49 protein-coding genes and 1 pseudogene (1 of these 50 running past the window's edge) are annotated in these 57,671 nt (G+C 36.5%); 21 read left to right on the top strand and 29 right to left on the bottom strand.

Annotation, left to right across the window (positions count from 1 at the left end; all coding sequences use genetic code 11):
• Positions 1-2,775, bottom strand: partial view of a TAT-variant-translocated molybdopterin oxidoreductase gene (locus tag WH267_RS05880; RefSeq protein ID WP_340006476.1) — the 5' portion only. The gene continues 285 nt to the left of window position 1, outside the view; only the first 2,775 of its 3,060 coding nucleotides appear in the window; it begins with the start codon at positions 2,773-2,775; the stop codon falls past the left edge of the window.
• Between the two features lie 23 nt (positions 2,776-2,798).
• Entirely contained in the window at positions 2,799-4,157 is a 1,359-nt protein-coding gene (locus WH267_RS05875; RefSeq protein WP_340006474.1) for a c-type cytochrome, read from the bottom strand.
• Between the two features lie 182 nt (positions 4,158-4,339).
• Between WH267_RS05875 and WH267_RS05870 the strand changes: the two genes are divergently transcribed.
• Complete coding sequence (locus WH267_RS05870; protein WP_115968327.1) at positions 4,340-4,897, top strand: SPOR domain-containing protein; 558 nt, start codon at positions 4,340-4,342, stop codon at positions 4,895-4,897.
• A gap of 46 nt (positions 4,898-4,943) precedes the next feature.
• On the opposite strand, the gene WH267_RS05865 is transcribed toward WH267_RS05870, so the two are convergent.
• The 6 genes from WH267_RS05865 to WH267_RS05840 all read right to left on the bottom strand — a co-directional run bounded on the left by WH267_RS05865 (position 4,944) and on the right by WH267_RS05840 (position 13,206).
• Positions 4,944-6,221, bottom strand: a complete 1,278-nt coding sequence (locus WH267_RS05865) for a DUF6080 domain-containing protein (RefSeq protein WP_340006472.1) — start codon at positions 6,219-6,221, stop codon at positions 4,944-4,946.
• Positions 6,222-6,298: 77 nt separating this feature from the next.
• Entirely contained in the window at positions 6,299-7,255 is a 957-nt protein-coding gene (locus WH267_RS05860; RefSeq protein ID WP_340006471.1) for a T9SS-dependent choice-of-anchor J family protein, read from the bottom strand.
• A gap of 82 nt (positions 7,256-7,337) precedes the next feature.
• Complete coding sequence (locus WH267_RS05855; RefSeq protein ID WP_340006469.1) at positions 7,338-8,879, bottom strand: protein adenylyltransferase SelO; 1,542 nt, start codon at positions 8,877-8,879, stop codon at positions 7,338-7,340.
• 75 nt (positions 8,880-8,954) lie between these two features.
• Positions 8,955-11,330, bottom strand: coding sequence for a transglycosylase domain-containing protein (locus tag WH267_RS05850; RefSeq protein ID WP_115968321.1), 2,376 nt, complete (start codon positions 11,328-11,330; stop codon positions 8,955-8,957).
• A gap of 6 nt (positions 11,331-11,336) precedes the next feature.
• Entirely contained in the window at positions 11,337-11,801 is a 465-nt protein-coding gene (locus WH267_RS05845) for a gliding motility lipoprotein GldH (protein ID WP_115968319.1), read from the bottom strand.
• Positions 11,794-13,206, bottom strand: a complete 1,413-nt coding sequence (locus WH267_RS05840) for a PSP1 domain-containing protein (protein WP_340006465.1) — start codon at positions 13,204-13,206, stop codon at positions 11,794-11,796. Before WH267_RS05840 ends, WH267_RS05845 begins: the two co-directional genes overlap by 8 nt.
• A gap of 480 nt (positions 13,207-13,686) precedes the next feature.
• Between WH267_RS05840 and WH267_RS05835 the strand changes: the two genes are divergently transcribed.
• The 5 genes from WH267_RS05835 (at position 13,687) to WH267_RS05815 (ending at position 19,657) form a co-directional block, all read left to right on the top strand.
• The gene (locus WH267_RS05835) at positions 13,687-14,928 is read left to right on the top strand and encodes an OmpP1/FadL family transporter (RefSeq protein ID WP_340006463.1); all 1,242 of its coding nucleotides are present in this window, start codon (positions 13,687-13,689) and stop codon (positions 14,926-14,928) included.
• Between the two features lie 10 nt (positions 14,929-14,938).
• A complete protein-coding gene (locus WH267_RS05830; RefSeq protein WP_340006462.1) occupies positions 14,939-16,495 on the top strand; it encodes a G-D-S-L family lipolytic protein in 1,557 nt (518 codons plus the stop codon).
• Between the two features lie 85 nt (positions 16,496-16,580).
• Positions 16,581-17,519, top strand: a complete 939-nt coding sequence (locus WH267_RS05825; RefSeq protein WP_115968312.1) for a ribose-phosphate pyrophosphokinase — start codon at positions 16,581-16,583, stop codon at positions 17,517-17,519.
• A gap of 55 nt (positions 17,520-17,574) precedes the next feature.
• Entirely contained in the window at positions 17,575-18,228 is a 654-nt protein-coding gene (locus WH267_RS05820; RefSeq protein ID WP_340006459.1) for a 50S ribosomal protein L25/general stress protein Ctc, read from the top strand.
• A gap of 208 nt (positions 18,229-18,436) precedes the next feature.
• Entirely contained in the window at positions 18,437-19,657 is a 1,221-nt protein-coding gene (locus tag WH267_RS05815; RefSeq protein WP_340006457.1) for an aminotransferase class V-fold PLP-dependent enzyme, read from the top strand.
• Between the two features lie 96 nt (positions 19,658-19,753).
• Here WH267_RS05815 and hemE read toward each other — a convergent pair whose 3' ends face one another.
• From hemE to hemA, 4 genes are read right to left on the bottom strand one after another with little or no spacing between them, the layout of a single operon-like run.
• Positions 19,754-20,785, bottom strand: coding sequence for a uroporphyrinogen decarboxylase (hemE, locus tag WH267_RS05810; RefSeq protein ID WP_115968307.1), 1,032 nt, complete (start codon positions 20,783-20,785; stop codon positions 19,754-19,756).
• A gap of 46 nt (positions 20,786-20,831) precedes the next feature.
• The gene (locus WH267_RS05805; RefSeq protein ID WP_340006455.1) at positions 20,832-21,515 is read right to left on the bottom strand and encodes a uroporphyrinogen-III synthase; all 684 of its coding nucleotides are present in this window, start codon (positions 21,513-21,515) and stop codon (positions 20,832-20,834) included.
• Positions 21,516-21,573: 58 nt separating this feature from the next.
• Positions 21,574-22,482 carry a hydroxymethylbilane synthase gene (hemC, locus tag WH267_RS05800; protein WP_115968303.1) on the bottom strand — a complete coding sequence of 303 codons (909 nt, stop codon included), beginning with the start codon at positions 22,480-22,482 and terminating at the stop codon, positions 21,574-21,576.
• On the bottom strand, positions 22,469-23,743 hold the full coding sequence (gene hemA, locus WH267_RS05795; protein ID WP_340006454.1) for a glutamyl-tRNA reductase: 1,275 nt from the start codon (positions 23,741-23,743) through the stop codon (positions 22,469-22,471). The genes hemC and hemA overlap by 14 nt, the downstream gene beginning before the upstream one ends.
• Positions 23,744-24,113: 370 nt before the next feature.
• Between hemA and WH267_RS05790 the strand changes: the two genes are divergently transcribed.
• The 6 genes from WH267_RS05790 (at position 24,114) to WH267_RS05765 (ending at position 30,451) form a co-directional block, all read left to right on the top strand.
• Positions 24,114-25,139 carry a rod shape-determining protein gene (locus WH267_RS05790; RefSeq protein WP_115968299.1) on the top strand — a complete coding sequence of 342 codons (1,026 nt, stop codon included), beginning with the start codon at positions 24,114-24,116 and terminating at the stop codon, positions 25,137-25,139.
• A 28-nt stretch (positions 25,140-25,167) separates the two neighbouring features.
• A complete protein-coding gene (gene mreC / locus WH267_RS05785; protein WP_115968297.1) occupies positions 25,168-26,022 on the top strand; it encodes a rod shape-determining protein MreC in 855 nt (284 codons plus the stop codon).
• Complete coding sequence (locus WH267_RS05780) at positions 26,015-26,521, top strand: rod shape-determining protein MreD (RefSeq protein WP_115968295.1); 507 nt, start codon at positions 26,015-26,017, stop codon at positions 26,519-26,521. Before mreC ends, WH267_RS05780 begins: the two co-directional genes overlap by 8 nt.
• Entirely contained in the window at positions 26,518-28,563 is a 2,046-nt protein-coding gene (locus WH267_RS05775; RefSeq protein WP_115968293.1) for a peptidoglycan D,D-transpeptidase FtsI family protein, read from the top strand. Before WH267_RS05780 ends, WH267_RS05775 begins: the two co-directional genes overlap by 4 nt.
• On the top strand, positions 28,560-29,789 hold the full coding sequence (gene rodA, locus WH267_RS05770) for a rod shape-determining protein RodA (protein WP_115968291.1): 1,230 nt from the start codon (positions 28,560-28,562) through the stop codon (positions 29,787-29,789). The genes WH267_RS05775 and rodA overlap by 4 nt, the downstream gene beginning before the upstream one ends.
• An 80-nt stretch (positions 29,790-29,869) precedes the next feature.
• On the top strand, positions 29,870-30,451 hold the full coding sequence (locus tag WH267_RS05765) for a pentapeptide repeat-containing protein (protein ID WP_340006447.1): 582 nt from the start codon (positions 29,870-29,872) through the stop codon (positions 30,449-30,451).
• Positions 30,452-30,624: 173 nt separating this feature from the next.
• Here WH267_RS05765 and WH267_RS05760 read toward each other — a convergent pair whose 3' ends face one another.
• Positions 30,625-31,335: a C40 family peptidase gene (locus WH267_RS05760; protein WP_123320385.1), complete on the bottom strand. Its 711-nt coding sequence runs from the start codon at positions 31,333-31,335 to the stop codon at positions 30,625-30,627.
• Between the two features lie 504 nt (positions 31,336-31,839).
• A complete protein-coding gene (locus tag WH267_RS05755; RefSeq protein ID WP_115968286.1) occupies positions 31,840-34,035 on the bottom strand; it encodes a glutamine synthetase III family protein in 2,196 nt (731 codons plus the stop codon).
• Between the two features lie 308 nt (positions 34,036-34,343).
• Here WH267_RS05755 and WH267_RS05750 point away from each other — a divergent pair, with 308 nt between their 5' ends.
• The 5 genes from WH267_RS05750 to WH267_RS05730 all read left to right on the top strand — a co-directional run bounded on the left by WH267_RS05750 (position 34,344) and on the right by WH267_RS05730 (position 40,171).
• Positions 34,344-36,035 (top strand): DUF6909 family protein, encoded by a 1,692-nt coding sequence (locus tag WH267_RS05750; protein WP_115968285.1) that lies wholly within the window; start codon positions 34,344-34,346, stop codon positions 36,033-36,035.
• 175 nt (positions 36,036-36,210) lie between these two features.
• A complete protein-coding gene (locus WH267_RS05745) occupies positions 36,211-36,681 on the top strand; it encodes a DUF1572 domain-containing protein (protein WP_340006444.1) in 471 nt (156 codons plus the stop codon).
• Between the two features lie 194 nt (positions 36,682-36,875).
• Positions 36,876-38,714 carry a M1 family metallopeptidase gene (locus tag WH267_RS05740; protein WP_340006442.1) on the top strand — a complete coding sequence of 613 codons (1,839 nt, stop codon included), beginning with the start codon at positions 36,876-36,878 and terminating at the stop codon, positions 38,712-38,714.
• A gap of 102 nt (positions 38,715-38,816) precedes the next feature.
• A complete protein-coding gene (locus tag WH267_RS05735) occupies positions 38,817-39,575 on the top strand; it encodes a type III pantothenate kinase (protein WP_123320388.1) in 759 nt (252 codons plus the stop codon).
• Positions 39,576-39,634: 59 nt separating this feature from the next.
• Positions 39,635-40,171, top strand: coding sequence for a GNAT family N-acetyltransferase (locus WH267_RS05730; protein ID WP_340006439.1), 537 nt, complete (start codon positions 39,635-39,637; stop codon positions 40,169-40,171).
• An 89-nt stretch (positions 40,172-40,260) separates the two neighbouring features.
• On the opposite strand, the gene WH267_RS05725 is transcribed toward WH267_RS05730, so the two are convergent.
• The 9 genes from WH267_RS05725 to WH267_RS05685 all read right to left on the bottom strand — a co-directional run bounded on the left by WH267_RS05725 (position 40,261) and on the right by WH267_RS05685 (position 46,286).
• Entirely contained in the window at positions 40,261-40,692 is a 432-nt protein-coding gene (locus WH267_RS05725; RefSeq protein WP_115968277.1) for a nucleoside deaminase, read from the bottom strand.
• Complete coding sequence (locus WH267_RS05720) at positions 40,693-41,292, bottom strand: hypothetical protein (protein ID WP_340006438.1); 600 nt, start codon at positions 41,290-41,292, stop codon at positions 40,693-40,695.
• Positions 41,292-41,918, bottom strand: coding sequence for a hypothetical protein (locus tag WH267_RS05715; RefSeq protein ID WP_340006436.1), 627 nt, complete (start codon positions 41,916-41,918; stop codon positions 41,292-41,294). Before WH267_RS05715 ends, WH267_RS05720 begins: the two co-directional genes overlap by 1 nt.
• A gap of 43 nt (positions 41,919-41,961) precedes the next feature.
• The gene (locus tag WH267_RS05710; protein ID WP_115968273.1) at positions 41,962-42,882 is read right to left on the bottom strand and encodes a helix-turn-helix transcriptional regulator; all 921 of its coding nucleotides are present in this window, start codon (positions 42,880-42,882) and stop codon (positions 41,962-41,964) included.
• Positions 42,883-43,004: 122 nt separating this feature from the next.
• Positions 43,005-43,295 (bottom strand): hypothetical protein, encoded by a 291-nt coding sequence (locus WH267_RS05705; RefSeq protein WP_340006433.1) that lies wholly within the window; start codon positions 43,293-43,295, stop codon positions 43,005-43,007.
• Between the two features lie 69 nt (positions 43,296-43,364).
• Positions 43,365-43,775 carry a hypothetical protein gene (locus tag WH267_RS05700; RefSeq protein ID WP_340006431.1) on the bottom strand — a complete coding sequence of 137 codons (411 nt, stop codon included), beginning with the start codon at positions 43,773-43,775 and terminating at the stop codon, positions 43,365-43,367.
• A 375-nt stretch (positions 43,776-44,150) separates the two neighbouring features.
• The gene (locus tag WH267_RS05695; RefSeq protein ID WP_340006429.1) at positions 44,151-44,399 is read right to left on the bottom strand and encodes a hypothetical protein; all 249 of its coding nucleotides are present in this window, start codon (positions 44,397-44,399) and stop codon (positions 44,151-44,153) included.
• A gap of 157 nt (positions 44,400-44,556) precedes the next feature.
• Complete coding sequence (locus WH267_RS05690) at positions 44,557-45,594, bottom strand: patatin-like phospholipase family protein (RefSeq protein ID WP_115968263.1); 1,038 nt, start codon at positions 45,592-45,594, stop codon at positions 44,557-44,559.
• 191 nt (positions 45,595-45,785) lie between these two features.
• A complete protein-coding gene (locus WH267_RS05685; protein WP_340006425.1) occupies positions 45,786-46,286 on the bottom strand; it encodes a M15 family metallopeptidase in 501 nt (166 codons plus the stop codon).
• A gap of 179 nt (positions 46,287-46,465) precedes the next feature.
• Between WH267_RS05685 and WH267_RS25090 the strand changes: the two are divergent.
• From WH267_RS25090 to WH267_RS05665, 3 genes and pseudogenes are all read left to right on the top strand, one after another.
• Positions 46,466-48,048: pseudogene (locus WH267_RS25090) on the top strand (Na+/H+ antiporter).
• Between the two features lie 202 nt (positions 48,049-48,250).
• The gene (locus WH267_RS05670) at positions 48,251-49,522 is read left to right on the top strand and encodes a Y-family DNA polymerase (protein WP_123320396.1); all 1,272 of its coding nucleotides are present in this window, start codon (positions 48,251-48,253) and stop codon (positions 49,520-49,522) included.
• Positions 49,523-49,554: 32 nt separating this feature from the next.
• Positions 49,555-49,830 carry a hypothetical protein gene (locus WH267_RS05665; RefSeq protein WP_115968257.1) on the top strand — a complete coding sequence of 92 codons (276 nt, stop codon included), beginning with the start codon at positions 49,555-49,557 and terminating at the stop codon, positions 49,828-49,830.
• Positions 49,831-49,839: 9 nt separating this feature from the next.
• On the opposite strand, the gene WH267_RS05660 is transcribed toward WH267_RS05665, so the two are convergent.
• Positions 49,840-50,451 carry a YdeI/OmpD-associated family protein gene (locus WH267_RS05660; protein ID WP_340006415.1) on the bottom strand — a complete coding sequence of 204 codons (612 nt, stop codon included), beginning with the start codon at positions 50,449-50,451 and terminating at the stop codon, positions 49,840-49,842.
• Between the two features lie 4 nt (positions 50,452-50,455).
• Positions 50,456-51,589 (bottom strand): serine hydrolase domain-containing protein, encoded by a 1,134-nt coding sequence (locus WH267_RS05655; RefSeq protein WP_115968256.1) that lies wholly within the window; start codon positions 51,587-51,589, stop codon positions 50,456-50,458.
• 98 nt (positions 51,590-51,687) lie between these two features.
• Here WH267_RS05655 and WH267_RS05650 point away from each other — a divergent pair, with 98 nt between their 5' ends.
• Positions 51,688-53,016 carry a M48 family metalloprotease gene (locus WH267_RS05650; protein WP_340006413.1) on the top strand — a complete coding sequence of 443 codons (1,329 nt, stop codon included), beginning with the start codon at positions 51,688-51,690 and terminating at the stop codon, positions 53,014-53,016.
• 196 nt (positions 53,017-53,212) lie between these two features.
• Here the strand turns inward: WH267_RS05650 and WH267_RS05645 are convergent, their stop codons facing one another.
• The 4 genes from WH267_RS05645 to WH267_RS05630 all read right to left on the bottom strand — a co-directional run.
• Positions 53,213-54,748 carry a hypothetical protein gene (locus WH267_RS05645; RefSeq protein ID WP_340006411.1) on the bottom strand — a complete coding sequence of 512 codons (1,536 nt, stop codon included), beginning with the start codon at positions 54,746-54,748 and terminating at the stop codon, positions 53,213-53,215.
• Between the two features lie 86 nt (positions 54,749-54,834).
• On the bottom strand, positions 54,835-55,656 hold the full coding sequence (locus tag WH267_RS05640) for a hypothetical protein (RefSeq protein ID WP_340006409.1): 822 nt from the start codon (positions 55,654-55,656) through the stop codon (positions 54,835-54,837).
• Positions 55,657-55,762: 106 nt separating this feature from the next.
• On the bottom strand, positions 55,763-57,304 hold the full coding sequence (locus tag WH267_RS05635; RefSeq protein WP_115968248.1) for a glycine--tRNA ligase: 1,542 nt from the start codon (positions 57,302-57,304) through the stop codon (positions 55,763-55,765).
• 48 nt (positions 57,305-57,352) lie between these two features.
• A partial coding sequence (locus WH267_RS05630; RefSeq protein ID WP_340006407.1) for a hypothetical protein occupies positions 57,353-57,671 on the bottom strand: 319 nt, incomplete at its 5' end.

The raw sequence follows: 57,671 nt of genomic DNA, 5'->3' as shown, positions 1-57,671 counted from the left end.
AACAACTACGTCAGGGTTAAGTACCATTCTTCCTAAATCGTTGTTCATGTTGTAATCGAACTTGTCATTTAGGTTATACGTAAACCAGTTGAAACGTCTTACTTTGTACGGACAGTTGTTTGCACAATATCTTGTACCGATACATCTGTTGTAAGCCATATGGTTTTGACCTTGCTTACCGTGTGAAGTAGCCGCTACCGGACATACAGTTTCACATGGAGCGTGGTTACAGTGCTGACACATTACCGGTTGGAAGATTACATCTGGATTATCAGCCGGGTGGTTCAATGCCCCTCCGTCTCCGAATGCAGTACCATACAATTCAGGTACAGCCATTCCTTCTTTTAATCCTTCGTATATTTCTACCTTTTGTCTTGAAGAATAGTAACGGTCAATTCTTAACCAATACATATCTCTAGACATTCTTACTTCTTCTTTACCTACTACAGGAACGTTGTTCTCAGCCTGACAAGCAATGATACATGCTCCACAACCTGTACAAGAGTTCAAGTCAATAGATAAGTTGAAATGAGGACCGTCAGTATCATCAAATGCATCCCAAAGATCGATTTTTCTTGCTGGAAGAGCTCCACTGATGGTGTGGTATTCCAAAGGCTTATTCCATCCTTTGTGCTCGTCATCAAATGGTACGTTGATGAATTCAGCTAAAGGAACTTCTTTAGCGATTTCGTAACGACCCATTAATGTATTTTGAAGCTGGATACCTGCGAATTCGTGATCTTCTCCTGTCTTTTCGATTTTAGCACCAGAAAGAACAAGGTTAGAACCATCGAATAAAGGATAAGCATTTACCCCAGTATCTGCAGTTGCTCCTGAGTCTTTCTTACCATAACCAAGCGCAAGACCTACTGATCCTTCTGCTTGACCTGGTTGTACGAATACAGGAACATCTTTTATTGTTACTCCGTTTACAGTAAGATTAACAATTGAACCATCTAACTGCATTCTCGCGTTAAGATCGTTGTCAATTGCAAATTTCTCTGCGTCTTTTGGAGAAATAGTCAGGTAGTTATCCCAAGACATTCTAGTGATCGGGTCAGGTAACTCTTGTAACCAAGGGTTGTTTGCCTGAGTACCGTCTCCCATTGAAGTCGTAGTGTATAATACTAATTCTAATTCGGAAGCTTTGAAGTTTCCTAGCTCAGCAACAGCTTGTGCAGCGTTTCCACCAGCGTAAGATAATGTTGTTGAGTTTGTAGAAGGGTTGATACCGTTATATAATGCTTTGTTGAAAGAAGTACTACCTAAAAGAGAAGCAGAGCTAGCCTTTAAATAATCGTAGTAGTTGTTTGCAGCATTGTTTTTACCATTTTTCCAAACCAATAAAGATTCTTCAATCTGTCTTGATTTGTAGATCTTCTGGATCGTAGGCTGCATTAATGAATATACTCCTGTCTGTGGTTCGATATCTCCCCAAGACTCTAACCAGTTAGCCACTGGAATCACAGCCTTAGCTGCTTTGTACATTTCATTTTTCTTATCAGCAACCGCAATTACATAAGGAACTTTTGATAAAGACTTCTTGAAGTCTTCTCCTTTTGGATGAGCATAGATAGGATCTACGTTGTTTGTAACTAATACTCCAACTTGTCCACCGTTTACCCATCCTAGGAATTCCTGGTATCTTGCACCGTTGAATTCTTTTAGTAAGTTTGCTTTACCAGTGAAAGCTACTGAACCTAATTTTTGGTTGATTAAGTGTGCTAAAACCTGTGCTCCTTTAGAACCGTCAGCAAAAACAACAGCTTTGCTTCCTTTTGCTTTAAGTTCGTTTGCAATTTCAGTAGCAGTCTTATCAGAAGTACCACCACCTACGATTGCATTATAAACCTCAACTAAAGTTTTGTTTACAGCACTTGGCTTTAATCTGTATCTTGAGTCAGCGTTAGCACCAGTTAATGACATGTTAGATTCCACTTGGATGTGTCTCAACATGGTTGCACTTGGTTTTCTAGCTGCTGCGTAAGAAGACTCTAAACTTGAAGCGTTATAATCTCCTAAGAAATCAGCCTGGAAAGAAACTACCAATTCAGAACCGTTAAGGTCATAAACAGGTAATGCTCTTTGTCCGAATACTTCCTGAGCAGCATCTAATCCTGCAGCATAAGGATAAGCATCGAAAGTTACTAATTCAGCTGTAGGATATTTAGCTTTGAATTCAGCGAATAACTTTTTGAAAGTTGGTGAAGCAAAAGAGTGTGATAAAACCACAATCTTTTTGCCTGACGCTTTAGCTTCTTCCAACCCTTTAATAACGAAACTGTCTACTTTATCGAAAGTTTCATCTTTACCGTCTAGCTTAGGCTGCTTTACTTTATCATTATCATAAAGAGAAAGTACACTTGCCTGAGCTCTAGCGTTAGTTTTACCTAAATCACCACCAGCAGGGTTTGGTTCAATTTTGATAGGTCTACCTTCACGGGTTTTTACTAAAACACTAGCGAAATCGAAACCGTCAAAATATGTTGAAGCGTAATAATTAGGAACCCCTGGAATAATATCGTGTGGTTTTACCACATAAGGGATCGTTTTGATTACCGGAGCTTCGCAGGCAGCTAAAGTTACTGCTGCTGTAGAGAATCCTAGTAATTTAAGGAAATCTCTTCTTGAAGTACTTGATCCGTTTTGTTCAGCATCTCCAAGGAAATCTTCTACCGGAATTTCTTCCTGAAACTCTTTAAGAGCCAGCTTACCATTTAAAGCTGGGTCTTTAAGTTCATGAATACTTCTGAATTGTATTTTGTTTGAAGCCATTTATACTTCTAATTTTTTAGTTATTAATAATGACATTTACCACACTCAAGACCTCCAATTGCATCTACAGTGATCTTACCTCCATCTTGTGGATATTGTTTTTTCAACTTGTCGTGTAGATTTTTGAAGTACTCTTTATTATAACCGTTGTTCATATCAACCTCAGTCGTTCTGTGACATTCAATACACCATCCCATTGTAAAGTCGTTAGCCATTTGAACAACATTCATTGTATCAATTTTACCGTGACAAGCTTTACATACAACGTCAATTTTGTTGTTAGGATTCTTTTTGTTGAAAGAATTGATGATCGCTTGTTCACCAGCAATTACGTGCTGAGAGTGGTTGAAGTAAACGAAATCTGGCATGTTGTGGATTCTTGTCCATTCAACCGGTTGTGTTTTTCCTGTGTATTGTTGTTTAGCAGGATCCCAACCTGTTGCTGCGTAGATCTTCTGGATTTCTCCGTCATAGAATGCCTTGTCTTTTCCTGGCTCCATGTAGTGATCTGCGTTGTATTCAGAAATTGTTCTGTGACAGTTCATACAAACGTTCATAGAAGGAATTTCAGATACTTTTCCGTATTTAGCACTGGAGTGACATAATTGACAGTCAATTTTTTGTTCTCCAGCGTGGATTTTGTGGGAGAAGTAGATTGGTTGTTCAGGCTTGTATCCTTTGTAAACCCCGATCCACATTAACCAGTTCCAAACTCCGTAAGCAGCAAGAATAGCAAGTACAGCTATTATACCTTTTCCTACATAGTGGAACTTCTCGTACATTTCCTTGAACGAACGAACTCTCGTTTCGTTAAGCCCTGTTAATTCTTCAGACTGGCCTAGTTTTACTAATTGTCTTAGTTTAAGCAAGATCCAAACTAATAGACCTGCAATGGCTAATAGGGAAATGATTACAATGTTTGTTGTGCTTTTGTCTGCAGGAGATGCCGCATCAGCACCAGGTGCAGGAGCCGCTTTGTCTTCCTTTGGTGGCTCAACAGGAGGATTAGTAGTGAATGCTAAGATGTCATCAATGTCCTTCTCCGTAAGGTTAGGGAACTGTAACATTTCAGTCTTATTATACTTTTCGAAAATTTCATTGGCGTATTTATCCCCTGAAGCTCTTAAAGCTTTGTTGTCTTTAATCCACTTGTGAAGCCAATCTCTGTCTACACCACCTTCTGTCTTTACTCGTTCTACAACCCCCTTTAGTGGTGGTCCTATTACTTGTTTGTCCAGCGCGTGACATGCAGTACAATTCGCTTTGAAAAGTTTCTCTCCGTTTTTAGGATCGCCGTCTTGCCCGTAAAATGAAGCACTGGTTGATAGCAATAAGCCTATTGCGATCAACGTTTTTTTATAATGCTTTCTCCAACTAATCATTTAAATTATCTTATGTTAGTAAATTATTGAAACATATCAATTCCGCAAAAATAATATTTTTAACAGAAATTTAACGGCATATAGAAAGGGGAAAATATCATTTACGTTTAATTTGTATTGATTCTAAATAACTCGTTTGGTATAGTTTTTTAATTTGTATAAATTTGCGGAAACAAGTTTAAATGAGAAATTTGATCAAAATATTTTCGATATTATCATTGTTTGGTTTTTATAGTATTGAAGCCCAGCAAGTTGTTAAAAAAGATACGCTTTCGGGAACGGAGCTTGTTATCTCCATGGACTCCAAAATAAATGCTGCTTTGGAAGGAGTAGAAGATAAATGTTCAAAGGTTGTTACCAATAATCCTACTAAAGATTATAGTAATAATGACTCTGGTATTTCTTCAGGCATCAGTACAAAACCGCCTAAAATCTATGTACCGAATAGGGAATTGACTAATGCAGAGATTTGTAGAAAAAATCCTAGAATTTTAGGATATAAAATTCAGATCACAACGGTAAAGAGCAATGAAGAAGCTAATGAAGTGAAGTCTTATTTCAGAAAAAGATTTCCTAATCTGAAAGTGGAAACAGATGCTTCTTTAAGACCAAATTATAAAATCTTAGCTGGAAGTTACTTTACTAAGCAAAGTGCGGCTGGGGATCTGTCTAGAATTAGAGAATATTTTAAATCTGCAGTGGCTGTTCAGTATAGAATTTTCTGTGCTGAAGCAAAGTAATACTGAAGATTTTAAAACATATAAGCCGGGAATTTTCCCGGTTTTTTTATTGATAATAAGTTTCTAAAAACCAAAAGAATTCTGATATTCTGAACAGATTGTTTGCAAGTAAATAGACAAAAAGGAAACAGATTATTAGCGTTAAAAAAGCCATCATTTTTGCAGAGGACCTGTAGGCGAACAAGAGCCAGCCAATAAGCAGTGGATATACAAATACAAAGTGACCACCGTAAATATATGAAGTGTGAAGTCCGAATCTCATGATGCAGTGAATGATGATGTCAAAGAGAAATGAAATCATAATGATCTGCACCCATTTGTTTTTAAAATTCTTCAGATAACTCCAACTTATCAATATCAATAATAAGCCGATGAAAATGTAAGGGAAAATTGAGGAATAAAGATCCATATAAAGACCTTTAAAGTTAAAACCTTTCATATTGTGTTTGTCTGAAATAATGAAACTCGGAAAAAGAATATTTCCTCCGAAAAAGAAAGACAGGATCATATCCCAGGTCGGCATGGATTCTACATTGGAAAACTTTTCATATTGCTGATTGGTCTTTGAAAAAATGTTCTGGTATTTAAAATCAATTCTGTTCAGGTAAAGCAATGTGTACATTGTAACGGCTGCCATACCTCGTAAAATGGCTCCTCCTATTTTTTTCCAGCTTTTAAAAAGTCCTTTTTCGAAGAAAACCGGGATGAAAACTTTTACCATGTTGGTAATGGTAAGCCCTCCAATGGTAATGCCTGCCAATGAAAGTGCTGTGGCTGGTATTTTTTCTTCCTTTCTGAGTTTTATTGCTGCATAATAATTGTACAGTGAAAGAAAGAATAGGGTGTAGGTGAAATTTTCCGGAGTAAAGGAAAGAATGATGTTGGTAGAAAATATTCCGAAGAATAATACAATCAAAAGACTATAAGGCAACGGAAGCCTGATGATATTCTTAAGATATTTGAAAATATGAACCACATTTAAAGTGATGATGATATTGCTGAGCCAGGCTAAGGTGAGTCTAAAGGTCATATCCATTTTACCTCCTGAAATGAATAAACAGAATTCTCTAATCCAGTTGAAAAAATAATAGGATAGAGGATGTCTTTCAAAGCTGCCTCCAGTCATCAGGATAGATTTGTTGTCAAAGCTGAAGTAGGCGTCCCAAGGAATTCTGCTATCGAAGATAATTCTGTAATGAATGGCAATATAAGAACCCAGAATTCCGTAACAGATGATAAAGAACAGGAAAACTGTAAGTTCAGTGTAGGAGGAAGGGAAGACCAGCCTCAAAAAGTTAATAAATTTTGTCTTGATAAATGACACGTGCCGTATTTTTTGCAAAAGTAAAATAAAAAACCACCGGAATGGGTGGTTTTGGGAAGATTGTATACACGTTGTGATTATTGTTTGATAATTTTTTCTGTTGTAGAAGTTCCGTCAGCAAATTCTACGTTCATCAGATAGATTCCTTTTGGAAGAGATGAAATATCCGTATTTCCGGATTCTGTTCTGTTGAGTGTTTTTCCTGACATGTCAATTACTGAAGTTGATTTTATTTTTTTATCTGTTTTAATATTGATTTCTCCTTTAGTAGGATTAGGGTAAATGGCTGTGTTTGTTTTTGCTTTTGAAGCCTCACTTGTTCCAAGAGTTCCTGAAGTTGTGATTTTAACATCATCCAGCATAAACATATATTTATTTTCAGCCATATAGTTAAAGCCAACTCTTATGGTTTGTCCCGCATAGTTATCAAGGTTAAGGGTAATAAGTTGCCATGATGGGTAGGATGCACTGAGGGCGGCTGGTCCTGAAATTGTTGTGAAATTACTTCCTGAGGTTGGGCTTCCACTTCCTGTATAAACTCCCACTTTGTATTGTTCAGTATAATCAGGAGAAAGAGCTTTCACCCAAAATGTTAAAGTATTGGAGCTTGTTCCCAGTGTCACTGCCGGGGTAATAAGCCAGTCATTGTTGGCAATAGTTCCTAGCTGTGCAGATGCTGCCCATGCGGCGGCGTACTTCTGTCCGGTATGTGGCGTGAAATCTCTTACTTCTTCATCTGTAGCCGTAGCTGTCGTGTTGTTTGTGGCATTTGTATTGGATGGATTAAATATTTGAAATGCCTTTGGTGAAGATGAATTGGGCCAGCTGGGTGTCCAGTTGGGATCAGTTACACCTGCAACAACCGGGCCTCCACCATAATAAGTGCCTGCCATATCAAGGTCAAGTGTAAGCCAGCTTCCGATTCCTGTAATGGCAAAGTCCGTATAACTTTCAAAGCTCTCATTGAGCAGTACTGTTTGGGAATATGCTGCTGTTCCCAACATTAAACTTAAAGATAGGATAATTTTTTTCATATTAAAGATTTTTCTAAAATTAGTGAAAATATTTAATATGATGTAAATAATTCAATATATACGATATTTTGTGGTATATTCATTAAGAACTACACGAAAGTGTAGAACATCCTGCGGTGTCGTCATATTCAGGTGGCCTTTTGGCGGAAAACTCAGGGAACAATTCTTCATAGGGAGTTTCCAGGGCCTGAGTTAGCTTATTCAGCATTTCAGTTTTACCATGGTTGATTTCCTCAATGCACTCATAGAGCAGATAATTTCTGAGAATGAATTTTGGATTTGATTTTACCATCATTTCTAAAGACTCTTCTCTGGAAATGGTATTTGAATTCAATCTGGACTTGTAACTTTCAATAAAGTTCTTAAGTTTCCCAAGCTTTTCTTCATTTAAAACAGAGTAGGAGATATCACTAAAAGCTGTCTTTAGATCTGTTTCGCCGGATAATTTTTCCAATTGATTAAAAAATAAAGTGTGATCCAGTTCCAATTCCTGCATTAATCCCTGCCAGTTGGTAAAGAACTCTTCATCATCTTTTCTTAGTTCATCAAACCCGAATTTTCTGCAAAGCATTTTGTCATGAGCCTCCCAGAAATAATTGCCATATCTGTTTAAAGTATCTTCTAAAAACTTTTCATCCTTAATCAGCGGATGAAGAGCATTAGCCAATTGCCAAAGGTTCCATTGAGAGATCTGTCCTTGCTTTCCGAAAGCATACCTTCTTCCAGGAAGATCAGTGGTGTTTGGGGTGAAATTTAAATCATATTCATCCATCATTGAATAAGGGCCATAATCGATGGTAAGTCCTAAAATAGACATGTTATCTGTATTCATCACTCCATGTACAAATCCAACCCTGAACCATTCCACCATAAGATCTGCTGTACGGGTGCAAATGCTTTCAAAAAAGGCTTTGTATTTCTGGATGCCTGATGCAGTGATTTCCGGATAATAGTTTTCAATGGTAAAATCCAATAGGTTTTCCAAGTTTTTGTATTCCTGCTGGGCAGACATCAGTTCAAAATGTCCAAAGCGAAGAAAGCTTTCGGCAGTTCTGATTACGACTGCTCCTTTTTCCAACTGTGGATTTCCACTATACATAATGTCCCGAACGACATCTTCTCCGGTGAATGCAAGGCTTAATGCTCTGGTTGTAGGAACTCCCAAGTGAAACATCGCTTCACTCATCAGATATTCCCTTACAGAAGATCTCAGAACGGCTCTTCCATCTGCATGTCGGGAGTAAGGGGTTGCTCCGGCTCCTTTCCATTGGATTTCTGTTCTTTTTCCGGAGTCATTAGTGATTTCTCCTGCAAGAATTGCTCTTCCATCTCCTAGCTGGCCTGCCCAGTTTCCAAACTGATGTCCTGCATAAGCTGTCGCATAGGTCTGAATATTATCCGGCAGATTGTTTCCTACTAGGAAATCCAGGTCCTTTTCATCGAAATTACCCAATCCTATTTCTTCGGATAAAGTTTTATTAAAAGCTATTAACTGAGGTTTGTCAAATCCTGCAGGGGCAATCGTTGAAAATAAAACTTTAGGCGTATTTCTCTGCATAGGATTGTTTGAAAAATCTCCTGGAAATTTTTTGATAAATGGCTGGCTTATGCGTTCGATATTCATCCTTCAAAGGTATTAATTATAAAAGAAAAGACCCTTCAAATTATTGAAAGGTCTTATGTATTTCTAAAAGAGAATTTATTTATTGAAATCTACCTCATCATTAGAGTGAAGGTTTTCATTGATATTTTCTTCTTTCTTTTCTGTAGATTTTTTAGGTGTTGGATCTGCCGGTCTTGGATTTTTGATCTCGTCAATGGTCTGAAGGCTTCCGTCATCTCCATATCCGCCTCCTAATCCTTTAAGGTTTGAACAGCCGTCTTTCCAGTCAGAAGGTTTGATAAACTTATCATCCGGAGTAATTCCCAATGTCTTGTCTGCCCATACTTTCTTCATGAATATTGCCCATATAGGCAATGCCATTTTTGCTCCCTGACCTTCACCCGTTCCGAAGAAGTGGGTTGCTCTGTCTTCCCATCCTACCCAGGCTCCTGTTGCCAGTTTAGGAGTGATTCCCATAAACCAACCATCGGAGTTGTTCTGTGTAGTACCTGTTTTAGCAGCAATTTCAACCGCTTTTGAGATTCCTCTTCTTCCAAGCTCTCCTGATGCAGTACCATATTGTGCAACACCTTTCATCAATTCAATCATGGTGTAGGCATACATAGGGTTCATTACTTCTTTAGGCTCTACATTTACCTCCTTAATAACTCTACCGTTGGCGTCTTCAATTCTCCAGATCATTTCCGGTTTATTGTGGTTACCGTAGTTTGCGAAAGTACTGTATGCACCTAGCATTTCATAGATAGTAATATCTGATGAACCCAGGGCAATGGTATTGTTTCTAGGAATATCTTCTGTTACTCCAAGATCTCTTGCGGTCTGGATAACAGCGTCTACTCCCGTCATTTCTATAAGTCTTGCTGCAATCGGGTTCTGAGAATGTGCCAAGCCATCTTTTAAAGTAAGCATTCCTCCTCTTCCCGGTACATGCCAGCCGTTATGGTCATAAGTTCCGTTAGAAACAGCAGAACAAGGAGTCATTCCCAGTTTCATAATTGCAGTTGCATATACGAAAGGTTTGAATGTAGATCCTACCTGTCTCTTACCTTGTTTGATGTGATCATATTGGAAATGCTGCCAATCGATACCTCCTACCCAGGCTTTGATCTCGCCGGTTCCGGGAACCATAGACATTAAACCTGCCTGTGCAATTTGTTTGTGGTATCTGATAGAGTCCCAAGGTGACATTTCAACCTCTTCTTCTCCAGCCCATGTGAACCTTGAAGTTTTGATCGGTTTTTTGAATTCCATCATAATGGAATCATCTGGCATGCCATCAGCTTTTAACAGCTTATATCGGCCAGTTCTTTTCATGGCCTGAAGCATTACACTACTGATTTGTTTATCAGTAAGATAGTAGAAAGGTCTGTTCTTTCTTCCTCTCTGTTCTGCGTCGAATCTTTTCTGAAGATCCGTTAAATGCTCTTTAATAGATTCCTCAGCATACTTTTGCATTTTAGAATCAAGAGTAACGTAAATTTTTAATCCGTCTTTATAAAGATTAAGCTTTTTACCGGTTTCTTTTTCATGAGACTCAAGATATTTATCAATCTCTTTTCTCAGATAGAACTTGTAGTAAGCAGAATATCCGTCAGTAATACTTTTGATAGGGTGGAAATCTACCTCTATCGGTGTATTGGCTGCTTTTTCATAAGTGGCAGCATCAATATATCCTGTTTTCTGCATTTGGTCCAAAACAACATTCCTTCTTTCCTTTGCTTTTTCAGGATATCTGTAAGGATTGTTTTTTCTTGGGTTCTCAAGCATTGCTACAAAAGTTGCTGCTTCCGGTAGGGTAAGCTCAGAGGTCTTTTTGTTAAAATAGACTCTGGATGCCATTTCAACACCATTTGCATTGAAAAGGAAATCGAACTTATTGAAATAAAGGGTAATGATTTCTTCTTTAGTATATCTTTTTTCAAGACTTACAGCAACCACCCATTCTTTCAACTTCTGGAATGCTCTTTCAAATTTATTCTGAGATGCTGTTCCTGTAAAAAGAAGTTTTGCCAGCTGCTGGGTAATGGTAGAACCACCACCACGTCCACCTCCGTAGGCAACTGCTCTGGCGATAGAATAAAGGTCGATTCCTGAATGTTCTTTAAAACGCTCATCTTCTTTTGCCTGAAGAGCATAGATGAGGAAAGGAGGAAGATCCTTATATACGATAGGCTGAGTTTTTTCTTTCTCAAACTTACCTAGCGTTACCCCATCTGAAGAAATAATCTCAGAAGCTACAAATATGTCCGGGTTTTCCAGTTCTTTTACATCTGGCATTTCTCCAAGGAATCCTTGGGAAACTGCAAAGAAAAGTCCTGAAATTCCTAAAACTACCGCAATGAGTGCAATCCAAATAAAGGAGACCCATTTTTTCCAAGAGGTGTTCTTTTTTTTAGGAGGCAGAGGGAATGTTTTCCCCTTATTTCCTGCATTTTTATTGTTTACTTCCATTTATGGTTACGGTTTAGCCGTTTCTATTTTTATCCCAATATCTTCAATTCCTGGTAAGATATCATTTCTCATAGCTTGAGTAAGCCCAATTTGATATTTTCCTTTTCCTGGGAATTTATAATTTAATTTATACTGAAACAATGTTTCTTTTGTATCACCAAAGCCTGTACCAAGCCACTCTCCGTTTGGTTTTGCCAGAACATAATTAAGGGTGTCTGTCTCTTTTTTCTTGTTCTGAAGATTGGTGAAATTCACAATGAACCTTATATTACTGTAAGGATAATTGTTGTTGTTTCTTACAACAAATATAATATTTTTAGGATTCTGCGGATCTGAAATTTCAAGATTAAATTTTTGCTCACTTTTCTTATTCCACTTATTATCAACGGAATTCATAATAACATCTTCTCCTGAAGAAGAGTTACAGCTTAAGAAAAGAATAAAGGTCAATAATCCTAAAATTTTACGCATTTTTATCTTTTTTTGGAGGATATTTCTTTTTAAATTTTTTCTTGTTCGGATTGCTTTGTTGCGCTTTCTCTGCATCAGGATTTGCTTCAGCTTTTACTTTTTCCACGGGTGCTTTTGGCTGCTGTTGTGGTTTGGGTTGTCTAGGCTGGTTTGCTGAATTAGCATTAGGGTTTTCCGGCTTTTCCGATCGGTTGGGTCTTTCCTGTCTTTCAGGTCTGTTTTTCTTTGGACCTTCTCCCTGAGGTTGCCTTTGTCCTTGTCCCGGGTTATTATTGTTCTGCTTAGTCTGATTGTTTCTGTTTCTATTGTTTCTGTTTTTCTTCTCGAAGCGGTCTACATTATTTTCCTGGATAAGGTCAATGCTTTGGGATGGTGTTTCCGGTTGTTTCAGATCTTCCAGAGGAAGTATTCTTTCTCCTCTTTTGTTCTTTGCAATCAGTTTTTTAACAAGATCAATATCGAAGTCGTACCATGCGATAGAGCTGTCTACATAAGCAAACCACATTTTCTTTTTGAAAACGTCAATTTTGATACAGAATGCTTTTCCTTTTTCTGTGTCCAGTGTAGTAGAAGAAGATGGGAAGTTGCTTAATGCATCTAAATAACTGTCAAGCTCATAGTTAAGGCAGCATTTAAGCTTACCACATTGTCCTGCCAGTTTTTGAGGGTTAATACTTAATTGCTGGTATCTTGCCACATTTGTGTTTACAGATCTGAAATCTGTTAACCATGTAGAGCAGCAAAGTTCGCGTCCACAAGATCCGATTCCACCTACTTTTGCAGCTTCCTGTCTGAACCCGATCTGCTTCATGTCGATCTTCGTTCTGAAAGCACCTGCGTAATCTTTGATTAACTGTCTGAAATCCACACGGGTCTCAGCAGTGTAATAAAATGTGATTTTTGAAGAGTCACCCTGATATTCAACATCAGTTACCTTCATTTCAAGACCTATTCTTTGAGCAATTTTTCTTGCTTCAAGCTTTACGGCTTCTTCTTTTTTTCTTGCTTCCTGCCATACCTCAAGATCTTTTTGGTTGGCCTGTCTGTATATTTTAAGTGCTAATTCTTCAGAAAACTTTTTCTTTTTCATCTGAATCTTTACTAATTCTCCCGTAAGGCTTACTACGCCTACATCGTGTCCCGGACTAGATTCTACTGTAATTACGCTACCTATATGTAAAGGGATATTATTTACATTCTTATAAAACGATTTTCTGTCATTTTTAAACCTAACTTCTACAAAATCACACCTGTTTGGTGCCGGATTGTTGATGTTAGAAAGCCAGTCAAAAACACTTAATTTATAACTATTCCCGCAGGTATTTACATTTTCACAACCACTTGCAGTTTTTTTAGGACCACAAGAATGTGCAGAATCGCCGGATGTTTTGCATCCACAACTCATATTACTATTATTTATAATCTTGCAAATTTATGTATTTTTATCTTTATGCAATTCTAAAATACTCAAATAACCTGAATTCGTGGTAAAACATTTTTGTATTTTAGTAAAGTCCGGAAGTTAAAGGAATAAAGAAGTATGGTTGAGAGGGTTTTTAATAGGTCTTTTTTTTGCTTTTTAAATTTGTAACATGTACAAAAAAAATATGCTTTCAAAATTTTAACATTCTTTGAGATTTCACTCTGTTATGACCTTTTTCAAGGTGATGATTTTCTTTTGTTAAACAATTGTTTAATATTAAACAGTTTTAATAGTGTTATGTAGTCTGATTTGTAATTGTTTGTTAATTATTGCTTTGGGCTTTATTATGTCTAGAATGTTATTTTAAACATAGTTTTCTTTTTATATATTGTTTAAAATGTTAGCAAATATTAACAGACGTATTCAAAATAATTTTATATTTGGGTTATATAATAATAGTCTATGAAAAAAATATTAGTATCAACTGCTTTATTGGCGGGCGTTTTATCTTACGCAGGAGGCTTCAGAGTTTCTTTGCAGGGGGTAAAACAATTGGCAATGGCGCATACTAGTGCTCATGCCGAAGATGCAAGTGTGACATTCTTCAACCCAGCAGGTATGTCATTTATTCCTTCCAAGCTGAGCGTAGTAGCGGGAGGATTTGGTGCAAGTAATAAAGTTACTTTTCAAAACTTAAATACTTTGCAGAGTACGGAAACGGATAACCCACTTGGGACCCCAATCTATGCAGCGATTACTTATAAACCAATAGAAAATCTATCTGTAGGTTTTAGCTTTTCAACACCTTTCGGAAGTACGATTAAATGGCCGGATAATTGGGAAGGTAAGGAAATGGTACAGAAATTAGAACTGAAGAGTTATTATTTCCAACCAATGGTTTCTGTGAAACTGGCTCCTTGGTTGGCTTTCGGAGCAAGTTATATCTATGCAAGAGGGAAAGTAGATTGGGATAAAGCTGTGACACAATTTAATGGGCAAGTAAATATCAATGACAATAAAGCAAGCGGACACGGATATGGTTTCGGTTTCTATTTCAGACCTGATCCAAAATTGGATGTTAGTATTGCATACCGTTCAGCAATTGACATGAAGGCTGATAATGGAACTGCTACATTCAAGTTCCCAACTCAGACCCCTTATTCATTATTAAAATTAAATGCTGCAGGCCAAGATGGTTTCACAGCAACACTTCCGTTGGTTGAAGAGTATACTATCGGTTTAACTTATAAAGTGACTCCAAAATGGCAGGTTTCAGCAGATTTTAATTATCATGGATGGGAAAGATACAGCAAGCTTGTACTGGACTTCGAAAATGCACCTCTTGCGCCTAATAACCCATCAGATCCAACAGTTCTTGTGAATGCTAAGAACTTTAAAAATTCCAAAACATTCAGATTGGGAACTCAATATGCTTTCACTAATATGATTTACGGTCGTCTAGGTGCATATTATGACGAGTCTCCTTATACTAACGAAAACTTTATTCCGGAAACTCCTTCATTTGATACCTATGTGATTACTGGTGGAGTAGGATTTAAGCTAAAACAGTTTGGAATTGACATTGCAGGAGGATATGCGATGCCTCAGTACAGAAATGTGAACAATGCTAATCTTGGATTCTATGGACAGGCTAAGGCAAAAGCGTTCTATTTTGGTCTAGGTTTATCTTATAACCCTTTTTAATTAAAAGACTATGAAAAAAATTATAATATCGACAATAGCAGTTTCTGCACTTCTTTTTACCGTAACAAGCTGTAAGACTGATTTTGATACGGATGTAAAAGATATGCAGCCTTCAAAAGGAAATGCTGATTTCTCAAAATATGTTGCGTTAGGAAATTCACTTACTTCCGGATATAGGGATGGTGCTCTTTATGTAGATGGGCAGAATGAATCTTATCCTTCAATGATGGCTCAGCAAATGAAACTTGTAGGAGGTGGAGACTTCAAGCAGCCTCTAATGGGTGATAATAACGGAGGATTGCTTCTGGCTGTTGCACCTGGTGTTACTCCCCAAATTCAAGATACAAAGCTTTATATAAAAGGTTTTGTTGATGGAGCTCCTGATATAAGTAATATCAACAATAATAAAGCGACAAACTTGGTTAATACAGTTCTTAAAGGACCTTTTAATAATATGGGAGTTCCGGGAGCAAAAGTAGCTCATTTATTAGCTCCTAAATATGGAGATGTTGCAGGAATCATACCTAAGACAGCAAACCCTTATTTTGTAAGATTTGCTTCATCCCCTACTGTATCTGTGATTGATGATTTTGTAAGTCAAAATCCTACATTCTTCTCTTTATGGATAGGAAATAATGATGCTTTATTATATGCTTTGGCAGGTGCAGACAGTTCTGTTGAAACTTTAACGCCTCCAGCTCAGTTTAAAACATATTATGATCTGTTGATTTCTAAAATTGATGCAACAAAAGCGAAAGGAGTTATTGCAAATATTCCAAGTGTAACTTCTATTCCTTCTCTGACAACAATACCAACAAATCCTTTAACTGCTGCAGTGTTAGGAAAAGGAAATGTTGCTGTAGGAGAGGCTACAATTGATGATTTGAATAAAAATGTATATGGCCCGCTAAGTCAGATTTTAGCAGGATTAGGAGCAGGAGACAGAATTAAACCACTTTCTAAATCTGCTGCGAATCCATTGCTGATTAAAGACGAAAGTATTACAAATCTGGGTGCACAGATTACTGTTGCTGCGGCCAATTCAGGAAATCCAACACTAGTAATGCTTGCTCCTTATCTTGGTGCTACTTACGGACAGGCTAGACAGGCAAAATCAGGAGATCTTATTCCTTTAACTACCAAGGCTGCGATCGGTTCAGTGGAAACACTTCCTGCAGGAATTCCGGCGTCTCTTGGTGCTAGAGGGGTTTCTTACCCGTTTGCAGACAAATATGTTCTGATCCCATCTGAAATTAAGGAGATCAATGACGCTATTGATGCTTATAATGTTGTGATTAAAGCAGCAGCTACAGCTAAAGGATATGCTTTTGTAGATGCTAATGCTAAACTTAAGAAGCTGGCAGACGATTCCGGTATTTCTTGGGATGGGGTAAAATATACAGCTAAATTTGTATCCGGAGGTGCATTCTCACTGGATGGAGTACATTTAACAGGTAGAGGATACGGTGTAATTGCTAACGAATTTATCAGTGCTATTAATTCAACTTATAATTCGTCTATACCTCTTGTAAATCCTAATAATTATTCAGGAGTTACATTACCATAATTATTGATTAAATAAAAACTTAGAAACCACAAGAGTAAATCTTGTGGTTTTTTTTTAAATTTGCAAAATCTTTTAAAAAGTAAAAATGGCCGATCAGTTAAGTTATCTATTTTGTACAAGAACCAGCAGGGACTTGGCAGAGAAAATTGCCCAACATTATGGGAAAGAATTAGGGAAAATCAACTTTCAGGAGTTCAGCGATGGTGAATTTGAGCCTGTTTTGGACGAATCCGTAAGAGGAGGAAGAGTTTTCCTAATCGGATCTACATTCCCTCCTGCAGACAATCTTTTAGAACTTCTTCTAATGATTGATGCAGCGAAAAGAGCTTCTGCAAAGAGCATTACCGTTGTAATTCCTTACTTCGGACTTGCCAGACAGGACAGAAAAGACAAACCAAGAGCGCCGATCGGTGCTAAGTTAGTTGCCAACCTTCTTACAGCAGCAGGGGCAACAAGAGTGATGACAATGGATCTTCATGCAGATCAGATTCAGGGGTTCTTCGAAATTCCGGTAGATCACCTGTATGCTTCTTCGATCTTCGTTGATTACATCAAATCTCTACATCTTGACAATCTTACCATTGCTTCTCCGGATATGGGAGGTGCAAAAAGAGCAAAAAACTATGCAGGTCACCTAGGGGCAGAGGTAGTAATTGCTTACAAGGAGAGAAAAAAGGCCAACGTTGTAGAAGAAATGTTCCTTATTGGAGATGTTACAGGTAAGAATGTGATTCTTATTGATGACATGATCGATACAGCGGGTACGCTTTGTAAAGCTGCGGATATCCTGATCGAGAAAGGAGCAAAAACTGTAAGAGCTATGGCGACTCACGGAGTGCTTTCAGGGAAAGCTTACGAGAATATTGAGAACTCAAAAATTCTGGAAGTTATTGTAACTGACTCAATTCCTGTTAAAAATAATTTGTCATCTAAAATAAAAGTGCTATCTTGCGCCCCATTATTTGCGGACGTTATGACAATGGTTCATGAGCACAAATCAATCAGTAGCAAGTTTGTTATTTAATTGATTTTAAATAGTTTGCAGATTAAATTAAGAACAATTTTTTAAATTTTTATAAATGAAATCTATTACAATTCAAGGTACAAAAAGAGAAAGCGTGGGCAAAAAGTCTACAAAAGCTTTACGTGATGCTGAATTAGTTCCTTGTGTTGTTTATGGAGGTGAAGCACCTTTAAACTTCTCTGCTGAAGAGAAAGCTTTCAAAGGGTTAGTATACACTCCTGAAGCACACACGGTATCTATTGAAGTTGACGGAAAAACAATTCCAGCAGTTCTTCAGGATATTCAGTTCCACCCAATTACTGACAAAATTCTTCACATTGACTTTTATCAATTGTCTGAAGACAAGCCAGTTGTTATGGAGGTTCCGGTAAGAATTACAGGACGTTCTAAAGGTGTTGTTTCTGGTGGTGTTTTACGTCAGTCTTTCAGAAAACTAAAAGTAAAAGCTATCCCTGCTAACCTACCTGACGAAATCGTTGTTGATGTTACTCCATTAAAAATTGGTAACAAACTTTATGTAGGTAGTATCAAAACAGAAGGATATTCTTTCGTGCACCCAGACAATGCAGTAGTAGTTGCTGTTAAGATGTCTAGAAATGCAATGAAAGGTGGTGCTGCTGCAATGGATGAAGATGATGAAGAAGAAGCAGAAGAAGTTGCAACTCAATCTCCTGATGTTCCAACAACAGAAGAAAAATCTGCAGAATAAGTATTGCTTATTTAATGATATAAGACCTGTCAAATTTTGGCAGGTTTTTTTGTGCTTTTCAATCTATATCAGTTTTATTCATGTGATATCATTGAATATTTCTATTAACTGACAAGTATCAGCTTGTGACCGGATGCTTCCTTTCGAAAAAAAAGCCGTAAATTTGAAGAGTTCTAAATAAGGACATCTTAATTTAAAAAATAAATAAATGTTTGACATTCAGGAAATAAGAAGCCAGTTTTCTATATTGGACAGAGAAGTGAATGGTAAGCCGTTGGTTTATCTGGATAATGCAGCTACATCTCAAAAGCCAAATTCGGTTTTGGAAGTCTGTCACGCATATTATACGGAACTTAATGCAAATGTTCACAGAGGAATTCATACATTAAGCCAATTGGCAACAGAAGAAATGGAACTTTCCAGAAGAAAGATTCAGAGATTCATTAATGCTGAACATGACTTTGAAGTAATTTTTACGAAAGGAACAACAGAAGGGCTGAACCTTATCTCTTATATTCTAACGCAAAAATTACAAAAAGACGATGAGATTATCATTTCTTATCTGGAGCATCATTCCAATATTGTTCCATGGCAATTGCTTTGTGAAAGAACAGGAGCAAAACTTCGAGTAATTCCTATTGATGAAAATGGTATTCTTCAGTTAGATTATTTTGATAAATTTTTAAGTGAAAAAACAAAAGTAGTTTCTGTAAATCAGGTTTCTAATGCATTGGGAATTGTAAATCCTATTGAGGAAATCATCGCGAGAACAAGAAAAAATACGGATGCCTATATCGTTATTGACGGGGCTCAGTCTGCGCCTCATTTCAATATTGATGTTCAGAAATTAGATTGTGATTTCTTTGTATTCTCAGGACATAAAATGTATGCTCCGATGGGAACAGGTATTTTATACGGAAAACGTGAAATATTAGAAGCTTTGCCACCATTCCACGGAGGAGGAGAGATGATTGCAACATGTTCTTTTGATAAAACAACTTATGCAGGACTTCCATTTAAATATGAAGCAGGAACGCCAAATGTAGGTGGAAATATTGCTTTGGGAGCAGCGGTTGATTTTATGAACAGAGTAGGGCATGAGAATATTCAGAACCATGAAAATGCTTTATTGGAATACGCTCAAAGACATCTTTTGGAAATTGAAGGATTGAAAGTATATGGCGAGAAAGCGAAGAGAACAGGTGTTGTTTCCTTCAATCTTGAAGGAGTCGGGATTTCTTCTGATGTAGGAATGATCCTGGATAAAATGGGTATTGCTGTAAGAACGGGACACCATTGTACACAACCTATCATGGAGTTCTTTAATATTGCTGGAACGGTAAGAGCAAGTTTTGCGGTTTATAATACCTTTGAGGAAATTGATCTTCTGGTAGAAGGAGTGAAAAAAGCACAACGAATGTTGAGTTAGTACTATTTAAAACCAAACATATAAAAGAAGCCCTGTCAGTAATGATAGGGCTTCTTTTATTATCGTAAATCTTCGGTGTGAAGATTGATTTTATGTTTATAAAGTTGGTTTCCAGTCAACCACCGCTCTGATGAATGCTTCAGCATTTTCAACAGGAACATTAGGGAGAATTCCGTGCCCTAAGTTGGCGATATATCTGTCCTTTCCGAAACGGTTGATCATTTCATTTACCATTTTCTTGATGGTTTCAGGAGTTGAATGCAATCTGGCAGGATCAAAGTTTCCTTGCAGCGTCATCGTGTGGTTTGTCAATGTTCTTGCGAATTCCGGCTTAATGGTCCAGTCAACACCAAGAGCGGAAGCTTTAGACATAGTCATATCTTCCAATGCAAACCAGCATCCTTTTCCGAATACTACCACATGGGTAAGTGGGCTTAATGCTTCAACGATCTGATTGATGTACTGCCATGAGAATTCCTGATAGTCAGTTGGAGAAAGCATTCCGCCCCATGAATCAAAAACCTGTACAGCAGAAACTCCTTTTTCTACCTTTCTCTTAAGGTAGGCAATAGTAGTATCAGTAATCTTCTGAAGTAATAAATGAGCTGCTTCAGGTTGTTGGAAACAGAAAGATTTAGCAATATCAAAAGCTTTACTTCCTTTTCCTTCTACGCAGTAGCAAAGAATTGTCCATGGAGATCCGGCAAAGCCGATCAATGGAATGTCGTTATCTAATTTCTGTAGAGTAAGTTCAATAGCATCAAAAACGTAACCTAAAGTATCATTCACGTCCGGAGTCACAATATTCTGAACCTGTTCCATTGTTCTGATCGGAGTATCCAACCAGGGACCAACGGATTCTTTCATTTTGAAATCGATTCCCATAGCCTGTGGTACTACCAAAATATCAGAAAACAGGATCGCCGCATCTAAAGGAAATCTGCGGATAGGCTGCATCGTAATCTCTGCAGCAAGTTCAGGCGTTTGACATCTTGTAAAGAAATCGTATTTGTCTCTTAAGGCAATGAATTCCGGCAGATATCTTCCAGCCTGCCTCATCATCCAGACAGGAGGTCTTTCTACGGTTTCTCCGCGAAGTGCTTTTAAATATAGGTCGTTTTTTATCATAATCTATTTAAACTAATATCACCGTCTAAATCCGGTAACAGATATTCTAAAGTTTGCTCACGATTTCCCGTCTTATCAGCTCGAATATAGAATTCAGCGTGTTTTCTTCGGACGTGAAAATATTCTCGTGAGTATAATTTCTCAATTCCCCGGATGTAGTTTCTCCAATCGAAAACAGCTTCATCTCTTTCAGGGAATTTTGCTTTGCAAAACTACGAACTCCGCTTGGACTAAAAAATACTGCAGCATGATATTTTTCAGGAATTAAAGGATTGGTTTCCTCTGTATTGTAGATCGTAATTTTTTTATACTTAATGTTTTGCAGAGGAAGATCTTTGTCCAGTACATTAATAGCAAGATTACCACAGAAATGGAGAAATTGCTCATGCTGGCAGTTCCCGATGATAAATCTGGAAAGAGTTTCAGCATTTTTTAAGACTTTAAAAGTTCCAAATCCGTGCTTTCTTAATGCTTTTTTTGTCTTTTCACCAACACAGTAGATCTTGTTATAGTTTTTAGCCGTGAAATTTTCATTAGGCTTAAACCTGTTTTTGAAAAATGAAGCTACACCATTCACGCTGGTAAAAATCAGGGAATAGTTTTTCAGATCAAAGGGGCTGATCAGAATAGGCTTGGTCTTAATCACCTCAACACAGTCAACCGAGATATCCTCTCCTAATTCTTTGGATATAATGGATTGGTCTATATTTTTGGTAAATAAGATTTTCATGTCTGTTGGATTAGAAGATGAAAAATACAGTTAAAAGAAATTGGAAATCTAAATTATCTTAGATCTGGCTTTTGATTTCAGCCATCAATTCTTTTCCTCCGTTTTCCAGTACTACCTTTGCGAATTTTTCTCCAAAATTTTCTTCCGGATTGTATTCGAAATTTTCATCAATGGCAATACAGTTTTTACCATCAAGAGAACAAAGTGAGGCTACAAAGCGGATCTGATCTTCAATAATTTCAGCAAAAGCTCCGATAGGTGCTGTACATCCTCCTTCTAAAGTGCTAAGGAAGTTTCGTTCAATTTCTACACAGATCTGGGTAGGTTTGTGATTGATCTGTTTCAGTATTTCATTGATTTCCGGTTTGTCGGAATGTCCTGCTACGGCAATAACACCCTGAGATGGGGCTGAAATCATGACCGGAAGCATTTCGTAATCAATTTCCATTTTCATTCTTTTGATCCCTGCCAAAGATAGAATGGTCGCATCAAAATTTCCATCTTCAAGTTTTTGAAGACGGGTCTGGATATTTCCTCGGATATCAGAAAACTCGGTATTCGGAAAATGTCTTAACCAGAAAGCTCTTCTTCTCAGGCTGCTTGTGGCAAGTCTCAGTTCATGAAGTTCTTTATTTCTGGCTGATTCTTTTCTGATGAGAATGTCCTGTGGAAAGTCTCTTTCAAGATAGGAGATCATCTCAATATTCTGAGGTAACAGGGTAGGAACATCTTTTAAAGAGTGAACAGCAATATCTATTTCATCATTCAATAAGGCAGTATCAAGGTCTCTTGTGAAAACCCCGGTGATTCCTAATGAGTATAAAGGCTGATTAAGATTCTTATCGCCAGAAGAAACGATAGGAACAATCTCCGTTAAATAATTGTTGTTCTGAAGGTGCCTTGCAACCTCTCTAGCCTGCCAAAGTGCAAGTGCGGAATTTCTTGTTCCGATTCTAATGCTTTTCATTGAATTCGTTGTTTGGTTGTTCAACTAATATTTCGTGCATTAATTTACTAATTTCTTCGGCTTTTAAAGGATTATCGATGATATATTTTGCAAAACGGTTGGTGATCTTCTGGATCATTTTATCAGAAAGCTCCATATCCGTGATGTCTATATATTTATTTTTCTTGTAAAAATTATGCATTTCATTGCGTTCCATGTTCTTTAAAACAGCTTTGAAATGATGAATGTTTGGTGCTAATTTTCTTTTTTTCTCCCACTCAATGAAATCTTTCATCAGATCCTTAATGATCTTTTCAGCTTTTGGAATTTCCTTTTCTCTTTGCTGGATCGTTTCCTGAATCTGTTTTGAAAGCTCATCCACATCAATTAACGTTACATTTTCATTTTCCGTAACATTCTTTTCAACGTTATGAGGGATGGAAAGGTCTATTACCAATGTTTCTTTTCCGTTCGGGAAATGCGATTGGTTGATAATCGGGTGTTTAGCCCCTGTAGCCACGATAAGAATATCAGTGTTTTTTAATTCCTTGTCAAAATCAGAATAATCAACGTGAGGAATATTATATTTCTGGGAAATCTTTTCAGCTTTCTCCTGAGTTCTGTTCGCTATTTTAATTTTTGGCTGGTAAACATGTTTTACCAGGTTTTCAACGGTGTTTTGCCCAATCTCACCCACACCAAGAAGAAGGATATTCTTTTCAGCAATTTTCTTTTGGCTGTTTAAGATATAGTGAACGGCAGCATAAGAAACAGAAGCAGCTCCGTTGGAAATTCCTGTTTCATTCTTTATCCTTTTAGAAATCTGAATGGCAGCATTAATGGCTCTTTCCAAATATGGATTAGAATTCTGTCTTTCCTTTTTAAAACGGCTGTATGCTTTTTTGATCTGACCAATAATCTCAAAATCTCCGATAATCTGGCTTTCCAAACCGGCAGCTACTCTGAAAAGATGTATCAAAGCCTCTTCTTTAGTCAGAATATTGGCAAACTGAAGGAAGTCCGTAAGGTTTACCCCAATGGTTTTGCAGTATTCTTCAGCGACTAAAAGATAATTGGAAGAAGTGGTATAGATTTCAGTCCTGTTACATGTGGAAACCACAAATGCATCCCCAAGGTCTTCCTGATGGACGCGGGAAACAAAATTTTTGATGTTTTCATCAAAGAATGCAAACTTTCCTCTCGTTTCTACATCGGCCTTTTCGTAGCTTATAGAAAGCACGGCAAAATTCGATGTTTGATGGATGTTGGAATACTGTAACATAAGCAACGGCAAATTTACGTTTTTTTTAATTAATCATCCCCTGATAGTGTATATGATAATTATCGTAAAAAACTATAGAGAGATTCAAAAAGGCATCCGTGGAAGTTAAAATGCTGTTGAAGACAAAATATAAATAAAGAAATTTTCAAATTCGCTTATTTACCTGTTTGTTTTCTCTGCTTTTCTTTGTGTTTTTGACTCTCAAATTGTCCCGTTAATTTTAGTTGAAATCAAACTCTGTAATTATCTAAACAGAAAGTTAATAAAGAATTATAAATTTTAATAAAATTTTAACCAAATTATGTTGTAATGAAATTTCTTTAGTAGGGTTAAATTTATATCTTTGTAAACTTAAAATCAGAAGAAAAATATGAGTTTATTTGATATGTTTACGCAAGAAATTGCGATAGACCTGGGAACAGCTAATACCCTTATCATTCACAATAATAAAATTGTTATAGATCAGCCTTCAATTGTTGCGATTGAACGATCTACGGGTAAACCTATTGCTGTAGGGGAACAGGCTAAGCATATGCAAGGTAAAACTCACGAGGATATCAAGACGATTCGTCCATTGAAAGATGGGGTTATCGCAGATTTCCACGCTTCTGAACACATGATCAAGGAATTTATCAAAAAAATTCCTGGAATCAAGGGTAAATTCATACAGCCTGCATTAAGAATTGTAATCTGTATTCCTTCTGGTATTACTGAAGTTGAAAAAAGAGCGGTAAGAGACTCTGCTCAGAAAGTCAACGCAAAAGAAGTAAGGTTAATTTACGAGCCAATGGCAGCTGCTATAGGAGTTGGGATCGACGTACAGAAGCCTGAAGGAAATATGATCATTGATATAGGTGGGGGTACTACGGAAATTGCAGTAGTAGCTTTAGGTGGTATCGTATGTGATAAATCTGTAAAGATTGCAGGAGATGTATTTACCAATGATATTGCTTATTTCTTAAGAACTCACCATAACCTTTATATTGGAGAAAGAACTGCTGAAAGAATTAAAATTGAAGTAGGTTCTGCTGTAGAGGATCTTGATGTAGACATCGAAGATATTCCAGTACAAGGTAGAGACCTTATCACAGGGAAACCAAAAGAAATTATGGTAGGGTATAAAGAAATTGCCCGTGCATTAGACAAATCTATCATCAGAATTGAAGATGCTGTAATGGAAACTCTTTCTCTTACGCCACCGGAATTGGCTGCTGATATTTATAAAACGGGTATTTATCTTGCCGGAGGAGGTGCATTGTTAAGAGGTCTTGCGGACAGAATCCACAAAAAGACAGGTCTTCCTGTATTTGTAGCGGAAGATCCGTTGAGAGCTGTAGTTCGCGGAACTGGTATTGCCCTTAAGAATATGGATAAATTCAATTTCTTAATTAAATAATTTTAACTTTTTACGACTATATATCTGAATGGGATTTTTGCTGAGATTATTTTCGAAGAACACACTTTTTATCTTCTTTATATTCCTGCAAATTATTGCTCTGGTTCTGATATTCTCTAGAAATGCCATGCAGAGATCCTGGATTGCGGGCCAAACGGCTGCGTTGAATTCATGGATTTCCGGGTATATTGATGAGGGGGTTTCTTATCTGAAGCTAAAACAGATCAATGAAGATCTTGTGGTTCAGAATAAAGCCCTTATGGCAGAACTCTATGGGAAAGACGGATCAAAAAATCCTGTTTTCAAAAGAGTACATGATACCATCGGAGGTGGTCAGATCTATACTTTTGTTGATGGTGAAATTGTTTTCAACAGTATCAACAGAAGAAATAACTATTTTACAATCAACCGTGGCCGCAGAGACGGGGTCTTTCCTCAGATGGGGGTAATGGCACCTAGGGGTATTGCGGGGATTGTTATCAATTCTACAGACAGTTACGCATTGGTTCAGTCAGTATTGAGTGTCAACAAAATCAGAATTAATGCAGCGCTGAAAGATTCAGGATATTTTGGAACGTTAACATGGAATGGAGATAATTCCAGGGTGATGCACCTTGCGGATATTCCAAAATATGTTGCTTTAAAAGTAGGAGATACCGTTGTTACAGACGGTAAGTCTGCCATATTCCCGAAAGGGGTGACAATTGGAACTATTGCCGGATATTCTGTAGATAATAAAACAGGTTTCTGGGATATTTCTGTGGAACTGAGTGAAAAAATGGGTGCGTTGAATAAAGTGTATGTCGTGAAGAACCTGAAGAAAGCAGAAGTGCAGAAGATTCAGGACACGATGCAGACTGTAATAAAAAAGGAAAATGATTAGCAGGACTTTATTTACTGATATATTGATCATGATATTTCTTGTTGCATTACAGATTTTTGTATTGAACAGGATTACCATTTTCGGGAAATATACTCCGGTATTATATCCTGTATTCGTCATGTTCTATCCTTTTTTCAGAAATAAATTTCAGTTCCTGGCGTTAAGTTTTCTGATAGGATTATCTATTGATGGGTTTCTCTATTCATGGGGAATCAATGCTTTTGCAACAACATTGATTGCTTATTTTAGAACCTTGATATTCAGAACATCTACAGATACGTCTACAGACTTTTTCTCCTTTCAGTCCCTGCAGTGGGCGCAGTTTTTGCTGTTTTTATTTTCAAGTATTTTCCTGCATCAGCTTTTAGTTCAATATATTGAGTTCTTTAAGTTTAGCAGGTTTTTCGAAATATTATTTAATGTGTTGGTGACTAGCGTAATTTCATTTATATTTATAGTTGTCTACGCATTAATATTTAAAATCAAACAAAAAGTTTGAACACACGTTATTTAAAAATCTTTTCCGTCCTTGTTGTAATCGCTCTTATTTTTGTAGCGAGGCTTGCATATTTGCAGTTGTTTACAGACCGTTATGCACTGAATGCAGCCAACACTTCCATCAAAATTGAATATGTAATTCCTCAACGAGGGGTAATTTTTGACCGTAACGGAAAAATTATGGTGGGAAATCAGCCCGCTTATGAGATTTCCTTTACCCAAGGCTTAATGAAACCGGATTTTGATACAATAGGTTTTTGCAGCCTGATGAAAATCAATAAGGCAGACTTTATCAACAAGATCAATATTATTAAGAAAGAAAAATATTATTCTAAGCTGACACCTATGACCTTTTTAAAGGATCTCAGCAGGGAAGATATTGCGAGAGTGCAGGAAATTATTTTTAAATATCCTGCCTTTAATATTGTACAGAGACCTCAGCGTCAATATGAAGTTTCTACTTCAGGTAACCTTTTAGGATATACCAGTGAAGTAAATGAAAAAGAGATTAAAAAAGACTCTGTCTATTATTTACCTGGAGATTTTATCGGAAAAACAGGTGTTGAAAAGTCTTATGAGAAGGAACTCCGTGGGGTAAAAGGAATGAAGTATATCCAAAAAGATATCAGACTCCGAAATATTGGATCTTATAAAAACGGATCTTTGGATAAAGATGTAATTACGGGTAAAGATATTACGTTAACTATTGATTATGATCTTCAGAGAACGGCTGAAGAAATGCTGGTCGATAAACACGGTGCCATTGTAGCTATTGACCCTAATAATGGGGAAGTATTAGTAGCAGCAACCGGGCCGGATATTGATCCGAACCTTTTCACCGGACCTTATAAATCCAAAAATTTATATGCCCTGTCAAAAGATACGCTTTATGAAAACAAGCCTACTTTTGATCGTTCTTTACAGGCAGGATATCCTCCGGGATCAACTTTCAAGTTGTTGACTGCCTTGGCTGCCATGCAGATGGGCGTAATGGATGAAAAGACTGTTTTTCCTTGTGGTGGTGGATTTTTCTATAAAGGAAAAAGAATTAAAGGACATGGTGGTGCAGATCCGTTGATTCCTTCTATTCAGGTTTCCAGTAACTGCTTTTTCACCTATGCATTTATTGCTATTATCAAAAAATATCCCGGAAACCCTTCAAAAGGTGTTGATGAATGGAAAAAGATCATGAGCAGCTTTGGTGTTGGAGAGTTTTTAAATAATGACTTTGCGGTAGGAGCAAAAGGAAGAATTCCTTCCGGAGATTTTTATGAGAAAAGGTTTAAAGCCATCATGAAAGCAAGTGGGTCTCAGAGAACTGATTTTAAAAATTGGGATGAAATGTCAACCGGAGCCATCTATAACGGGATGGGGCAGGGAGATGTTTTGGTAACCCCTATTCAGTTGGCCAATTATGTAGCTGCTATCGCTAACAAAGGATGGTATTACACGCCTCATATTGTAAAAGCTATTGATGGAAAGGCAAACCCTGATCCAAGATTTAAGGTTAAACACCAGACTCTAGTTGATCCAAAACATTTTGAACCTGTTTTAAAAGGTATGGAAGCCGTAGTGTTGAGAGGAACCGCAAGAGGGCTGAAATCCAATGACTTTACACAATTAGCCAAAACAGGTACTGCACAGGTACCGCAAGGAAAAGATAATTCCATCTTCGTATTGATTGCTCCTGCTGATAAACCAAAAATTGTTGTGGTTGCAGTAATGGAACACGCGGGATTTGGAGCAACGTGGGCAGGCCCGGCTTGTACAGTGATTGCTGAAAAATATATTACTGGAGATTTAAAAAGAGAAAATCTTTATAAAAAAATGATTACCTCGAGTTTCATGCCGGAATATAAGAGACAGTGGATTGCAGACTTGAAGCGTAAAGGACTTTATAAAGATCCTAAACCTGATTCCATTAAACAAAAAAGAATAAAGGATAGCCTGGAACTTGTTAAACAACAAAAAGCCAAGCTCCAAAAGAAAATAGAAGAAGATAAGAAGAATAGTAACACTGTTAAAAAACCGGTTAAGCAATGAAATGGACAGAAGGGATAGATAAACTGGGCCTTGGGCTGTATTTCCTGCTTTGCATTTTTGCCATTGCCAATATCTACAGTGTTGACCAGAAATTAGGAGAAAAACAGTTGATATTCTTCTGTATATCTTTAGTCGTGGGACTCGTTATATTTTTAGGAAGAAGTAAGTTCTTCGAAAATATGGCCGGTATTATTTATATAGGTGGGGTTCTGTTACTGATCGGGCTTTTCCCTTTCGGAAAGGAAATTCTGGGGCAGAAGAACTGGTATAAGTTCGGAAGTCTTACCATGCAGCCTGTAGAGTTCGCAAAAATAGGTACTGCATTGATGCTGGCCAACTATGTTTCAGGGCCTGATTTTAATCTTAAGAATAGAAAATCACTGCTTACAGGTTTAGGGATTATTGGTATTCCGGCGGTTGTAGTATTGGCTATTCCCGATGTTGGTTCTATGCTTGTATTTATTGCATTCTTTATCGCTTTATACAGGGAAGGATTAAGTGGTTTGCTATTTGGGGTAGGTTTCGTTTTCGCTGCCGTTTTTTTGGTGGCTCTTGCGATTCCGCCAGTATATGTAGCGGCTGCTATTCTAATCATTGCAGGTGTTCTGATTGCGATGAATTATCATAGAATGTCGTGGGATGTGATTTCGATTTCTGGAATTTCAGGGTCTATTCTTTTATTATGTGGATTGGCATTCGGGTCACCTTATATTTTAGAAAAATTGCCTAAACACCAGAGAGAACGAATTGAGGTTCTTTATAAAGGTGAAAAAGCATTTAGAGATACTTCAGGATACAACTTATTATATTCCAAAACAGCGATTGGATCCGGAGGCCTTTTAGGAAAAGGATACCGTGAAGGATCAGTCACCCAGGGGAAATTTGTTCCCGAACAGGAAACTGATTATATTTTCTGTACAGTGGGGGAAGAGTGGGGCTTCTTAGGAAGTGCTATCCTTGTTTTATGCTATATGGTATATATCGGACGGATCTATTATCTGGCAGAGAGGCAGAAGTCTACCTTTAACCGGGTATTTGGGTATTGCTTTGCCTCGATTTTATTAATGCACTTTTCAATCAATTTAGGGATGGTTATGGGGCTTTTCCCAACGGTAGGAATCCCGCTTCCGTATTTCAGTTATGGTGGAAGTTCTTTGCTGGCCTTCTCCATGATGACTTTTATTTTCTTTAAACTTAATTATTCGGATAAGAACAGCTTAGTATAGCTATTTCCAAAGATTTAACTTTGTTTAAGTTCTGCAGAATTTGTGGATTCTATTGTTATACCTATAAATCATTACTTTTTATGAAAGACACTTATATTTTAGATCAAAATTTTGAGAATACAGATTTTGTACAATTTCCATTGGAAAAAGGAGAGTATGAGAATTGTACTTTTAAGAATTGCAGCTTTGAATATGGAAACCTATCCGGTTTTAGTTTTACAGATTGTGAATTTATAGGATGTAACCTCAGCATGGTAAAACTTACCTCAACGGCCTTTAGGAATGTTTTTTTCAAGGAATGTAAAATGTTAGGCCTGCAGTTTAGTGATTGTAATGGCTTTGGTCTTTCCTTTAAGTTTGATGGGTGTGCTCTTCATAATTCTATATTCTATCAGACCTCAATAAAGAAAACTGTTTTTAAAAATTCTAAACTGATTGAAGTGGATTTCACCGAATGTGATTTATCCAATGCAGTATTTGGCAACTGTGATCTGTCAGGAGCTGTTTTCGATAATTCTAACCTTGAAAAAGCAGATTTGAGGACTTCGGTAAACTATTCAATAGATCCGGCTTTAAATAAGCTTAAAAAGGCCAGGTTTTCGCTTTCTGAAATATATGGACTCTTGTATAAGCTGGATATTGAAATAGACAGAAATAGCTAGGTGTTGAATGTTGGTCTAAGCATTAATCATTAATTTCAATAGAAGCGAGCTTTAGCCTGCTTTTTATATAAAATGCATTCCATTGGATTTAACCTAAACTTAATGGGTAAGACAAATAAAAAAGCCGTCAGAATTTCTGATGGCTTCATTATTTAAATCAATTATTTATAAAATTAAAAATTTGCTGGTGTAGCTTGAGTAGCAGAAGCTAGATTGTTGTAATTTTCTCCTTCTGCATTAATTACTCTTTTTGCGAATCTGAATTTAGGTCCCCAATAAGAATCATTCAGTGAAGAAACCATTACTCCTTTAGATGTTGCTGCGTGAATAAATTTGATCTCTCCTTCTTCAGTAACACTTTCTACAATACCTACGTGAGAAATTCTTCTTCCATGAGAAAAGAAGATTAAGTCTCCTTTCTGTAATTCTCCTTTTTCAACTCTTTCACCTTCCTGAGCCTGAGAAGCCGCTACTCTTGGTAAAGTAAGACCTGCTGCAGCTCCGAAAACAGAAAGAACGAAAGCTGAACAATCAATACCTCTTCTTGTAGTTCCTCCATATCTGTAAGGAGTTCCAAGGTATGTTTCAGCTTCTTCAAGGATACCGTCAATGGTTTTATTGTGTTTGATTGCTTTTGCAATCTCAGAATTCTTAACTGCTTTTTTAGCATTTGCTATAGATGCCGCTTTTTCTGCAAGGAATGAGTCTATCAATTTCTGCTTATCCTGCTCCATTTTTTTGTTATCAATAGAAGCTAGTTTGGCATCTGTTTTGTATTCTTTAGCGTAAGTTGCTGGTTTTGAAACTACATAATTGGTAGCACACGATTGCAATGATACAGTAGTAACTAAAGCAACTAAATAAAACAAAACTCTTTTCTTCATATATACTTGATTAACCGTGTTAAATTGGAATATTTATTTTCAAAAGCAATACAAAAGTAGAGATTCCGAGCTAAAGACCCCTGATATGATAATTGTCAGGATCTTATTTTAACACTATTTAACATATTATTTACATATGTTAAAGAAAAATAAACCGCAACCGCCTATTTTTGGTAATCCTGCGGTTTTTTTTATTAAGATTCTTTAACAAAATTCATCGATATTCTTCTATAAATCATGTTTTGTAATTTAAAACTCTAATTTTCAAGGGTGTTAAAAAAACAAAATAAATTTTAAAAAAACCTTTATTTCATGGGTGTTTGAGCTTTGTTTTGCTTATTGCTTTAAATAATATCTCTTATTATTATATAAAACGGGATTTTAAAAATCTTTTTTTGATAAGAAGTGATCAAAATCTTAACAAAACCATCCTTGATCATCGTAAGGGAATAAAAAAATTCCTCAGAAAACTGAGGAATTTAACTAATATGGAACTTTACAGAGTTATTTTGTAAACAACATCTCTCTGTATTTCGTCATCGGCCAAAGCTCATCGTCTACCATCATTTCAAGGTTGTCAGATGCTTCTCTGATACCGTCAAATAAAGGTTTTACTTTGTTGCAGTATACTTCTGCCTGCTTTTGGCTGTCTGATATGCTTTTTGCCGCTTCTCTGGCTTTGATAAGATCTTCAACACCCAGCTTGATTTTTGAAACATTTTCAGAAATGCTGGTGATTAGGCTCATCTGTTCTTTTGCCAACGGTTTAAATTCTTTATCTCCGAAGATATCCTTAAGACCCTTAACGTTCTCAATTAATCTGTTCTGATAATTTAAAGCGGAAGGAATAATGTGATTTCTTGCGATGTCACTCAACACTCTCGCTTCAATATCAATAACAGTAGAGTATTTCTCTAGTTTAATCTCGTTTCTTGCTTCCACTTCTCTGTGGTTAAAGATTCCCATTTCTTCGTAAAGATCAAGGAATTTTTTATCCATTTCCTGCTTAAGAGCTTCTGGAGTGGTTTTCAAATTATTCAACCCTCTTTTTTTAGCTTCTTTTGCCCAGTCGTCAGAATATCCGTCACCTTCAAACATAATGCTTTTGCACTGTTTAATGTATTCTCTTAATATATTGAAAATAGCTTCGTCTTTCTTCAGTCCTGTTTCGATCAAAGCATCTACTTCTTTTTTGAAATCACCTAATTGCTTTGCTGCAATCGTATTCATTACCGTCATAGATTCTGCACAGTTTGCAGATGATCCTACCGCTCTGATCTCAAATTTATTTCCTGTAAATGCAAATGGAGAAGTTCTGTTTCTATCTGTATTGTCCAGTAGAATTTCAGGGATTTTTCCAACTACATTTAATTTTAGTTCTGTTTTTTCTTCAGGAGATAATTTTCCGTTAGTTACTTTTTCAAGTTCTTCTAATACACTGAATAACTGGCTTCCGATAAATACGGAGATAATTGCCGGTGGAGCTTCATTAGCACCTAATCTATGGTCGTTACTTGCAGAAGCGATACTTGCTCTTAAAAGATCTGCATACTCGTAAACAGCTTTAATTGTGTTCACGAAGAATGTTAAGAACTGTAAGTTCTTCTTAGGGTTTTTTCCCGGGCTTAACAGGTTTTCACCAGTATCAGTTGCTAAAGACCAGTTGTTGTGCTTTCCGCTTCCGTTTACCCCTGCGAATGGCTTTTCATGGAACAAAATATGGAAATGGTGCTTGTGAGCAACTCTTGCCATGATATCCATCAATAAAGAGTTATGATCTACAGCAACATTTACTTCTTCAAACATAGGAGCCAATTCAAATTGATTTGGAGCTACCTCATTGTGTCTTGTTGTTGCAGGGATTCCCAGCTTCATACATTCGATTTCCAGTTCTTTCATGAAGTTCATTACCCTTGTAGGGATAGAACCGAAGTAATGGTCATCTAATTGCTGTCCTTTTGCAGGAGAGTGTCCTAACAAAGTTTTACCTGTTAATACAAGATCCGGACGTGATTGGTATAATGCTGAATCAACCAGGAAATATTCTTGTTCCCAACCTAAAGTGGGAGTTACTTTTGTTACGTTTTTATCAAAATACTGCATTACGCTGGTTGCAGCTTCGTCTACAGCATTTAAAGCCCTTAAAAGAGGTGCCTTATAATCTAAAGTTTCTCCAGTATAAGAGATGAAGATTGAAGGAATACATAATGTAGTTCCCATAATGAAAGCCGGAGAAGTAGGGTCCCAAGCTGTATAACCTCTGGCTTCGAAAGTGTTTCTGATTCCTCCATTCGGGAAAGAAGACGCATCCGGTTCCTGCTGGATCAATAAGTTTCCGCTGAATCTTTCGATCGCTCTGCCTCCTTCGATAGGGGTGAAGAAAGAATCGTGTTTTTCGGCAGTTGTACCCGTCAAAGGCTGAAACCAGTGAGTATAGTGAGTTACTCCTTTACTCATTGCCCAGTCTTTCATTGCTACGGCAACCTGATCTGCAATGTGTCTCTGGATTTTAGTCCCTTTTTTTACCGCATCCATAATAGACTGGAATGCTTCTTTCGTTAAATATTCTCTCATTGTTTCTTCTGAGAAAACATTTTGGCAGAATAGTTCTGATAATTTCGCCGGGATTTCGACATTGTTGTCTTTTCTGAAATCCTTAAATGGAAGAGTTTCTAATGCTTTGAATCTTAAGGTTGACATATTTGGGTAGATTTTGATAGGGCAAATTTACAAAAAAAATGAAATGAAAATGATTTGACCCCTAAAATTTTCAGGGGTGTTGTGAAATTTTATATAAATTAAACAATTGTTTGGGGTGTTTTTTATAGGGGTGATTGTTTTTTTTAATGGTTAAAATGTAATATTTAAAGGTGTTTTAAAGGGTAGGGTAGCTCTAAATACATTTTACATGATACATGCTGCAATCCTGTGCGAATTTAAGCTACTTATTAAAAGATAGTTAAAATAAAATGGGCAAAGATTTCGTATATTTGTGTGAAATTTATTTTATGACAAATTCTAGAGCAAGAGAAACAACAGAAGCTATTGAAAGATTATATATCTCTATGAGACACTTATTTTATAGAGGATTTTTCAAACCGGCAGGTGTTTCAGGAGAAAGTATCAGAAGCTTGTTGAAAACCATCAATCCGGAAATTTATGGAACCATGAGTGTCCCGAGTAAATTGGAACTTGATGGTCTAATGTATGTATTAGACAGGCTTCCGGAAGGGATTGAGGAATGTGCTTTTATTCATCTTACATCTGATGAAGGTTTTGATAAAGGAAGTTTCGAACCTATTGTTCCAAAGAAAAGAAGAAGAAACTGTTATAGAATAGACGAACACCAGATGAATATTGAGGTTCTTTTGGGCCGTTCCGAAATTTATGACATTCTTACTCACCTTACATTCCTATTTATAGAAGCTGATAAAATCCGTAACCTGGCATTCATTCAGGACGAAAACTGGAAGCCGACACGAGCCTTCAAAATTATTGAAGAGGTAGTGAAAGGTGAAAAGAAATTCAGCAGAAAAGAAAAAGAAGTGGCATTGATCCACCTTTCTTCATTAATAGGAAGATCTTTTGATGAAACATTAATAGCTTATAATACTTTTGGTGATGATAATAACCCAGACCGTTTATTTAAAATCATGTATAATCTAGCAAAAGTAAGTCTTGAAGATGCAAAGGGAACTACAGAGAGAGAAATTCATTTCAGTGCTATATTAAAGGAAAGGGTAGGGCACCACTATTTCGGAGAGAAGTGGGCTAATAAAGTGAAGGAGGTTTTATTTGAAAACAATCTTCATACCCGTCCACTGCATATTATTTCTGCCAATATGCACTCTGTGAAAAATATGCTTTATGCAAATGATGCCCTTAAAAAGAAGCATAATAACGAAGTGGATTATAAACTGTATGAAGAGATTTCAAACAAAAAAGAACTTCGTGATAAGGTATTGAAGTATGCTTTAGACGAAGGAATGATTCATATTGCGGATAAAAGCGGAAGTAATATCGATGTACAGATTATTGATCTTAGTAAGATGAATCTGAAGAATACCCCGTTTGCTGACTGTAAGTTTGGAGGGGATGATGTGGTAATGGTATTTGATTATGCTTTTGGAGAACAGGCTTTTGAGGTAATGGATGAATTGCTGAAGCCTTACGAACATAAAGGAGAAGTATATATGATGCATGTAAAATCTGTTTCTATTATGGGGAAAGCAGGTATCCTTACCGGAGAAAAAGGAGATATTATGATCCCGACTTCTCACATCTTTGAAGGAACTGCTGATAACTATCCTTTTGAAAATGCATTGAAGCTTGATGATTTTAATGATGATGAACTGAAAGCATTTGAAGGTCCGATGATTACTGTTTTAGGAACATCGCTTCAGAATAAGGATATTTTATCTTACTTCATGAACACTTCATGGAAAGCGATTGGTCTTGAAATGGAAGGAGCTCATTATCAGAAAGCGATTCAGGTAGCTTCTAAAATCAGACATCATATTTCTCCGGATCTGTTTGTTTGCTATGCATACTATGCTTCAGATAATCCTTTGGAAACAGGAAGTACCCTATCTTCAGGAGGTTTAGGCCTTACAGGAGTGAAGCCAACGTATCTGATTACTTTAAGAATCCTTGAAAAGATCTTAAAAAGCGGAAAAAAAGAAGTTTCTGCTAAGAAATAATTGTAATTTCATATTATAATATAAGCCTCAGGTGTTTTACATCTGAGGCTTTTTTTGTTTTAAATACTTAGGATATTGAGCCTTGTCAAGGTTTAAAACCTTGACAAGGCTTAGTGTTATCTGCAAGATCTAGATCAATATTTTAATTACTTATTTTTAGAAAAATATATTGATCATGAGTTCTGTATTACAATTAGCCAAAAGATTCAGAGAAGTTTTGCTAGACGGCCTCTGGATTGCCAATACCAATTTTAAAGATGAGCTTTCTGATGTAACATGGGAACAGGCTGTAACGAAGGTTGGTACTTTAAATACTATTGCTATGCTCACTTTTCATATTGATTATTATATTGCCGGGATTACTCCTGTTTTTGAAGGAGGAAATCTGGAAATAAAAGACAGGTACAGTTTTGATCTCCCACCCATAGAATCTCAGGAACATTGGGAGGCGCTGCTGACTAAGCTATGGTCAGACTCAGAGAAGTTTGCCGTTTTATTAGAAAAGATGCCGGATTCAAAGCTTGATGAAATGTTTGTGGATCAAAAGTATGGAACGTATCAAAGAAATATTGACGGGATGATAGAGCACGCATATTATCATCTGGGGCAGATTACTCTTATCAAGAAACTATTACAAAAGCAATAATGTATTAGCCGGATAAGACAACACCAGATAGTCATCTGTGAAAATCTGCGTAATCCGTAGTTAAAAAAATAATCTTACCGTTCATTTAACAAAACAGATGGAAAGTTATCTAAAACAGAGCGAAACCCTGTTATAACTCCACATTTTAAGGTTTTGTTTAAATTACTTACCTTTAAAAAAAAATTAAATTTTAAATGAGAAAATCGGCTGCAATCATTTTTGCGTTTATCATTTCACAATTTCAGGCTCAGCAAGGAGCTTATTATCAGCAGGCTGCGAAGTACAAGATGGATATCGATGTCAATGCTGAAAAATTTACCTATCAGGGAAAACAAACTTTAGAATACACCAATAACTCACCGGATGAGCTTAATGTAGTGTATTTCCACCTGTATTGGAATGCTTTTAAGCCTAATTCCATGATGGATCAGAGAGTTTCTTCCCAAGGAAAAAATGGTGACGGAAGGTTGCAGAAAAACGGAATCTCAACACTGTCTTCCATTCCAAAAGATCAGGAAGGCGCTCAGAATATTCACTGGATCAAACAGAATGGTAAAGATCTGAAATTTGAAGTTCAGGAAACGATTATGAAAGTATATCTGGCAGATCCTATTAAACCAGGCTCTACAACAACTTTTATGATGGATTGGGATGCTGTAATTCCTCAGCAGATCAGAAGAAGTGGAAGAAATAACAGAGAGGGGGTGGATATGACCATGACACAATGGTATCCAAAAATTGCCGAATATGACTATGATGGCTGGGCAACTTTTGATTATCTGGGAAGAGAATTCCATGCGCCTTTCTCTGATTTTGATGTAACTATTAAAATCAATAAAGATTATGTAGTAGGAGCAGGAGGAATTCTTGAAAATCCAGCTGAAGTAAAAGGTTATGACGCTGCTGCAAAGATCAAAGCAGAAAAAGATAAGAAAGCCACATGGAAATGGACTGCCAAAAATATCCTTGATTTTGCATGGAGTGCAGACAGAGATTATTCTGTAGAAAGCTTTAATGTTCCTGAAGGGCCAAAAGTATATTTAGTCTATCAGAAAAATGATAAAACGAAAGTATGGGGTGAAGCTCAGCCTTATATTACCAAGTATTTCCAGCTTATGAATTCTCATTTTGGAAAATATGTATACCCTACTTATGCTTTCATTCAGGGAGGTGACGGTGGAATGGAATACGGAATGTGTACCATGATTCTGGGTGAGGCTAAAGATATCAAAGGGCTGATGGGGTTAATGGCTCACGAAGGTTCTCACTCATGGTATCAGCAGATGCTTGCTACGAATGAATCTGTACGCCCATGGATGGATGAAGGCTTTACCAGCTATGCAGAAGGTTATACCATGTACCAGCTGTTCCCGGAAGAACTTCCGAATCCGTTTGCCAATACTTTGAATGCATACAGAAACTTCGTTAAAAAAGGAATTGAAGAACCGGCTGTGTGGTTAGGAGATCACCATGATAACGGAACATCTTATACGTATGCTTCTTATGTAAAAGGAGAATTGTACCTGGTACAGCTGGGATATATCATGGGAGAACAGAATCTTGCAGAGACTTTAAAGCAATATTATGACCAGTGGAGCATGAAACACCCTTCAGACAGAGATTTTCTTCACATTGCTCAAAAGGTTTCAGGAATGGATTTAAAATGGTTCCACAATTATTGGATCAATACCACCAAAACGATCGATTACGGAATTAAGGATGTAAAGTATGATGCGAAATCTACAACAATTACCCTTGTTAATAACGGTCAGGTTCCGATGCCGGTTGATTTCAGTGTAATGACTACAGATAAGAAGATCGTTACTTATCAGATTCCATTGAATATGACCCATACCTGGAAAGAAAAAGATGCTTACGGAGAATTCAAGACAATGCCTTACTGGCCTTGGACGCAGAAAGAGTATACGATCACGGTTCCTTATACAAAATCTCAATTGTCTGTATTAGGAATTGATTTCAGTCAGAGAATTGCAGATGTAAATATGGAAGATAACTTTGTAGAAGTAAAATAAAAAGATCAACATAGAGATAAAAGGAGTATTTGTAAGTACTCCTTTTATTTTTTTATAAATTTGGAACTCGAATTTTTTCAAATCCTAGCCTGTTAAAATATAATGAATTCAATTGTAATAAATGTAGGGAACAGTAATATCAGATTTGGTCTTTTTAATGGTGATAATTGTGATATTTCCTGGGTAATCAATACAAAGCCTTACAGAACAGCAGACGAGCTTTATGTACAGATGCTGATGCTTTATCAGACTTATAAAGTTGAGCCAAAAGAAATAGAAAAGGTAATCATTGGATCTGTGGTACCTCAGCTTACCAAAGTGATGAGTTCGGGAATCAAGAAGATCCATGGAGTAACACCGGTCATTGTTGATCGTACAACTCCGTCAGCAGTGGTGGCGAAGTCAAAGCAGATGGGGACGGATATTTATGCGAACCTTGTAGCTGCTCATAATCTTTATCCAAACAGAAAAAAGATTGTTATTGATTTTGGAACGGCACTTACAGCAAGTTGTGTTGCAGAAACTGGGGAAACCTTGGGGGTAATTATTGCTCCGGGAATTGTAACCTCTTTAAATTCTCTGATCCATCAGACGGCTCAGCTTCCGGATATTGAACTTAAAAGACCTAAATCAGTATTGGGATTAGACACGGTAACCTGCATGCAAAGCGGAATGGTATACGGTTTCCTGGGAATGGTAGAAGGTTTTATCAACCGGATCAATGATGAGGTGAACGATGATTGCTTTGTTGTGGCAACAGGGGGTGTTTCTCATGTGTATAAGCCTTTAACGGATAAAATTCATGTAATGGATAGACTTCATACTCTGAAAGGGCTTTATTTCCTTGGAAAAGATCTCTAGATCATCCAAAGCTTTTGGGCTAAACCTCAGCTCTATTACCCAATTTAACCACGAATAAAATGAAAGAATTAAAAGAATTTCCAAGAATTGAAACCGAAAGACTGATCCTTTCCCAATTGGAAGAGAAGGATATTCCTTTTATTGTTGAATTTCTTAAACACAGGATTTATTCGGATCTTACTTCTAATATTCCTTATCCTTACACGGAAAATGATGGTAAGATGTGGGTGAAAATGTCCAGAGAAGCTTTTGAAGAAAAAACTGGCTTTACGTTTGGAATCCGAAATAAAGAAGAGCAGCTTATCGGAGCCATTGGTCTTCATGATAGGGATGATGATATGGCAGAACTAGGGTATTGGATAGGAATTCCTTACTGGAATAAAGGATATGTTACTGAAGCAGCAAGAGCCATTGTGAAATTCGGATTTAAAGACTTAGGTTTTAATAAAATTTATGCTACTCATTTGCTTCACAATCCTGCTTCCGGAAAGATTATGGAGAAAATAGGAATGGAGCAGGAGGCAATTTTGAAACAGCATGCCAAGAAAGATGAAGAATATTTTGACCTTGCAATGTATTCTGTCTTTAAAGATTAATCGGGATCATTCTTTATAAAATAAAAATCAGAGAACATTCAATATTCTCTGATTTTTTATGTTTGTCAAAAAGGCTCTTAAAGAAAAATCTACCTTTTGCTTTTAAAAAAGTCTTTAACAATAGAAGAACATTCGTTTTCCATAATACCTGTGATAATCTCTGTTTTTGGATGTAGGGTAAGGTGTTTGTTAATAAAACCTCTTTGTTCATCCCTGGCTCCAATTACTACTTTGGATACCTGAGACCAAGATAAGGCTCCTGAACACATCACACATGGTTCCATCGTAACGTAGAGCGTACAGTCTTTTAAATATTTACCTCCTAAAAAGTTAGCTGCAGAGGTTATAGCCTGCATTTCTGCATGGGCTGTGACATCGTTTAATGTTTCGGTGAGATTATGGGCTCTTGCAATGATACGATTATTGGAAACTACAACACATCCGATAGGGACTTCATCCTGTTCCAAAGCGGCTTCTGCTTCCTGCAGAGCCATTTTCATATAATATTCGTCTGTAAACATTTAATCAAAATTTAAAGTTAGAGGAACGCGTAGCCGAGCTCTATAGGGCTGATTGTTTTTTTTAGCAGGTTCCCACTTTTTTTTAATCAGTAATATTGCAAGCTCAGCCTGCTTATTGAAACTTTCATTTTCCCCGAAGGCCTTTGCTGTCATGATGCTTCCATCTAGATCTATAATGAAGACTACACGGCTTTGAATGATTCCTTTTCCCCTAACCAGGTTTGTATTTAAGTTTTCAGCAATTTCTTTTTTTAAAGCTTCTATACCATCAGGATATTTTGGAGATTTGTCTTCTTCGGTATCTTTCATATCGGTTTTTAGTTGGAAGTCCTCCAAGATATAACCAGATTTTATTTTTTCCAGTTCTTCCAGGTATTCGTTATTCCTTTTAAGCTCTAATGTTCCTATATCACTGTCTTTTTTCAATGTAATTTTAGCGTGCTTTCTTAAAGGAGCTTCTGCGATATCATCAGTATACTTATTATTTATTTTCTGAATTTCAGTATCATATTTTTCCTTAACAAGCTTAAGCCTTTCTGCTTGCTGTGAGAAGTAAAAATTAAGAGAAAAAAATAGAAACAGGACGTAATATTTCTCCATTAGTCCACCATCGTTAAAGTTAAAGGAATTTTGAAACGGAATCTTGCCGGATCACCTTTGACAAGGGCGGGAGAAAATTTTTCAGAAATAGAGTAGAGAGCAATTTCAGCTTGCCTGTTGAAAGTGAAATTATCACCCTGTGCATGAACATTGCTGATGCTTCCATCTTTTTCCACAATAAAGGCAACATCTGTTTTTACTGTTTTTAATTCAGAATGAACGCCGTCTACATACAGCAGATCTGCAACTTCCTGTCTCAGAGTATTGATTCCTCCGGGATAATCAGCAGTCTTTTCTGTCTGGGTAGCTTTATCACTAAGATCTCTGGAGTTTCCTTCATTTGATTTTAAAGTCTGAAGATCCTCAATATTCCTTACTCTCAGAAGTGCTCCGATTAAGGCTGTGTTTTCAATACTGTCCATCTTTTTCATGAAAAAGAGAAAATCTCCTTTAATTGCATCCTTTTTGAGGATATTGGATTCAGCATCAAACTTCTTCTTGAATTCATTATTCAGCATCCCTCTGTGCTGATTGTAATAGTTTTTTACCAATCGGAATTCTTCTTTCTGCTGTGATAAGCAAAATGAAGAAATAGTACAAAATATGCAAATGAATAAAGTTCTCAATAGAGGATATTTATGTAAATATAATTAAAAAATATGAGATCTATTAGCTTTCAAAATATCGGTTTAATGATTCCTGAAGATGGTTGCGGATGTCATCAACTAAACATTTCGGTTCTAAGACAGTTACTTCTTTTCCATATGATAAAATCTCCTGCATAAAGTCATAAGTAGGGTGAAGGAAAAACTCAAAATAAATCTCTTCCGGCGTTTCTTTGGTCTCTTTCTGTGACTGATGAAGCGGAAAACTTCTGATGTATTCTCCCTGATGACGGCTGCATTTTAATGTGATTTTTTCAGGCTTTTGCTCTGTAAGATTCATCACTCCAAAGGCATTTTTAAAGTGCTCTCTGAAATTATATTTATATTTTTCTCTGAACTGGTTCTTTGTCACATCCAGATAATTGATTCTGTCTAATCCAAATGATTTTAAAGCTTTGTCTTTGGTATCGATCGCGATGAGGTACCATCTGTCTTTAGACTCTTTTAAAGCTAAAGGGTGAACCTTTCTGGAGGTCATTAATTTGTTTTTATAATTGTAATGTTCAAAAGTTACTACCCTTTTGTTGCGGATGGCAAAGAACAGATCATAAAAATGCTCAACGCCGGTTGGCTTGCGGCTTTCAAAGAAGATAAAATCTGAAAAATCCGGATGAAGATTCAGGGCGTTGCTTACCTGGAAAGATTCCAGCAGTTTTTGGTTGTATTCATCTACTTCCATGATCGGGCGACTCTCTATATAATATCGGTTGTCTCCTTTTTTCTTGTTGTGAATAGAAAGGTTGAAAAGATCGGAGATCTCACGGATATCTCTCTGCAAGGTACGGATAGAGTAGCTTTTGATCCCCGCATCCTGGAATTCAAAAGAATTTAAAAGATAGTCCTCCAGCTGAGAATAGGTTGCCGGAGAACTTTCTAATCTTTTAATGATTAACGCATATCTTGTCAGATAAAAATCTTTCTTCATGGTAAAATTTTGTACCACAAATATATGAGCTTAATGCGACAAAACGTGTCGTGTTTTATTTTATTCTGAAGAATGAATATTAAAAATTAATATCATTGTATATTCTGGCATTTAAATCGTTTTTACAGTTCATCTTCCCATTCCTCAGCATAGCCATGCTTTGTGTAGGTACAGTGTACTTCTCCTGTCTCAGTATCTACAATAACAAATTGAGGAATAGGTTCATAATATCCCTCAAGATAATAAGTTACTACAAAAATATTCCTTATAGTATCTTCATGTTTTCCATAATTAATCCTTTTCTGCTCTTCATAACGAATCTGATCTTTTTCATCAATAGAAACATATTCTCTTTTTCGATCCTGTAAATATTGCTTAACGATTTCTAATGCTTTTTCTTTATCAATACCCATTATTGTCAATTATTTTTAGCTTTCCTCTTTTAATATTTTTCAAATATTCTATGGTCATCATAATCTGTGCTATTTCCAGAATTCCTGTAAAAAGTTTTGCTCAATTTTTAGAGATTCTTCTTCAGTTATATGAAGGGCCTTCTTATAGCTTAAAACATGTTTTACCAATTCAGGGTCAAGCTTTATATGGGGATATTTCTTTATATATTCAATGATGTATTGTGGCCATAGCCATATTCCATCTGTATAGATCATATTATACGCGATAAAACTTTCATCATTATAATTGTCCGTTCCGAATAAAGGATCTTTTGCATTTTCAACACATCCCATTAAAGGAACTGCCATAATTCCCCTTTGTAAATAGGCCAATACTTTATCTTTATTATTATCTATGGAAGCTGTGTTGGAAATTAGTTCGTGAATGCCCTCTGAGATAGGATAATCGTCGTGTTCTCTTATAAATCCAAAATACTTCATATTACTAAGATGATTAAAAATTATTTCCTATCAGATAAAAAATCTTTAGGGTAAATCTTATGCACAATTAATACTTGTTTTTTGTTGGAAGTTAAGAAAAATAATAAGCCACAGAAATACTGTGGCTTATAAAATATAAAAGATGGTGATTGGTTTGAAGCTTTATAAGATCACTTCAGAATCTTTGGCCCTGTTTTTAGTGGTCGCAGGCCAAATTTCCACTGTAATATATTTTCAGACATCGTTCTGGCTGCCCAACATTTTGTGAATGGTGAATTCAAAGGTGTTGGAAATGTTTAATGAGACTGTGTATGATAGGGATATCAAAGGTAATGGTGGACAGCATCAGAACTTGTCGTGTTTTAAATTTTTTATTTATAAGACATCTTCTTCAAGAATGTCTTCTTCAAAATCTTCCCTGAAGAAATTTTCAATGTCGTTGAGATAGTTTTCATAGTCTATCTCTGCATTTTCGATGTCACTCCATTCCACGGTGTAGAGGTCTTCATCGAAGAGTATATCTGTATTGTGATTAGGTGTTTCCATGTTTTGTGTTGTGATTGGGTGTTGGTTGTATTCTGAACATACTTTTGGCTGTTCAGCATAGGTGAATGATGAATTCAAAGACGTTTTTAAGTTTTTGTTGATAGTTGTCTTGTGTCTTTTGATATTCCAAAGGTAGTGGGGCAAAGCGACAAAACTTGACGTGTTTAAAAAATGATTTTTAATTTTCGAAATATAATTTTCAGAGCTTATATTGGGGGATTATAAGGTTAAAAGCTTATATTTTGTTTTTGATGAGTTTCTGAACGATCTGGTTCAGGGTTTCTCTGTTATCATCAATATAGCTTAATCCGGCCTGTATCAGATTTTCAATATTAGAGCGTCTTACATTATCCATTGCCGGAGAAGCATTTTTCAGTGATGGATTCAGACGGTAATAATTTTTCTGATTTCTCAGTCCTAATGTCTGAAACATTTGAGAAAGCTGATAATCCACAGTTTCTGCATTGGCAGACATTAAAATGTCAATGATTGGGTTTACCCAGCCTATTTTTCCTGCCTTTTCCAGTTTATTAAAAGAATACGGTCTCGCTTCAATTCCGGTTCCGATGGAGATAATGATCATATCATTTACTCCGGGATGATTGGCTTTCTGATGATTCTTTAAAACTTCCGCAAAAGGTATTTTTCGGGCTTCTGCATAAGCACATAAAGCTGGATTATTCGCAAACATACCACCGTCAATCAGGCTGAAGATCTGACCGTACATTGATTTGATCTGTACAGGGCTGAAATAGGTAGGGGCTGCAGAAGTGGCTCTACAGACGTCTTTTACATAAAAATTATCTGTGCTGAGATGAGCTTCACATGAATTGAAAAGCTTAGCTCTTCTGTTTTCTATATCATAACTTGTTATTAAACATGGTTTTATCAATTCCTTTAATTCTAAATTTCCAAAAAAGTCATTGAGGTTTTTCTCAAGGGCTTCCTGAGAAATCCTTTCATTCAATAATCCAAATGGATTAATTAGCTTTTCCCAAAAGGAAACCTGGAAGATATCACCGCCCTTTTCAGCATACAGTTCCAATCCTTTTTGGATGGAATACTTTGCTTTACGGACTTCATCAGGACATAGAATAATAGAAGCAATCAGCCCTCCTGTACTGCTGCCTGCCACCAGATCAAAATAATCTCCAAGTTTGGCACCCGGCTTATCATAATACTGAAGCTGTTCTTCTATGTAACGCAGAATAATACAGGTGATAATTCCCCTTATTCCGCCTCCGTCCAAAGAAAGAATGGTTGTCTTTTTCATGTTATATTGTTAATTGTTTTTTTAAAGGACACATTGCAATATAATCTGGTGGAATCAATAGCTTTTAGTCAGAAAAAATGTTTGAATTCCATAGTCAGATCATGTTGCTTTTAGCGGTTCTTTGTAAAACAAAGGTAGGACGGAGAAGCGACAGAACTTGACGTGTTTTAATTAATTTCAAATAAAAAGGATTAAAAAACAACATAATTTTGTTGATCTCTCGGCATCTTCAAAAGCTTTCTCCAACTGGTTTTTACAGATCCTTTCTTCGATGGAATTGTCTTTTTTTCGAAGTGAGGAAGGTCCTTAAATGTTTTCCAGTTTCCGCCCCAATCCCAGCCGTGTTTGGCGAAAATTTTTACACATTCGTACCAATCTGCTACTTTGTCATTATCCCAGTCTTTTACTGTATCCCAACTGGCTGTTTTTCCGTCAATAATAAGGCATATATCAACAGCAAGACCATAGTTGTGAATACTCTGTCCCGCCTTGGCATTTGTTACCTTTTTACCGGAAGTAATTCTCCCGATGGCATATAGCTTTTCCTGCTCTTCAAAAGACCTTAATCCTTGTGTGATTCTTACCTTAGCTCTGCCTGTGAGTGCTTCATCACATTCCTTAATAATCAGCTTTACTTCATCTCTTACCAATGGGTGAAGTTTCTGAATTCTTTCTAATGTTACCTTATCCATAGTTTATACTGTTAGGAAACAAATATATAGTCGCAAAGCGACGAAACTTGACGTATTTGGATTGAATTTTAAAATTTATTAAGCGGGATTGAAGCAGATAATTGATAAAAAAATAATTTTTAGCTTTTAAAAACCAATTAGAAGTGGTAAATATGAATTGATAAAAAACACAATACTAAATGCATACGATTTTACCTTTCTTCCTTGCGATGATCGCAGCCATTGTACTATTGAATATGTGGGCTACCAAATTAAAAATTGCCTATCCGATCGTGTTGGTGGTATTTGGGCTTCTTGTTAGCTTTATACCTGGGTTACCAGTAGTAAAGATAAATCCTGACCTTATCTTTTTTATTTTTTTACCTCCTTTACTGTTTGAGGCCGCATGGTCTATTTCCTTTAAAGAAATGAGGCGATGGTGGCGCATTATTGGAAGTTTTGCCTTTCTGGTGGTCTTTTTTACTGCACTGGCGGTTGCTGTAACCGCTAATTATTTTATTCCTGGATTTACGATTGCCTTAGGGTTTCTATTGGGAGGAATAGTTTCTCCTCCTGATGCAGTAAGTACAGGAGCTGTGATGAAGTTTGTTAAAGTACCCACAACCACCTCTGCGATTCTGGAAGGTGAAAGTTTGCTTAATGATGCTTCATCACTGATTATTTTCCGTTTCGCCCTAATTGCTGTGGGGACCGGGCAGTTTGTATGGCAGGAAGCTTCGTTGGATTTTTTATGGATGGTCCTGGGTGGGGCTGGAATAGGCCTGTTGCTTGCCTGGATCTTTGTAAAGGCACATAAACACCTTCCTACTGATGCTTCATCGGATATTGCACTTACCTTATTGAACCTTATCTGATGTACTGGATCGCAGAACAGTTTCATTGCTCCGGTGTATTGGCGGTAGTATGTGGCGGATTATATATGTCGAATCAGCGAATGACTTTTCTAAATAGCACCAGCCGTATCAGAGGTTATAGTGTCTGGGAAAGTTTTGTATTTATCCTGAATGGAATTGTATTTCTGATCATTGGGCTGGAGCTTCCTGAGATTGTGGGGGGATTACGTTCAGAAGGAATTCCTCTGGGAACTGCTATTCAGTATGGGTTTCTGGTGACGGGTATTCTCATTGCTGCAAGGATTATCAGTGCATATGCTGCGATGATTGCAACAATAATTTTTCGGCCAGCTGTTGCCCCCAGAATCCCTTCTGTCAGAAGGCGCCTAATGATGCCCCTTTTACTGGGGTGGACGGGGATGAGGGGAGTTGTATCATTAGCTGCTGCATTAGCAATTCCTATTACGCTTGAGAATGGAAGCCCTTTTCCCAATCGAAATCTTATTCTGTTCATCACTTTTGTAGTTATTTTACTTACTCTTTTAGTGCAGGGGCTTACATTGCCTTATTTTATTAAGTACGGACATGTATTTGATGATTTTGTAGATGAAGAAAAAGAAGAAGATGTAAGGAAAGAAGTCAAGCAGAAGCTTAAACAGCATACTTATCATTTTCTTAAAACCAAGCATGAAAGCGAACTTAATAGCCATGCAGGGATAGAACGGATTTTGAAACATTGGGAAGAGAAAAATCAAACCAACAATACAGATTGGATGGATGAAAAAGTAAAGGCTGTTCTCTTTGAAATGTTGGAAAGTCAAAGAAAATTTCTTTCAGAGCTCAATAAAGATATTTCGATGAATGAAGAAATTATCCGTCATCAGCTATATCAGATCGATTTGGAAGAAGAGCGTTTAAGGATGATTTGATAAAGATGAGGTAAAGTTTTCAGGGTTATGAAATAAAATGTTTTTGGAAAACAAAATTAGTACGTTAATACGACAAAACATGTCGCATTAAAAAATAATATTCATTCGTTTTTCAATGTGTTAAATGTGATGTTAATTCCTGATTAAAAAGTGATTTTATTCTTGAAAAATAATAATTTTGTATAGATAATTCACGATCATCATGTATGCGCTGGTAGATTGCAATAACTTTTTTGTTTCCTGTGAAAGGACTCTGGATCCTGACCTTGAAGGCAAGCCCGTTGTGGTTCTTTCCAACAACGATGGCTGTGTGGTGTCCCGAAGCAAGGAAGCGAAAGATCTGGGAATTCCTATGGCAGCACCTGCATTTAAATACAAAGATCTTTTTAAACAGTATGATGTAAAAAGTTTTTCTGCCAAATTTGAGCTGTATAATTACAAAAGTCAGCAGGTAATAAATATTGCCCGTTCTTATGTTCTGGATTATGAAATCTATAGTATAGATGAACTCTTTCTTGATCTTACAGGCTTTAAATATATTGATATCCACGAATATTGTTCTAAAATCAAAACTGAAATTCAGGAGAAAGAAAACATTCCTGTAAGCATAGGAATTGCGCCCAGTAAAACCTTATGTAAAGTAGCCAATAGAATTGTAAAGGATTTTCCGGAGCAGTTTAATGGGGTTTATATTATGGATACTCCTGAAAAAATAGAAAAAGCGCTGAAATGGCTGAATATAGGTGATGTTTGGGGGATAGGAAGAAAGTTGGCTGCCAAAATGAATGACAGTGGTGTTTATAAAGCCTGGGATCTTCTTCAGAAACCCGAAATGTGGGTTCGGAAGATGATGGGAATTCATGGAGTAAGAATGATTCATGAACTAAGAGGAATCCGTCAGCTGGAACTGGATGCTCCATCACCAAAGAAATCCATTGCGGTTACCCGAAGTTTTATGGAAATGCTTACCGATAAAGAAGCAGTCCGGGAGCGGGTAGAAACCTTTGGAATGTATTGCTCGGAAAGATTACGCCGGCAGAATACCTGCTGCAAAATGATAACGGTCTTTGTACAGACCAACCGGTTCAGGAAAGATCTTCCTGAATATAAAAATGCCATGACTCAAATTCTTCCCAACCCAACCAATTCATCCATATTGATAGGACGAGTTGTCAATGAACTTTTTGAAGCCATTTACAGGGATGGGTTTCATTACAAGAGGGCAGGAGTGATGGTGAATGATTTTGTTCCCGAAGATCAAAGACAGATCAGCCTTTTCGAAGAAGATATACAGAATCAGCATCTTCCTGTGATGAAGGCAATGGATGCCATGAACCGGAAATATGGAAAAGATAAAGTCCGGCTAGGAAGCATGAGTGGTGAGAATACTTTTGGCCGTGCCCAGTTATCTCCTGAATATGAGGCTTTCCTGAAAAAAAATACACTGCCAGAAGCGAATTTTAGATTTCATTAAGCATACTTTTTTAGATGTTTTATTTTTGTTATATGAAAAATAAAACTGTTGAGATCAATAATCTGCTATACAAAATATCCCGAGAAGATTTTTCAGGATATGAAATTGTTGATTATTGGGATGCTGATACTACAGCTATAGGATTACAAAAGGAAAATATACTAATATATGTTTCAACATTTAATTTTCCAAAAACCAACAATTACGATCTTATTATTGAAGATCTTAAAACTGGTAAAATATTGAAATCCGAAACGATAAAAACATATGCAGAATTTATTAATGGAGTTCAGGTATTTTTGAAATAATATTAAACATTACTTTCTCTCATACTTCCAGTTTCTCCCTTTTCCTTCTCCAATCCATTCTAAAGCCTGTTCCATTCTTTTATTCCGGGTTGCTTCTGTTTTCGCATCTACAATCCATGTGATGTATTCTTTTCTGAATGATGGTGAGGCTTTTTCAAAAACGTCCCATGCTTTTGGCTGAGCTTTTAATGCAGATTGAAAATAATCAGGAATTTCTATTTCTGTTTTGGAAGGCGCTGCTTTCTTCATGGTAACTCCCATATCCGTAAGTTCCATTGCTTCTTTGATGGCTTTTTTTAGCTGAGATTTTGAAGGAAGATCTTCAGTTCTTGTAATTTTACCGAGGCTGAACATAGCGTTTTTTTCAATATTCTGTGTAATTTCCTGCATGGTTTTCATTTCCTTCTCCAGCCAGAACCCGAAAGTACAGTGTTGTTTGAAGGAAGCCATAGCACAGAGATTTTTCCCTTTGTATATAAAATGTGGAAAACTCCACTTCATGGTTTCTTCTGCATCAGGGCAGCATTCATGAACGGTTTCACGAATATAATTCAGAATCGGCTTTGCAAAATCCTGAGACTGTTCAATATAGGAGTCTATTTTTGGACTGTATTTTTCCATGTTTTTATTGAAATAATTGTACGGTTTCATTAACAAGGAACTTCACCTGGTCAGGTCTTCCTCTATCATTTTTAGGATTATTAGAATAGCTTCCTGTTTTTACAATCACCATATTATGTTCCGGAACCATAATGATATATTGACCTTGAAGTCCCAGAAAATAATAATGTTTGATCGGGTTGTCATGATTAATCCAGAGTCCCATTCCGTAAATGTTTTCAGATTTTTCTGTAGGCATTCTCATTCGATTAATAAAATCTGTGTTAAGAATCTGCTTATCCCCAAATTTACCATCATTCAGAAACAGCTGTCCAAGCTTGGCAAAGTCCCTTGCATTAGAATGGATACAGCAATAGGTCTTTTCTATTCCGTGATCGTCTGTGCTCCATTTCGCATCCTGTTCCATTCCCAAAGGAATCCAGAATTTTTCAGAGAGATAACTTGCTAGCGGCTTCTTCAATGCTTTTTTCAGAGCAAAACCAAGAAGCTGTGTAGCTCCACTTTGATATTCGAATCTGACTCCTGGTTTTTCTTTAAATTTCCTTGAGAATACAGCTTTTACTAAGCTTTTTCCATAATAGGCTCTGGCATTGGGAAGAAACGGATTGTTGTAATTTTCATCCCAGTCGAGACCAGATTCCATTTGAGCCAGATTTTTAAGCGTTACTTCATTTCCGAAAGTTTTTTCTTTAAATTCAGCATAAAAATCTGAAAGTTTTTCATCAATATTGCTGATAATCCCTTCCTCGAGAGCCTTTCCCAAAAGCATAACAGTAACCGCTTTTGCCATAGAGAAAGAATTGGTCTGTGAAAGCTGATTGTATCCGTCCCAATATTGTTCATGAAGGATTTTACCATTCCTGATCACTACAAAAGCGGCTGTTTTAGAATGTTTTAAATCATCAACTAAAACTTTAGGTAGTTCTTTGGTATTGTATTCAGGGTCTTCTTCCCATCGTATAGGAGATTCTGTAGCAATAGGATTGCTGGGGAATAGATTTCCATCATCAATATAGGCACTTGATTTTCCTTTAAGATACGTTTTGGAAATCCCACTGAATAAATAATCATATCCCAAAAAGTAAGCTGCTGCAGCTCCGGCTACAGCTCCTCCTATCATGTACTTTAGTATTCTCATTTTTTAGTGAATCGGTCTTTAACAAATTTAGAATAATTTGGATGAAAAATTGAAAATGAATCATCAAATACATTATTTTTGTTTAATTGATGAAAAATATGACCAGAAAACTTATTGTATTGATGTGCTTCTTGCTGTCAGTAGTGGGAATTGCTCAGACTTATAAAACGATAGATACCGCAGACTATCTTCAGCGGAAAGATTTTCTAAGAAATTTTACAGCCGGTAATGAAGCTTTAATCAAAGGGCTGAAGTCTCAGTATTCCGGAAGGACAGGTTCGGAAATGTCTAAGATCTATAAAGAATTCGGGACCGATTTTGAAAATCAGGTAAAAAATAAAGACTTTGTTTTTAAATCTGAATTCGATGCTGTAATTAAATCCCTGGTACAGCGTCTCAGAAAAAATAATCCTAAAGTTCCCCAGGATCTTAAAATTCTGATTGCAAGAGATAATACTCCAAATGCTTACTGTCTTGCAGACGGCACTTTTGTCATCAATATGGGGCTGTATAACTGGATGGATAATGAAGCTCAGGTTGCCGGGGTAATTTCCCATGAATTAGGGCATAAAATAGAAGACCATACTTTAAAATCTGTCCTGAATATTGTGGAACAGAATAAATTGGATAAATCTACGGTACAGAGTATTAAAGAAACTACAGATCGCAGAAGCCAGGGACGCAATGAAAAAGCGTTTGACATTCTTAAAAACAGGATTTATAAAAAAAGCGTTGAAAAAAGAAATCTGGAGATTCAGGCAGATTCTCTGGGATATGTTATTTTTAAAAACAGTGATTTTAAGAAAAATGAATTTATAAACGGTCTTCAGAAACTTCAGACATTTGATACGGTTTCGCCAAGAGAGCTTAAGATTGAGACCTACAAAAAGCTTTATGATCTTCCAAAACAGGCTTTTAAAGATAAATGGATGAAAAAAGAAGACTTTTCACTTTACAATTATAATTTTTATAAAGAAAAACTGAACAAGGATTCTTTGGCATCACACCCTGAAATGGTTAAAAGGCTGGAAAAGCTTAAAAAAACTTTTCCGGAGCTGAATACCCCTGTAGAGGCAGAAAAGCCTTCAGAAGCTTATCTAGTGCTTAAAAAAACAGCAAGGATGGAGATTCTTCCGAATTTTTTCCACTCTGAAGATTATGGACTGGGGATTTATACAGCCATGCAGTTTTTACAGGATGGGGAAGAAGAAAAATATTATAAAGGATGGTTGGGAAAATGTTTTACCAAAATTTACGAAGCCCGGAAAAATTATAATCTGAACCGTTATCTGGATAGGGTAGAACCCAAAAATCAAAGCGAAAGTTATCAGCAGTTCCTGAATTTTATGTGGAACTTAAGTCTGGATGAGATTAAAAATATTTCAGAGTATTATCAGTCTGTTGAAACGGTTGCAAAAACAAAATAACGCTGGAATTTTATATCTCACTGATTTACAGGTGGATGGATTTTATCCTTGTCAAGGATAATGATTTTACATAAAACCTGGGTGATTTCTTTGCCTTGTTTTAAAAATTAGGAAACCTATCTCATTTTTTGAGATAGGTTTCTTTTATTGTAAGTAAGATTACTGTAGCAAAAGGATGCTTACTATTTCATGTAGATTAATAGTTCAGCTTTTCCAAACGGATCTTATTGTATTTATCTTTCTTATTATATTCACGAAGAAGGATATACCCTTCCTTGGCGACGTATGGAGTGACTTCATAGTTGTCCTTTTCAGAAATTGGAATAATCTCCTGCTTGAATTTTCCATCAATAACTGTATTGATGAAAAGATTCCATTTTTTTTGTCTGGTTACTTCATCTTTTTGGTAGTCACGGTAAAAGAAAACTACGTCTTTACCACCATTGAGATATTGTGAAAACAGATAGTCGCTATTCACAACCCATTTTGTTTTTTCTTTTTCCAGGACTTTAAGGTCTTTGATTTTAAAATCTTTATCTGTATACAGGTATACGAGATCTGTTGTTTTTGGAGCATTATACTGGCCTGCAGGTTTATATTTTTCAGAAAGGATACCTACACTTCCATCACTCATGAAATATAAATCTTTTGTCAGGAGGTAATATCCGCTTTCTACAAAGCCGTGTCCGTCAATTTTAGGTAAATAGGGAACAAAATCCGGTTTATAATCAAGGGTTTTTGTATTCACGCTGAAATCTGATTTATTGATCATCAATCTGGCGAAGCCTATGTCATAATCGTTGGATGCATAGTTTCTTCCTGTCAGTACGATTTTATCATCGAAAGTTTTATCATTATCAATACCGCTGTAGTTGGCGATAAAAGTATCAATATATTCGATGGTTTTATCGGTAATTCCTGTGATAGGATTATTGGCCACCTGTTTTCCTGTTTTCATATCAAGGACAAGAAGACTGAATGTTTTTTTATCATCATCTACCTTTTTCAGGATAGAATAGATATAGTTTTCATCTTTTTCCAGAGGAGTTAAAGTAGAATATACTTTCTTGGTGCCGTCTGTGTTGTATCGATACCGCCATACTTCTTTTTTATTTTCATCAAATTTCATCAGGCTGTTACTGTTAACATATTTCCCGTAATCTTTATATTCTACAGCAAAATAACCGCCCTCTTTCGTTTCTCCTACTGCGGAAACATAATTGTAACCCTTTTCTTTTTTCTCACTACGGTTGTCTTTCCTTTGTTCTTTCCAGCTTGTAGGCTCATTGATCTCTTTGAAGCTTCCATCTTCGAGATAGTCATAATATACTTTTCTGGCAATGGTATTGGTCTTTGGATTAATAACCATAGAAACTGGTGTGAAAACTTCTCTGCTTTTTACCAGAGAATAATCCATCATGGATGGTTTTAAGATGATTTGTCCCTTAAAGTCAACATATCCCATATAGGATGCTGCGGTAATGTCACCTTCAAACTCTTTATTGGCAACAGGGTTGAGGTTCTTATCTAGAATAACGTATTCGAATTTCTTGGTTTTGTCTCCGGATTTCCCATAAGAATAAATAGATACATAGCCGTAAAGATTATCCTTATCGTCAAATAGTGCATTCATTCCGACATGGTCTCCTGCTGCTAATGTTGTTAAATCCTGGGTTTGAGAAAAGGCAAATGTCTGGATCAGTCCAAACATCAATAAAGTGAGTTTTTTCATGGTCGAATTTTGGATTAAAATAATAAATTATAGAATACGTTGAAGAAAAATAAAAAGCCCTGAAACCAGAGCTTTTATTTGAAAAATTACTTATTGTATTGGTAACTATAAATATGAGTATTGGTTCCGGATGAGCCTCCTGTATACGTCATAGCACTTTGAGTAGGATAAGCTGCATTATTCAGAGTATGATTTGCAGTGGTTTTTCTTGTACTAACTATAGTTCCTGTAGAATTTTCACTTCTGCTTACTAAATTGTTATAAGCCAGTTCGCCATCATTTAGATAAAACAAATCAATTTTTACATAGCCCTTTACATTTTTCATGGGATGATTGGCATTATCATAGGTGTTCGTAACATTATGGGTGGTTCCATTATAAGTATGGCTTGTGGAAGCTACATTACCATTATTGGTCAGATAGGCATCTACTTCTGCAAATTGAAGATCAGAATATACTCCTGTTGCCGGATTATAAGTAGAGCCTTTATACTCATTAAATTTAACGTGAGTATTGGTGATGTATTGATAGTTTTTTGTGTAAACCAATGTTCCGTAATCTGTTCGGGTTATTTTTTCAGCAGTTAATTTTCCGTTAGAATACGTAAACTCTCTTACTTGTCTTATTATCCCTCCTTCAAGTTCTTCAGTTTTTACAATATCATCGCCATTATAATAATAGCGTGTAGTTTGATTATCAGTTGCACTAACAGATTCTGTGATCTTATCACCATTATATTTGAATTCAAGGGTATAGACTTGCCCGTCTTGTGTAGTTTCGGTAACTTTTTTTAAAAGATAAGGAGTGTTATTATTGTTGTTGTTATTATTATCTGGAGTATCGTCATTAGATGAGCTGCAGCTTACAATCATTGCTATTGCCAGCGATGAAATAATTAATTTTTTCATGATTATTATTTTAATGTTTAAAGTCCTGCTAAAATAATAATTTATTTAAATATGTTCAGTATTACTTTTGGAAATAAAAAAGCCCTGATTTTTCAGGGCTTTTATATTATATTTTAGAAAGTAGATTTCTGAAGTTGGTCTTCTCATCAATGATTCTTCTCAATTCTGAAACCGGAACTCTTTCCTGCTGCATTGTATCTCTGTCTCTTATGGTTACGGTATGATCTGTCAATGAATCATGGTCTACCGTAATACAGTAAGGAGTACCAATGGCATCCTGTCTTCTGTAACGTTTTCCGATCGCGTCTTTCTCTTCGTAGAATAAGTTGAAATCATATTTCAGATCGTTAAAAATCTTCTCCGCATACTCTGCTAAACCATCTTTCTTCATCAACGGAAGAATAGCAGCTTTAATTGGTGCTAAAGCAGGAGGTAAAGATAAAACAGTTCTTTCTGAACCGTCTTCCAATACTTCGTCTTTTAAACAGTGTGAGAAGATAGAAAGGAATAGTCTGTCTAAACCTACGGATGTTTCCACTACATAAGGAACATAGTTCTCATTTCTTTCAGGATCGAAGAACTGCAGTTTTCTTCCTGAGAATTTTTCGTGGGCCTTAAGGTCAAAATCTGTTCTGGAGTGAATTCCTTCCAATTCTTTGAAACCAAATGGGAAGTTGAATTCAATATCAGCCGCAGCATTCGCATAGTGCGCTAGTTTTTCATGATCATGGAATCTGTAATTATCATTCCCTAATCCTAAAGCTAAGTGCCAGTTCAGACGTTTTTGTTTCCACTGCTCGTAGAATTCAAGTTCTGTACCCGGAGCTACAAAAAACTGCATTTCCATCTGTTCGAATTCACGCATTCTGAAGATAAACTGTCTTGCAACAATCTCATTTCTGAACGCTTTACCAATCTGTGCAATACCGAATGGAAGCCTATGGCGTGAAGTTTTTTGTACATTTAAAAAGTTAACAAAGATACCCTGAGCCGTTTCCGGTCTCAAGTAAAGATCCATAGCACTGTCTGCAGAAGCTCCAAGCTTAGTTCCAAACATTAAGTTGAACTGTCTTACTTCTGTCCAGTTTTTAGAACCGGTGTCAGGATCAGCAATTTCAAGCTCTTCAATCAAAGCTTTTACATCAGCAAGGTCTTCATTTTCCAGAGATTTTGCCAATCTTGAAAGAATAGCCTCTCTTTTTGCTCTGTACTCCAAAATTTTTGGATTGGTAGCCTCAAACTGAGCCTTATCAAAAGCATCTCCGAATCTTTTCGCTGCTTTTTCAATTTCTTTTTTCTCTTTATCTTCAATTTTAGCACAATAATCTTCCACCAAAACGTCTGCTCTGAAACGTTTCTTAGAGTCCTTATTATCAATCAATGGATCGTTGAAAGCATCTACGTGGCCTGATGCCTTCCATGTCGTTGGGTGCATAAGGATCGCCGAATCAATACCTACAATATTTTCGTTAAGCTGTACCATAGCTTTCCACCAGTATTGTTTGATATTATTTTTAAGTTCAGCTCCGTTCTGTCCATAGTCATAAACAGCGGATAAACCGTCATAGATCTCACTTGAAGGGAAAATAAACCCATATTCTTTAGCGTGAGAAATTACTTTCTTGAAAACATCTTCTTGCTTTGCCATAATTTTTATGTCTGATGTGCAAAAATAATGTTTTTTATTGGGAAAATATTAATACCTGTAAGATCCTACATTGGATATGGTCATTAAAAAGCATCCTCCTGCACCAATGATAAATAAAATACCAGCAAAAATCAGCAATAATATCTTGGCTATTTTATATTTTTTAAAGGGTACAAAAATAATTGTAGCGATTGCTATAATGACAGAAATTACAGTCAATTTTACAAAAAAGCCGAAATAATCTGTCATCGTTTTTTTAATTAAGGTTATACCTGATACTAATATAAAAAAATTATTCGAAGTATAGTGATTATATATAATGAGCCGGGAACCTGCTTTCGCTACTCGCTTTTTCTCAGTTTCGGCG

The organism is Chryseobacterium sp. MYb328 (assembly GCF_037572595.1).
GTDB lineage: Bacteria > Bacteroidota > Bacteroidia > Flavobacteriales > Weeksellaceae > Chryseobacterium > Chryseobacterium pennae.
This window is presented reverse-complemented; position numbering and strand designations above follow the sequence as displayed.

Bases quoted from the DNA above. Each gene is read 5' to 3' on its own strand.
- WH267_RS05875 (WP_340006474.1), bottom strand. From the start codon at position 4,157: ATGATTAGTTGGAGAAAGCATTATAAAAAAACGTTGATCGCAATAGGC.
- WH267_RS05870 (WP_115968327.1), top strand. From the start codon at position 4,340: ATGAGAAATTTGATCAAAATATTTTCGATATTATCATTGTTTGGTTTT.
- WH267_RS05860 (WP_340006471.1), bottom strand. From the start codon at position 7,255: ATGAAAAAAATTATCCTATCTTTAAGTTTAATGTTGGGAACAGCAGCA.
- WH267_RS05855 (WP_340006469.1), bottom strand. From the start codon at position 8,879: ATGAATATCGAACGCATAAGCCAGCCATTTATCAAAAAATTTCCAGGA.
- WH267_RS05850 (WP_115968321.1), bottom strand. From the start codon at position 11,330: ATGGAAGTAAACAATAAAAATGCAGGAAATAAGGGGAAAACATTCCCT.
- WH267_RS05845 (WP_115968319.1), bottom strand. From the start codon at position 11,801: ATGCGTAAAATTTTAGGATTATTGACCTTTATTCTTTTCTTAAGCTGT.
- WH267_RS05840 (WP_340006465.1), bottom strand. From the start codon at position 13,206: ATGAGTTGTGGATGCAAAACATCCGGCGATTCTGCACATTCTTGTGGT.
- WH267_RS05835 (WP_340006463.1), top strand. From the start codon at position 13,687: ATGAAAAAAATATTAGTATCAACTGCTTTATTGGCGGGCGTTTTATCT.
- WH267_RS05830 (WP_340006462.1), top strand. From the start codon at position 14,939: ATGAAAAAAATTATAATATCGACAATAGCAGTTTCTGCACTTCTTTTT.
- WH267_RS05825 (WP_115968312.1), top strand. From the start codon at position 16,581: ATGGCCGATCAGTTAAGTTATCTATTTTGTACAAGAACCAGCAGGGAC.
- WH267_RS05820 (WP_340006459.1), top strand. From the start codon at position 17,575: ATGAAATCTATTACAATTCAAGGTACAAAAAGAGAAAGCGTGGGCAAA.
- WH267_RS05815 (WP_340006457.1), top strand. From the start codon at position 18,437: ATGTTTGACATTCAGGAAATAAGAAGCCAGTTTTCTATATTGGACAGA.
- hemE (WP_115968307.1), bottom strand. From the start codon at position 20,785: ATGATAAAAAACGACCTATATTTAAAAGCACTTCGCGGAGAAACCGTA.
- WH267_RS05805 (WP_340006455.1), bottom strand. From the start codon at position 21,515: ATGAAAATCTTATTTACCAAAAATATAGACCAATCCATTATATCCAAA.
- hemC (WP_115968303.1), bottom strand. From the start codon at position 22,482: ATGAAAAGCATTAGAATCGGAACAAGAAATTCCGCACTTGCACTTTGG.
- hemA (WP_340006454.1), bottom strand. From the start codon at position 23,743: ATGTTACAGTATTCCAACATCCATCAAACATCGAATTTTGCCGTGCTT.
- WH267_RS05790 (WP_115968299.1), top strand. From the start codon at position 24,114: ATGAGTTTATTTGATATGTTTACGCAAGAAATTGCGATAGACCTGGGA.
- mreC (WP_115968297.1), top strand. From the start codon at position 25,168: ATGGGATTTTTGCTGAGATTATTTTCGAAGAACACACTTTTTATCTTC.
- WH267_RS05780 (WP_115968295.1), top strand. From the start codon at position 26,015: ATGATTAGCAGGACTTTATTTACTGATATATTGATCATGATATTTCTT.
- rodA (WP_115968291.1), top strand. From the start codon at position 28,560: ATGAAATGGACAGAAGGGATAGATAAACTGGGCCTTGGGCTGTATTTC.
- WH267_RS05765 (WP_340006447.1), top strand. From the start codon at position 29,870: ATGAAAGACACTTATATTTTAGATCAAAATTTTGAGAATACAGATTTT.
- WH267_RS05760 (WP_123320385.1), bottom strand. From the start codon at position 31,335: ATGAAGAAAAGAGTTTTGTTTTATTTAGTTGCTTTAGTTACTACTGTA.
- WH267_RS05755 (WP_115968286.1), bottom strand. From the start codon at position 34,035: ATGTCAACCTTAAGATTCAAAGCATTAGAAACTCTTCCATTTAAGGAT.
- WH267_RS05750 (WP_115968285.1), top strand. From the start codon at position 34,344: ATGACAAATTCTAGAGCAAGAGAAACAACAGAAGCTATTGAAAGATTA.
- WH267_RS05745 (WP_340006444.1), top strand. From the start codon at position 36,211: ATGAGTTCTGTATTACAATTAGCCAAAAGATTCAGAGAAGTTTTGCTA.
- WH267_RS05740 (WP_340006442.1), top strand. From the start codon at position 36,876: ATGAGAAAATCGGCTGCAATCATTTTTGCGTTTATCATTTCACAATTT.
- WH267_RS05735 (WP_123320388.1), top strand. From the start codon at position 38,817: ATGAATTCAATTGTAATAAATGTAGGGAACAGTAATATCAGATTTGGT.
- WH267_RS05730 (WP_340006439.1), top strand. From the start codon at position 39,635: ATGAAAGAATTAAAAGAATTTCCAAGAATTGAAACCGAAAGACTGATC.
- WH267_RS05725 (WP_115968277.1), bottom strand. From the start codon at position 40,692: ATGTTTACAGACGAATATTATATGAAAATGGCTCTGCAGGAAGCAGAA.
- WH267_RS05720 (WP_340006438.1), bottom strand. From the start codon at position 41,292: ATGGAGAAATATTACGTCCTGTTTCTATTTTTTTCTCTTAATTTTTAC.
- WH267_RS05710 (WP_115968273.1), bottom strand. From the start codon at position 42,882: ATGAAGAAAGATTTTTATCTGACAAGATATGCGTTAATCATTAAAAGA.
- WH267_RS05705 (WP_340006433.1), bottom strand. From the start codon at position 43,295: ATGGGTATTGATAAAGAAAAAGCATTAGAAATCGTTAAGCAATATTTA.
- WH267_RS05700 (WP_340006431.1), bottom strand. From the start codon at position 43,775: ATGAAGTATTTTGGATTTATAAGAGAACACGACGATTATCCTATCTCA.
- WH267_RS05690 (WP_115968263.1), bottom strand. From the start codon at position 45,594: ATGAAAAAGACAACCATTCTTTCTTTGGACGGAGGCGGAATAAGGGGA.
- WH267_RS05685 (WP_340006425.1), bottom strand. From the start codon at position 46,286: ATGGATAAGGTAACATTAGAAAGAATTCAGAAACTTCACCCATTGGTA.
- WH267_RS05670 (WP_123320396.1), top strand. From the start codon at position 48,251: ATGTATGCGCTGGTAGATTGCAATAACTTTTTTGTTTCCTGTGAAAGG.
- WH267_RS05665 (WP_115968257.1), top strand. From the start codon at position 49,555: ATGAAAAATAAAACTGTTGAGATCAATAATCTGCTATACAAAATATCC.
- WH267_RS05660 (WP_340006415.1), bottom strand. From the start codon at position 50,451: ATGGAAAAATACAGTCCAAAAATAGACTCCTATATTGAACAGTCTCAG.
- WH267_RS05655 (WP_115968256.1), bottom strand. From the start codon at position 51,589: ATGAGAATACTAAAGTACATGATAGGAGGAGCTGTAGCCGGAGCTGCA.
- WH267_RS05650 (WP_340006413.1), top strand. From the start codon at position 51,688: ATGACCAGAAAACTTATTGTATTGATGTGCTTCTTGCTGTCAGTAGTG.
- WH267_RS05645 (WP_340006411.1), bottom strand. From the start codon at position 54,748: ATGAAAAAACTCACTTTATTGATGTTTGGACTGATCCAGACATTTGCC.
- WH267_RS05640 (WP_340006409.1), bottom strand. From the start codon at position 55,656: ATGAAAAAATTAATTATTTCATCGCTGGCAATAGCAATGATTGTAAGC.
- WH267_RS05635 (WP_115968248.1), bottom strand. From the start codon at position 57,304: ATGGCAAAGCAAGAAGATGTTTTCAAGAAAGTAATTTCTCACGCTAAA.